Origin of the sequence: Pseudomonas piscis, from assembly GCF_009380155.1 — a bacterium.
Classification (GTDB): Bacteria; Pseudomonadota; Gammaproteobacteria; order Pseudomonadales; family Pseudomonadaceae; genus Aquipseudomonas; species Aquipseudomonas piscis.
Map to the genome: position 1 here is coordinate 1911551 of NZ_WHUV01000001.1, position 55330 is coordinate 1966880.

General features: G+C 63.6%; 55 protein-coding genes (2 of these 55 cut by a window edge). 21 read left to right on the forward strand and 34 right to left on the reverse strand.

Translation table 11 applies throughout. The features are described 5' to 3' along the window. Positions 1–687: the 3' portion of a macrolide transporter subunit MacA gene (gene macA, locus GDH07_RS09025; protein ID WP_152897168.1), read on the forward strand. It extends 465 nt beyond the left edge of the window; only the last 687 of its 1152 coding nucleotides appear in the window; its start codon lies off the left edge, out of view; its stop codon occupies positions 685–687. A 2-nt stretch (positions 688–689) separates the two neighbouring features. Next, on the forward strand, positions 690–2648 hold the full coding sequence (locus GDH07_RS09030) for a MacB family efflux pump subunit (protein WP_152897169.1): 1959 nt from the start codon (positions 690–692) through the stop codon (positions 2646–2648). 41 nt (positions 2649–2689) lie between these two features. Here GDH07_RS09030 and GDH07_RS09035 read toward each other — a convergent pair whose 3' ends face one another. Then, positions 2690–3469, reverse strand: coding sequence for a helix-turn-helix transcriptional regulator (locus GDH07_RS09035; RefSeq protein WP_152897170.1), 780 nt, complete (start codon positions 3467–3469; stop codon positions 2690–2692). A gap of 585 nt (positions 3470–4054) precedes the next feature. On the opposite strand from GDH07_RS09035, the gene flgD reads away from it, so the two are divergent. Both flgD and flgE read left to right on the forward strand, forming a co-directional pair. Beyond that, entirely contained in the window at positions 4055–4756 is a 702-nt protein-coding gene (gene flgD, locus GDH07_RS09040; protein WP_152897171.1) for a flagellar hook assembly protein FlgD, read from the forward strand. 29 nt (positions 4757–4785) lie between these two features. Continuing rightward, entirely contained in the window at positions 4786–6126 is a 1341-nt protein-coding gene (flgE, locus tag GDH07_RS09045; RefSeq protein ID WP_152897172.1) for a flagellar hook protein FlgE, read from the forward strand. Between the two features lie 165 nt (positions 6127–6291). On the opposite strand, the gene GDH07_RS09050 is transcribed toward flgE, so the two are convergent. The 6 genes from GDH07_RS09050 to GDH07_RS09075 form a co-directional block, all read right to left on the reverse strand. Beyond that, the gene (locus GDH07_RS09050) at positions 6292–6708 is read right to left on the reverse strand and encodes a VOC family protein (protein ID WP_022643564.1); all 417 of its coding nucleotides are present in this window, start codon (positions 6706–6708) and stop codon (positions 6292–6294) included. A gap of 175 nt (positions 6709–6883) precedes the next feature. Next, on the reverse strand, positions 6884–8350 hold the full coding sequence (locus GDH07_RS09055; protein ID WP_152897173.1) for a GDL motif peptide-associated radical SAM/SPASM maturase: 1467 nt from the start codon (positions 8348–8350) through the stop codon (positions 6884–6886). 135 nt (positions 8351–8485) lie between these two features. Continuing rightward, positions 8486–9106, reverse strand: coding sequence for a DUF1842 domain-containing protein (locus GDH07_RS09060; protein ID WP_152897174.1), 621 nt, complete (start codon positions 9104–9106; stop codon positions 8486–8488). A gap of 51 nt (positions 9107–9157) precedes the next feature. Further along, positions 9158–9784, reverse strand: a complete 627-nt coding sequence (locus GDH07_RS09065; RefSeq protein WP_022643567.1) for a DUF1842 domain-containing protein — start codon at positions 9782–9784, stop codon at positions 9158–9160. A 36-nt stretch (positions 9785–9820) separates the two neighbouring features. Beyond that, a complete protein-coding gene (locus GDH07_RS09070; protein ID WP_022643568.1) occupies positions 9821–10009 on the reverse strand; it encodes a DUF1843 domain-containing protein in 189 nt (62 codons plus the stop codon). 438 nt (positions 10010–10447) lie between these two features. Further along, positions 10448–11071, reverse strand: a complete 624-nt coding sequence (locus GDH07_RS09075; protein ID WP_152897175.1) for an HAD family hydrolase — start codon at positions 11069–11071, stop codon at positions 10448–10450. Between the two features lie 161 nt (positions 11072–11232). Between GDH07_RS09075 and GDH07_RS09080 the strand changes: the two genes are divergently transcribed. Both GDH07_RS09080 and GDH07_RS09085 read left to right on the forward strand, forming a co-directional pair. Then, entirely contained in the window at positions 11233–11439 is a 207-nt protein-coding gene (locus GDH07_RS09080) for a DUF6021 family protein (protein ID WP_022643570.1), read from the forward strand. A gap of 93 nt (positions 11440–11532) precedes the next feature. Next, positions 11533–11718: a hypothetical protein gene (locus GDH07_RS09085; RefSeq protein WP_022643571.1), complete on the forward strand. Its 186-nt coding sequence runs from the start codon at positions 11533–11535 to the stop codon at positions 11716–11718. A 56-nt stretch (positions 11719–11774) separates the two neighbouring features. Here the strand turns inward: GDH07_RS09085 and GDH07_RS09090 are convergent, their stop codons facing one another. Beyond that, positions 11775–12695 carry a LysR family transcriptional regulator gene (locus tag GDH07_RS09090; protein ID WP_152897176.1) on the reverse strand — a complete coding sequence of 307 codons (921 nt, stop codon included), beginning with the start codon at positions 12693–12695 and terminating at the stop codon, positions 11775–11777. Positions 12696–12862: 167 nt separating this feature from the next. Between GDH07_RS09090 and GDH07_RS09095 the strand changes: the two genes are divergently transcribed. Beyond that, complete coding sequence (locus GDH07_RS09095; RefSeq protein WP_152897177.1) at positions 12863–14068, forward strand: MFS transporter; 1206 nt, start codon at positions 12863–12865, stop codon at positions 14066–14068. A gap of 59 nt (positions 14069–14127) precedes the next feature. Here the strand turns inward: GDH07_RS09095 and GDH07_RS09100 are convergent, their stop codons facing one another. The 4 genes from GDH07_RS09100 to GDH07_RS09115 form a co-directional block, all read right to left on the reverse strand. Continuing rightward, the gene (locus tag GDH07_RS09100; protein ID WP_022643575.1) at positions 14128–14742 is read right to left on the reverse strand and encodes a hypothetical protein; all 615 of its coding nucleotides are present in this window, start codon (positions 14740–14742) and stop codon (positions 14128–14130) included. Positions 14743–14783: 41 nt separating this feature from the next. After that, positions 14784–15197, reverse strand: coding sequence for an LIC_13387 family protein (locus GDH07_RS09105; protein ID WP_343038200.1), 414 nt, complete (start codon positions 15195–15197; stop codon positions 14784–14786). A gap of 109 nt (positions 15198–15306) precedes the next feature. Further along, complete coding sequence (locus GDH07_RS09110; RefSeq protein WP_152897178.1) at positions 15307–17079, reverse strand: acyl-CoA dehydrogenase C-terminal domain-containing protein; 1773 nt, start codon at positions 17077–17079, stop codon at positions 15307–15309. Positions 17080–17191: 112 nt separating this feature from the next. Further along, positions 17192–18814, reverse strand: coding sequence for an acyl-CoA synthetase (locus tag GDH07_RS09115; protein ID WP_152897179.1), 1623 nt, complete (start codon positions 18812–18814; stop codon positions 17192–17194). A gap of 176 nt (positions 18815–18990) precedes the next feature. Here GDH07_RS09115 and GDH07_RS09120 point away from each other — a divergent pair, with 176 nt between their 5' ends. Beyond that, positions 18991–20880 (forward strand): PAS domain-containing sensor histidine kinase, encoded by a 1890-nt coding sequence (locus tag GDH07_RS09120; RefSeq protein ID WP_152897180.1) that lies wholly within the window; start codon positions 18991–18993, stop codon positions 20878–20880. Beyond that, positions 20877–21512, forward strand: coding sequence for a response regulator transcription factor (locus tag GDH07_RS09125; RefSeq protein ID WP_152897181.1), 636 nt, complete (start codon positions 20877–20879; stop codon positions 21510–21512). The genes GDH07_RS09120 and GDH07_RS09125 overlap by 4 nt, the downstream gene beginning before the upstream one ends. A 9-nt stretch (positions 21513–21521) precedes the next feature. On the opposite strand, the gene GDH07_RS09130 is transcribed toward GDH07_RS09125, so the two are convergent. Beyond that, positions 21522–22118: a TetR/AcrR family transcriptional regulator gene (locus tag GDH07_RS09130; protein ID WP_152897379.1), complete on the reverse strand. Its 597-nt coding sequence runs from the start codon at positions 22116–22118 to the stop codon at positions 21522–21524. After that, on the reverse strand, positions 22111–22962 hold the full coding sequence (locus GDH07_RS09135; protein WP_152897182.1) for a 3-hydroxybutyryl-CoA dehydrogenase: 852 nt from the start codon (positions 22960–22962) through the stop codon (positions 22111–22113). The genes GDH07_RS09130 and GDH07_RS09135 overlap by 8 nt, the downstream gene beginning before the upstream one ends. A 170-nt stretch (positions 22963–23132) precedes the next feature. Between GDH07_RS09135 and GDH07_RS09140 the strand changes: the two genes are divergently transcribed. Then, entirely contained in the window at positions 23133–24152 is a 1020-nt protein-coding gene (locus GDH07_RS09140) for an AraC family transcriptional regulator (RefSeq protein ID WP_053138470.1), read from the forward strand. A gap of 28 nt (positions 24153–24180) precedes the next feature. Here the strand turns inward: GDH07_RS09140 and GDH07_RS09145 are convergent, their stop codons facing one another. Both GDH07_RS09145 and GDH07_RS09150 read right to left on the reverse strand, forming a co-directional pair. Then, entirely contained in the window at positions 24181–24924 is a 744-nt protein-coding gene (locus GDH07_RS09145) for a TetR/AcrR family transcriptional regulator (RefSeq protein ID WP_425502101.1), read from the reverse strand. Positions 24925–25039: 115 nt separating this feature from the next. Continuing rightward, the gene (locus GDH07_RS09150) at positions 25040–26911 is read right to left on the reverse strand and encodes a sigma-54-dependent Fis family transcriptional regulator (RefSeq protein WP_152897184.1); all 1872 of its coding nucleotides are present in this window, start codon (positions 26909–26911) and stop codon (positions 25040–25042) included. 356 nt (positions 26912–27267) lie between these two features. Between GDH07_RS09150 and GDH07_RS09155 the strand changes: the two genes are divergently transcribed. From GDH07_RS09155 to GDH07_RS09180, 6 genes are all read left to right on the forward strand, one after another. After that, positions 27268–28344, forward strand: a complete 1077-nt coding sequence (locus GDH07_RS09155) for an ATP-NAD kinase family protein (RefSeq protein WP_022643585.1) — start codon at positions 27268–27270, stop codon at positions 28342–28344. Between the two features lie 2 nt (positions 28345–28346). Beyond that, entirely contained in the window at positions 28347–29324 is a 978-nt protein-coding gene (locus GDH07_RS09160) for a thiamine pyrophosphate-dependent dehydrogenase E1 component subunit alpha (protein ID WP_022643586.1), read from the forward strand. A gap of 118 nt (positions 29325–29442) precedes the next feature. Then, positions 29443–30459, forward strand: coding sequence for an alpha-ketoacid dehydrogenase subunit beta (locus GDH07_RS09165; protein ID WP_022643587.1), 1017 nt, complete (start codon positions 29443–29445; stop codon positions 30457–30459). Continuing rightward, positions 30456–31568, forward strand: a complete 1113-nt coding sequence (locus tag GDH07_RS09170; protein ID WP_152897185.1) for an acetoin dehydrogenase dihydrolipoyllysine-residue acetyltransferase subunit — start codon at positions 30456–30458, stop codon at positions 31566–31568. Before GDH07_RS09165 ends, GDH07_RS09170 begins: the two co-directional genes overlap by 4 nt. 88 nt (positions 31569–31656) lie before the next feature. Beyond that, entirely contained in the window at positions 31657–32721 is a 1065-nt protein-coding gene (locus GDH07_RS09175) for a 2,3-butanediol dehydrogenase (protein ID WP_225926582.1), read from the forward strand. Positions 32722–32872: 151 nt separating this feature from the next. Further along, positions 32873–33598 carry a hypothetical protein gene (locus GDH07_RS09180; RefSeq protein ID WP_371857934.1) on the forward strand — a complete coding sequence of 242 codons (726 nt, stop codon included), beginning with the start codon at positions 32873–32875 and terminating at the stop codon, positions 33596–33598. A 188-nt stretch (positions 33599–33786) separates the two neighbouring features. On the opposite strand, the gene GDH07_RS09185 is transcribed toward GDH07_RS09180, so the two are convergent. Both GDH07_RS09185 and GDH07_RS09190 read right to left on the reverse strand, forming a co-directional pair. Continuing rightward, a complete protein-coding gene (locus GDH07_RS09185) occupies positions 33787–34215 on the reverse strand; it encodes a type II toxin-antitoxin system HicB family antitoxin (protein ID WP_053136021.1) in 429 nt (142 codons plus the stop codon). A 202-nt stretch (positions 34216–34417) separates the two neighbouring features. Continuing rightward, on the reverse strand, positions 34418–35083 hold the full coding sequence (locus GDH07_RS09190; protein ID WP_152897186.1) for a TetR/AcrR family transcriptional regulator: 666 nt from the start codon (positions 35081–35083) through the stop codon (positions 34418–34420). A gap of 102 nt (positions 35084–35185) precedes the next feature. Here GDH07_RS09190 and GDH07_RS09195 point away from each other — a divergent pair, with 102 nt between their 5' ends. Together GDH07_RS09195 and GDH07_RS09200 are read left to right on the forward strand one after the other, a co-directional pair. After that, positions 35186–35842 carry an O-methyltransferase gene (locus GDH07_RS09195; protein WP_022643901.1) on the forward strand — a complete coding sequence of 219 codons (657 nt, stop codon included), beginning with the start codon at positions 35186–35188 and terminating at the stop codon, positions 35840–35842. Between the two features lie 187 nt (positions 35843–36029). Continuing rightward, positions 36030–36584, forward strand: a complete 555-nt coding sequence (locus GDH07_RS09200) for a hypothetical protein (protein WP_152897187.1) — start codon at positions 36030–36032, stop codon at positions 36582–36584. 602 nt (positions 36585–37186) lie between these two features. On the opposite strand, the gene GDH07_RS09205 is transcribed toward GDH07_RS09200, so the two are convergent. Genes GDH07_RS09205 through GDH07_RS09215 form a run of 3 tightly spaced genes read right to left on the reverse strand, consistent with a single transcriptional unit; the run spans position 37187 to position 38709 of the window. After that, positions 37187–37618 carry a carboxymuconolactone decarboxylase family protein gene (locus GDH07_RS09205; protein ID WP_053136012.1) on the reverse strand — a complete coding sequence of 144 codons (432 nt, stop codon included), beginning with the start codon at positions 37616–37618 and terminating at the stop codon, positions 37187–37189. Between the two features lie 27 nt (positions 37619–37645). Next, positions 37646–38266: an FMN-dependent NADH-azoreductase gene (locus GDH07_RS09210; RefSeq protein WP_152897188.1), complete on the reverse strand. Its 621-nt coding sequence runs from the start codon at positions 38264–38266 to the stop codon at positions 37646–37648. After that, positions 38263–38709, reverse strand: a complete 447-nt coding sequence (locus tag GDH07_RS09215) for a GNAT family N-acetyltransferase (RefSeq protein WP_152897189.1) — start codon at positions 38707–38709, stop codon at positions 38263–38265. The genes GDH07_RS09210 and GDH07_RS09215 overlap by 4 nt, the downstream gene beginning before the upstream one ends. Before the next feature lie 87 nt (positions 38710–38796). Between GDH07_RS09215 and pdxR the strand changes: the two genes are divergently transcribed. Continuing rightward, the gene (gene pdxR, locus GDH07_RS09220) at positions 38797–40200 is read left to right on the forward strand and encodes a MocR-like pyridoxine biosynthesis transcription factor PdxR (RefSeq protein WP_152897190.1); all 1404 of its coding nucleotides are present in this window, start codon (positions 38797–38799) and stop codon (positions 40198–40200) included. Positions 40201–40354: 154 nt separating this feature from the next. On the opposite strand, the gene GDH07_RS09225 is transcribed toward pdxR, so the two are convergent. The 9 genes from GDH07_RS09225 to GDH07_RS09265 all read right to left on the reverse strand — a co-directional run bounded on the left by GDH07_RS09225 (position 40355) and on the right by GDH07_RS09265 (position 46838). Next, positions 40355–40756: a type II toxin-antitoxin system HicB family antitoxin gene (locus GDH07_RS09225; protein ID WP_152897191.1), complete on the reverse strand. Its 402-nt coding sequence runs from the start codon at positions 40754–40756 to the stop codon at positions 40355–40357. 35 nt (positions 40757–40791) lie between these two features. Then, positions 40792–40974: a type II toxin-antitoxin system HicA family toxin gene (locus tag GDH07_RS09230; protein WP_124346520.1), complete on the reverse strand. Its 183-nt coding sequence runs from the start codon at positions 40972–40974 to the stop codon at positions 40792–40794. 381 nt (positions 40975–41355) lie between these two features. After that, entirely contained in the window at positions 41356–41616 is a 261-nt protein-coding gene (locus tag GDH07_RS09235; protein ID WP_124346521.1) for a DUF6429 family protein, read from the reverse strand. A gap of 495 nt (positions 41617–42111) precedes the next feature. Further along, positions 42112–42252, reverse strand: coding sequence for a hypothetical protein (locus tag GDH07_RS32260; RefSeq protein WP_178124017.1), 141 nt, complete (start codon positions 42250–42252; stop codon positions 42112–42114). Positions 42253–42296: 44 nt separating this feature from the next. Beyond that, positions 42297–42926: a His-Xaa-Ser repeat protein HxsA gene (gene hxsA / locus GDH07_RS09240; protein ID WP_343038201.1), complete on the reverse strand. Its 630-nt coding sequence runs from the start codon at positions 42924–42926 to the stop codon at positions 42297–42299. Further along, positions 42923–44152, reverse strand: a complete 1230-nt coding sequence (hxsC, locus tag GDH07_RS09245) for a His-Xaa-Ser system radical SAM maturase HxsC (RefSeq protein WP_152897193.1) — start codon at positions 44150–44152, stop codon at positions 42923–42925. The genes hxsA and hxsC overlap by 4 nt, the downstream gene beginning before the upstream one ends. A 5-nt stretch (positions 44153–44157) precedes the next feature. Then, positions 44158–45645 (reverse strand): His-Xaa-Ser system radical SAM maturase HxsB, encoded by a 1488-nt coding sequence (hxsB, locus tag GDH07_RS09250; protein ID WP_161759776.1) that lies wholly within the window; start codon positions 45643–45645, stop codon positions 44158–44160. Next, the gene (gene hxsD / locus GDH07_RS09255; RefSeq protein WP_246195913.1) at positions 45642–46010 is read right to left on the reverse strand and encodes a His-Xaa-Ser system protein HxsD; all 369 of its coding nucleotides are present in this window, start codon (positions 46008–46010) and stop codon (positions 45642–45644) included. Before hxsD ends, hxsB begins: the two co-directional genes overlap by 4 nt. 546 nt (positions 46011–46556) lie before the next feature. After that, positions 46557–46838, reverse strand: a complete 282-nt coding sequence (locus GDH07_RS09265; RefSeq protein ID WP_152897195.1) for a hypothetical protein — start codon at positions 46836–46838, stop codon at positions 46557–46559. A 592-nt stretch (positions 46839–47430) separates the two neighbouring features. Here GDH07_RS09265 and GDH07_RS09270 point away from each other — a divergent pair. Both GDH07_RS09270 and GDH07_RS09275 read left to right on the forward strand, forming a co-directional pair. Beyond that, positions 47431–49536 (forward strand): ATP-dependent nuclease, encoded by a 2106-nt coding sequence (locus GDH07_RS09270; protein ID WP_152897196.1) that lies wholly within the window; start codon positions 47431–47433, stop codon positions 49534–49536. A gap of 1 nt (position 49537) precedes the next feature. Continuing rightward, entirely contained in the window at positions 49538–51376 is a 1839-nt protein-coding gene (locus GDH07_RS09275) for a UvrD-helicase domain-containing protein (RefSeq protein ID WP_152897197.1), read from the forward strand. A 992-nt stretch (positions 51377–52368) separates the two neighbouring features. On the opposite strand, the gene GDH07_RS09280 is transcribed toward GDH07_RS09275, so the two are convergent. The 4 genes in view from GDH07_RS09280 to GDH07_RS09295 are tightly spaced (at most 45 nt apart) and all read right to left on the reverse strand, a layout consistent with a single transcriptional unit that may run on beyond the window. Further along, positions 52369–53169: an amino acid ABC transporter ATP-binding protein gene (locus tag GDH07_RS09280; protein ID WP_246195914.1), complete on the reverse strand. Its 801-nt coding sequence runs from the start codon at positions 53167–53169 to the stop codon at positions 52369–52371. Positions 53170–53185: 16 nt separating this feature from the next. Beyond that, positions 53186–54427, reverse strand: coding sequence for an NAD(P)/FAD-dependent oxidoreductase (locus GDH07_RS09285; protein ID WP_152897198.1), 1242 nt, complete (start codon positions 54425–54427; stop codon positions 53186–53188). A gap of 45 nt (positions 54428–54472) precedes the next feature. Further along, positions 54473–55183 carry an ABC transporter permease gene (locus tag GDH07_RS09290; protein ID WP_152897199.1) on the reverse strand — a complete coding sequence of 237 codons (711 nt, stop codon included), beginning with the start codon at positions 55181–55183 and terminating at the stop codon, positions 54473–54475. Then, positions 55180–55330, reverse strand: partial view of an ABC transporter permease gene (locus tag GDH07_RS09295; RefSeq protein ID WP_022643620.1) — the 3' end only. The gene runs 569 nt beyond the window's last position; only the last 151 of its 720 coding nucleotides appear in the window; its start codon lies beyond the right edge, outside the window — the gene reads right to left on this strand; it ends in the stop codon at positions 55180–55182. The genes GDH07_RS09290 and GDH07_RS09295 overlap by 4 nt, the downstream gene beginning before the upstream one ends.

A 55330-nucleotide genomic window follows, 5' to 3' on the forward strand; every position in this document is an offset into this window, starting at 1 on the left:
CGCGCCACCCTGATGTCCCTGGACGCGCAGATCAAGAGCGCGCAGATCCAGATCGACACGGCCAAGGTCAACCTGGCCTACACCCGCATCGTCGCGCCCATCGACGGCGACGTGGTGGGGATCGTGACCCAGGAAGGCCAGACTGTGATCGCCAACCAGCTGGCGCCGGTGCTGCTCAAACTCGCCGACCTGGACACCATGACCGTCAAGGCCCAGGTGTCCGAGGCCGACGTGATCCACATCAGCCCCGGCCAGCAGGTGTACTTCACCATCCTCGGCGAATCCGAGAAGCGCTACTACGCCAAGCTGCGGGGCACGGAACCGGCGCCGCAGAACTTTCTCGAAACCCAGCCGACCGGTACCCCCAAGCAGAACACCGCGGTGTTCTACAACGCGCTGTTCGATGTGCCCAACCCCGACCACCGCCTGCGCATCTCCATGACCGCCCAGGTGCGCATCGTCCTGGACACCGCCAAGGATGTGCTGATGGTGCCGGTGGCGGCCTTAGGCCCGCGCAATGCCGACGGCAGCTTCGCGGTCCGGGTGCTGGATGCCAAGGGCCAGGCCCAGTCGCGCAACATCAGCACCGGGATCAACAACAACGTCAAGGTGCAGGTCAAGGACGGCCTGGCCGAGGGCGACAAGGTGGTGATCGGTGATCCGTTGTCCGGCACGGCGGGGGCCTGACCATGACCCAGCCACTGTTGCAGCTCAAGGGCATCAGCCGCAGCTTCAAGGCCGGCGAGCGTGAGTTCCTGGCGCTGAAGAACATCGACCTGTGCATCGAGGCTGGGGAGATGGTGGCCATCACCGGCGCCTCGGGCTCGGGCAAGTCGACCCTGATGAACATCCTCGGTTGCCTGGACTACGCCACGGCCGGCAGCTACCAGGTCAATGGCCGGGAAACCCGCGATCTGGACGACCAGGCCCTGGCGGAACTGCGCCGCGATTATTTCGGCTTCATCTTCCAGCGCTACCACCTGCTGCCCCACCTCAACGCCATGCACAACGTCGAGATCCCGGCGATCTACGCCGGCAGTCCCCAGGCCCGGCGCCATGGCCGGGCTCGCGAGCTGCTGGCGCGCCTGGGCCTGGCCGGGCACCTGGAGCACCGGCCCAACCAGCTGTCCGGGGGCCAGCAGCAGCGGGTGAGCATCGCCCGGGCGCTGATGAACGGCGGCGAGGTGATCCTCGCCGACGAACCTACCGGGGCCCTGGACACCAGCAGCGGCAAGGAGGTGATGCGCATTCTCCAGGAGCTGCACGCCGCCGGGCACACGGTGATCATCGTCACCCACGACCCCAAGGTGGCGGCCAATGCCGAGCGCATCATCGAAGTACGCGACGGCGAGATCGTCAGCGACCGGACCAACCCAAGGCCGCCGCAGGAGCTGGAGGCGCCGCCGCAGGTGAGCGCCCGCGCGGCTGCGGGCCGGCGCCTGGTGGCCAGCCTGGGGCTGTTCAAGGAGGCCTTCGTGATGGCCTGGGTGGCGCTGGTCTCGCACCGCATGCGCACCTTGCTGACCATGCTCGGGATCATCATCGGCATCACCTCGGTGGTGTCCATCGTGGCCATCGGCGAGGGCGCCAAGCGCTACGTGCTCAAGGACATCCAGGCGATCGGCAGCAACACCATCGACATCTTTCCCGGGGCCAGCTTCGGCGACAGCCGGGCGGCGGGGATCCAGACCCTGATGCCCGCCGACGTCACCGCCCTGAACCAGCTGTACTACGTCGACAGCGCCACGCCGATGGTCGGCCGCAGCCTGCTGTTGCGCTACGGCAACATCGACCTCAATGCCACGGTCAACGGCGTCAGCCACCTGTACTTCAAGGTCCGCGACATCAAGCTGGCCGCCGGCATCGCCTTCAGCGAGAACGACGCCCGGCGCCAGGCCCAGGTGGTGGTCATCGACCACAACACCCGCAATCGCCTGTTCGGCCCGGATGTCGATCCTTTGGGGCAGGTGATCCTGGTGGGCAACCTGCCGTGCACGGTGATCGGCGTCACCGCCGAGAACAAGAACCTGTTCACCGCGGCCAACCTGCTCAACGTCTGGGTGCCCTACGAGACTGCCGCCGGGCGGGTGTTGGGCCAGCGCCACCTGGACAGCATCAGCGTGAAGATCAAGGACGGCCAGCCGAGCAAGGTGGTGGAGGAGCACGTCAAGAAGCTCATGGAGCAGCGCCACGGCACCAAGGATTTCTTCACCAACAACCTGGACAGCATCATGCAGACGGTGCAGCGCACCAGCCGCTCGCTGGCGCTGTTGCTATCGCTGATTGCGGTGATCTCCCTGCTGGTGGGCGGCATCGGGGTGATGAACATCATGCTGGTGTCGGTCACCGAGCGCACCCGCGAGATCGGCATCCGCATGGCGGTAGGGGCACGGCAGTCGGACATCCGCCAGCAATTCCTGGTGGAGGCGGTGATGGTCTGCCTGATCGGCGGCGCCATCGGCATCGCCCTGTCCTTCGCCATCGGCTACCTGTTCACCTTGTTCATCAAGGAGTGGGAGATGGTGTTCTCCATGGGCTCGATCATTACTGCGTTCGCCTGCTCGACGCTGATCGGGGTGGTCTTCGGGTTCGTCCCGGCGCGCAACGCGGCGCGCCTGGATCCGATCGAAGCCTTGGCCCGGGATTGACGCCGGGCGGCGCGGCGCCGGACACCGGCGCCGCGGTGGCTTTACTCGGCGTTGGCGGCGACCGGCGCGGCGGCTTCCTGGGGCGAGTACATCCAGCGCAGCAGCGAGTGTCGGCCGCTGATGCCCAGCTTGATCGCCGCGCGCTTGAGGTAGCTCTCGACGGTGTTGACCTTGAGCTGGCACTGCTCGGCCAGCTGTGGCGCGGTACGCCCGGCCAGCAGGCCGACGCAGACTTCCATCTCGCGGTTGGACAGGCTCAGGCCGGACTGCGCCAGGCGGTCGGCGAAACGCAGGCGCAGGGTCTCCAGGCCCTCGACGGCGGTGTTGTCCTGCTCGCCGTCCTGGCCGCGGGGCTGCAGGGCGCTGATGTGCTTTTCCACCATGGGCAGCAGCAGCGGCGAGAAGTCTTCGAGCAGCAGGCGTTCCTGGGGCGAGAAGCTGCGGGCCTGGTTGCTGCGGTACACCGAGAGCACGTACTGGTAGGCATCCTTGCGGACGGTCAGGTGCAGCTGCGCCGTGTCCTTGCCGGGACCATGGCGCCGCAGGAGGGCGGGGCCGGACTCGGCGCTCTGCTCGGGAAAGGCCGCGCGCAGCAGCGGATCGTCGTTGGCCGGCTTGTCGTGCAGGGGATGGCGGTGGTGCACGGCACTGCGCCGATGACCTTCGCTGGCCTGTTCCGGATCTGCCCGCAGCTGGGTGATATGGGTGGCGTCCACCGCCAGCTGGGTGAGGATCAGGTCGTGCAGCATGCGTGGAAAACGGCGGCTGCCGGTGCTGGCGATGACCTTGCCGATATGGGGGAACAGTGCTTGTGAGTTCATCATTTCATCCATGAATGTGAAGTGTGGAAGGGCTGCCTTATAGCAACGGGTTTGGTCGACTGCCTGTTTAACTCCTGTTTCATGCAGATCGACCAAAGGGCGCTTCGTATCCTAGTACAGGGATTCGGTGGCCGTTTGATGAAGTTGCGCAAAAGTCCGCGTCCTAGACCGCCGCGCTGCCCGCAAGGCGCCGGCTGGCGGGGGGATCGCGGCTTTTTGCCGGGGTAAAAATTTTTTCGATCGGGCCTTGCCGGCACAAGAGTTATGCCCATCTTGGCGTTCTGCCGAACCTGAACCTTGCCGGGTTTCCAGGGCGGTTCGCTCTGCCTGAAGAGTGAGGTTGTTTATTCTTATCGATGAGGTAGGAATTTTCCGATGATCGATGATTATTGGCGAAATTTCCGATATTTGGCGGCAATTTCTTGCCGCTTCCTGCAGCTTGCCGCCTGCCCGCCAGCGCCGAAGCCTTGATTTACTGCATTGGCTTGCCTGGCACACAGATTGCTGATGCCCAAGCGCTGAAACGAAAAACCAAAAGGGGCAAAAAGCCCCGAACCTCTATCAGTGCATTAGGAGGTCATTCCCATGGGTGTTAGCGATGTTCCCAGCTCTGCGGCCCTCTCGCCGAGAAAGACCAGAGACGCCCCTGAAGCAAACGCTCCCAATGGCGCGCCGGGCAGGCAATCGCTGGGCAAGGATGCGTTTCTCAAGCTGTTGGTGACCCAGCTGAACAACCAGAACCCGCTGGATCCCCAGGACAACAGTGCGTTCGTGGCCCAGTTGGCCCAGTTCTCGACCCTGGAAGGGATCACCACCCTCAACAACTCGGTGAGCGCCATCGCCGGTTCCTACAAGTCGTCCCAGACCTTGCTGGCCTCATCCTTGATAGGCCGTTCGGTCGTGGTCCAGACCGGTACCACCCTGGTCGACACCAGCAAGAGCATGACCGGCTCGGTGGCTGTTCCATCTGGTGTGAAGTCGGTCACCGTGACCATCACCGACAAGGACGGCAAGACGGTCAAGACCCTCGAGCTGGGCAACCAGAAGGCCGGCAACGCCAGCTTCGTCTGGGACGGCACCAGGGCCGATGGCACCAAGGCCCCGCCTGGCACCTACACCTTCAAGGCCAGTACCACCATCGATGGCAAGGGCACATCCCTGGTCACTTACCTGCCGGCCAGGGTCAACAGCGTCACCGTCAGCCAGACCGGTGGCGAGTTGATGTTGAACCTGGCGGGCATCAGCAACCCGATTGGCCTCTCCAAAATAAGAACCATAGGTATCTAGCGCCGGATAACGGCATAAAGGAGTGGAACATGTCTTTCAATATCGGCCTTAGCGGGCTCTTTGCCGCGAACAAGCAGTTGGACGTGACCGGGAACAACATCTCCAACGTTGCGACCAAGGGATTCAAGTTCTCCCGTGCGGAGTTCGCCGACGTGTACTCGGCCACCAAGCTGGGCAGCGGTGCCCGGGTCGTGGGCAACGGTGTACGCCTGGCCAACGTGTCCCAGCAGTTCACCAACGGCGACATCAACAACACCGGCAACGTGCTGGACGTGGGGATCCAGGGCCAGGGCTTCTTCGTGCTGAGCACCAATGGCTCCCTGACTTACACCCGTGCCGGCAACTTCAGGACCGACAAGGAGGGCTACATCACCAACAGCGACGGCACCGCCCGCTTGCAAGGTTATGGGGTGGATGCCAACGGCAAGATCATCAACGGTGTGCTGACCGACCTGCGGATCGATACTTCGAACCTGGCGCCCAAGCCCACCGATTCGATCTCCTCGACCATCAACCTGGACTCCAACGCCAAGGTCATAGATACCGCGGCCAAGTCTCCGGCTTATGTGTTCAACCCCAGTGACAACACCACCTACACCAAGCAGTTCAGCACGCCGATCTATGACACTCAGGGCAACAAGCATGTCATGGACCAGTACATGATCAAGACCGGCCCCAACACCTGGCAGACCTACACCCTGGTCAATGGGCGCAACCCGGATGGCACGGCCTTCAGCATGAACAACCAGGCCCCGATCACCATGAAGTTCGATGCTTCGGGCAAGCTGCAGTCCCTCACGCCGCCCACGCCTGCCTCCGCCAGCCAGTTCACGGTGGAGGGCAACAAGATCGTCATGGCGGCTGGCGCCTGGACTCCCGGCACCGTGACCAAGGGTGTGTTCACCCCTAACGGGGCCAAGGCCGCGCCCAAGGGCGTCAATATCGACATGACCAGAACCGGCTCGGTATCCGGTGAAACCAACCGCTCGGTCATTGCCCAGAATGGCTATTCCACCGGCCAGATCGCCAGCCTGACCATCGATGGCAACGGCGTGCTGATGGCCAGCTTCAGCAACGAGCAGACCAGGGCGATCGGCCAGATCTCCCTGGCCAGCTTTACCAACGAACAGGGCCTGCAGCCGGTAGGTGGCACCCAGTGGAGGGAAACCTTCGCCTCGGGCATTCCTGGCTACGATGCGCCGAAAACCGGCACGCTGGGCGCCGTGGTGTCGGGTGCCCTGGAGGAGTCCAACGTCAACCTGACCAACGAACTGGTGAACTTGATCAAGGCCCAGAGTAACTACCAGGCCAGCGCCAAGATCATCTCCACCCAGAACAGCATCATGCAGACCACCATGCAGATGACTTGATACTGATCCGGGTGCCGTGGCCTGCAAGGGCCCCAGCACCCGGTTCGCGGATTGGGTGCAGGGTTTCGCCCCAGGGATGGGCCACAACAGCGCGGCCCAGTTGTCCCACCCTCCTTTCAGGGCGTTGCGCGCCCCTGGTCGCCGCGCAGCCGATGGCGCTGCGGGTCAATGGCTCTTTTTTTCGCAGTTGACCATCCACGACACCCCGAACCTGTCTTCCAGCATGCCGAAACGCTCGGCCCAGAAGGTTTCCTCCAGGGGCATGCGGACGCTGCCTTGCTCGAGCAGGGCATTGAATACCCGTTCGGCTTCGGCGGCGTTGTCGATGTTCAACGCGATGGAGCAACCCCGGATGCCGGCGTAGGGCAGGTCCGGGGTGCTGTCCGAGGCCATCAGCACCTGGTCGCCGACATTGAGCCGGGTATGCATGATGAGGGCGTGGCAGTTGGCCGGCAGTTGGTCGCGGGCCGGGCTCTCGCCGAAGGTCAGCATCATTTCCAGGGTGCCGTTCAGGCACTGGGCATAGAAGGTGAAGGCGGCCCGGCAATCGCCGTTGAATACCAGGTAGGGATTGATCTTCATCGCGTACTTTCCTTGTGCGGCCAGGGCGGACCCTGGAGAAACCGACAGCCTTGGCGGCATCGGTGGATATTGCATAGCAAAGCGCCGAACGCGCCGGCGCGAGGGTTTTTTTTAGACGCTTTTCCTATGGTTCGCCCAGGGCTTATAGCCGACCGCCCGGGGGCGGCCGGCGGCGCTACAGGCGGGGCTGCTCCTGGGGCAGGCCGAGCAACTGGTGCAGGGTGTTGATCAGCGCCTGCTGGCGCAGGCGGTCTTCCTGGTGCCGAGCCTCGGCACTGGCGATATCGGCCTGGCAATGCGGGCAGGTGGTTTCATGGCCATGGATGTACTGCAGGCAGGCCCGGCACAGGGCCAGTCGCGGCGGGACACGTCCTTCCTCGGGGGACGCGTGGCCCTGGTTGACCCAGGCCAGCTTGATCACCTGGCCGCTGTCGCTGACGCTGGAGACCGTTTCGCCACTGTCGATGCGTTCGGTGATCAGGTCGAAGCGACCCACGGAGAACGAGGCCGGGCCTGCTTCCTCGAGCTTGACGATACGTTCGCGCAGGCCCTTTTTCGCCAGGTCCAGGGTCCGGTAGTGGCAGTAAGGGTTGTTGCCCGGCTTGCCCAGCAGCGAATGCGAGGTCCAGGTGCAACCACCCCGGCAGACATCGTTGTAGTAGCAGGTGCGGCAGTAGCCCCAGAGATCGTCCACCGAGCGCAGCCGGCCGAAGTGGATGCCTTCGCTGTAGTGCCAGATATCGTGCAGGTTCATGTTGCGCACGTTGCCGCCGGAGAAGCCCACGGTGGCCAGGGACGGGCAGCCCTTGACCGTGCCGTCGGCCTCCAGGGCCAGCACCGTCTGCCCGGCGGCGCAACCGCTCCAGTGCACGCGCTCGTCGCCGAAGCCGCGCCACAGGTGTTCGTATGGGCCGTAGTAGCCGATGTTGTTGCCGACGTTCATCAGCAGCCCGCGCTCGCTGCCTTCGCGGTACAGCCGCGCCAGCAGCGGCATGACGTCCAGCAACTGGTAGGGCTGCAACAGCAGCTCGGGGTGATCCACGGCGTTGCCCATGGCCACGGTCAGCTGGATCTGCCAGTGGCTGGCGCCGGCCTCGATGATCAGCTCCATCAGGGCCGGCAGGTCGGGCAGGGTAGCGGCGCCGATCTGGGTGTTGACGCTGACCTTGAGCCCGGCCTGCTTGGCCCGGTGCAGGGTGTCCAGGGCCTTGGCGAAGGAGCCGGGAACGTTGCGCACCGCATCATGCAGCGGTGCCAGCCCATCCAGGGACACGCCGACGCCATCGAGCCCGGCGTCTATCGCCGCCTGCATCTTGGCCGGGGTCAGGTTGCGTCCACCGGTCTGGATCGCCACGTACATGCCATGGTCGTGAATGGCCTGGATCAGTCGGGTCCAGTCCTTGCGCAAATAGGCTTCGCCACCGATCAGGGTGACTTCCCGGGTGCCCAGGGCGGCCAGGGCGTCGATCACTTCCAGGCACTCGCCGGTGCTCAGCTCGCCGGGGCGCCGGTGGCCGGCCCGGGAGCCGCAGTGCAGGCACTTGAGGTCACAGGCGAGGGTGATTTCCCAGACCACGTGCACAGGCACGTAGCGCTTGATATCGCTTTCGCTGAGGTAGCGGGCGGGGAGATGGTCTGACATGAAAGATCCTTGCGCACCCAGCGGTGCGCGGCACCAACCCATGGAAATAGGCGCGCCTTCCTTGAGCGACAGTGGCGCGGTCGGTTGTCCTGCGGTCCGGGGCCGGCCCTGGTGGGCCGGTCCCGGAAGCCGGGTTCAGCGTTGTTCCAGGCGGGTGATTTCCACCTGCAGCTGCTGCACGGCCTTGTTCAGCCGCTCACCGTTGGCCACCTGCTGCTCGGCCTGGGCCACCAGGGCCTTGAGCCGGGCCAGGTCGCCGCTGGCCTGGGCCTGCTGCAACGCCACGGCGTACAGCGGGTGCGGGTGCAGGTGCGCCTGCTCGGCCGCATTGCCGGCCCGGCCCTGGGGCTCGGCCTGCGCCGCCTGTTCCACCGGGGCCGGGCTGACGGCGGCGTGTTGCACCTCGTGCCAGTGGCCCTGGTAGTTGAAGCGATAGCTGGCGAAACCACTGGCCCAGTCCAGGCCGAGGAGGCCCTGCAAGTGGAAGGTTTCGGCGGTCTGGCTACCGGGGCCGCTGGGGTTGCCCGCGAGGTTGAGCACCAGGTGCCCCTCGCTGGATTGGTCGAGCTTGATCTGCGAGTAGTTGCCCCAGACGTCGGCGCTGAAGCGCACTGGCGGCGAAGTGCTCTGGGTCACCTGGGCCAGGCCGGAGACGGTTTTCTGCACGGTGTTGACCAGCAGGTCGAGGGTCAGGATCGGTGCGCCGACCACGGGGTTGGTGATGATCAGGCGGGTATGGAACAGTCCAGTTGTCATGCTGCTACTCCTTGGCGTGATGGATGCGTCGAAGTGTGCCGGGCCCGGGGCTCAGCGCCGCTCCTGCCTGGCGATCTCGGACTTGGCGGCGTCCAGCGCGGTGCGGATCAGCGGCAGCTGCTCCAGTTGCTGGGTCGCCACCCGGTGCAGGCTCTTCATCTGCGCCAGGTCGCCGCTGGCGATGGCGCCGTGGATCGGGGCCGCGTACAGCGCCGCCAGGGGTGGCAGCGGATGATGGGCATGGCCGTGGGGCTGGGGCCGGGACAGGCTGCTGGACTGGATGTTGTTCTCCAGGTAGGCCGGTGCGTTGTTCACCGTCGACCAGGTATGGCCGTTGTAGAACTGGTAGTTGGCGACGCCTTGCTTCCAGTCGTCGTCGACCACCAGTTGCAGCTTGAAGGTGATGATCGAGTTGGCGCCCGGGCCACCCTGGTTGCCGGCGACGCTGAGGAGGATCTTGGTGCCGGACGTCACGGTCAGGTAGGTGTACTGGCCCCAGTCGTCGGTCTGCAGGTCCAGCGGCGGGCTGGCCGCCTGGGTGATCGACGAGTTGCCACGCAGGCTGCGCTCGGGGGTGTAGACCAGCAGGTTGAGTTGCAGGTTCGGCGCTCCGGGTTGCGAGGTGCCGATGCGATAGCTCAGGGGAAACAGGCTTTCTTGTGCGTTGGAACCGGACATTTGCTTTGCCTCCATACAGTGACAGGGGAACAGCGGTCAGTGCCGTTCCAGGCGGGCGACTTCCTTGGCCAGTTGTTCATAGGCGGCGCGCAGTTCCGCAGGCTCGGCCTGGTTGCTGTCGCGCTTGGCCAGCAAGGCTTTCATCTGCGGCAGCTGGCCTTCGGAGATCGCCGATTGGATCGCTACTCCATAGGGGGGAATCACATGGTGCGGTGCATTGCTCATGGCGTATGCCTTCCGTGGTGATTGGGGGGAAATGCTGCGGTACTCGGCAGCTTTTGCAGTTAAGCAGCGCCGTTGGAAAAGGCCGGCTAATGGCACACTGATTTCAGGGGTTTCCGACCGGTGGATTCACGCCGGATGAGCGGCTGTTTGCGGGGGTTCGGCTGCTGATTCCAAAGGGCGATAGGGCTGATTGCCCGGGGTGATAGCGCGGCTGTCTTGCCGCCCGTGCCGAACCCCTCGCAGCCTTTGTAGCCGCTGTCGCGCCTGCGAGGCCGCGTACGGTCGCGCAGCGCCCGAGAGGCGTGCGGCGCGGTGTGTCAGGCGCAACCTTGTGTCAGGCGCAACCTGGGGCCAGCCGTTGCGGCCTGTGCCCAGCCGTGCGCGGCCTGTAGCAGCGGCTACAGGCCGCCGCTGCTGGATCGAGGGGTGGCGGGGTGGTCAGAGGCTGACGCCCAGCGCCTGCAATTGTGTGCGGGTCTGCTGCGCGTTGAGGTGGTGGATGGCATTCCAGCCCAGTGCCCGGGCCGCGACGATGTTCGGTTCGTGGTCGTCGATGAACGCCAGTTCCCCGGGGGCGATGTCCGGCAGGTGGGCGCGGATGCGTTGCACCGTGGTGTGGTAGATCGGCGGCTCGGGCTTGAGCTGCCGCTCCTGGCCGGAGACCACGATGTCACGGAAGCGCCGCAGGAAGGGGTAGTTGTCCCAGGCATGGGGGAAGGTCTCGCGGGACCAGTTGGTCAGGCCGAACAGTGGCATTCGCGCCTGGTGCAGTTCCTCCAGCAGGGCCACGCCGTCGTCCAGCTGCCCGCGCAGCATTTCCACCCAGCGCCCGTAATAGGCTTCGATCAGCGGTGCCTGTTCGGGGTGCTCGGCCACCAGGCTGCGGGTCGCTTCGGCCAGGCTGCGACCGCCGTCCTGCAGGGTGTTCCAGGCCTGGGTGCAGATGGTGTCGAGGAACCACTGGCGACGCTGGTCGTCGGGGATCAGTTGCCGGTACAGATGATGGGGACTCCAGTCGAACAGCACGCCACCGAAGTCGAAAACCACAGCACGAATCGTCATGAACATTTCCTGAAGCGGTTGAGGGCCAGGGCGTCATCCTGCGGTGCCGGGTGGTGCATTGCAATGCAACCGCGCCATTGGTCCGGTCGACGGCACCCTCGCGGCGCACGACGATCTATGTCTTTAACCGTCGTCCAGTCGCCCCGAGCAGGAGGAGCCCCATGAGCACCAAGCCACCCACCGGGCCCAGTTCGTCCGAGCACGCCAGCGGCCGCCATGAGCCGGGTTTCGACCCTGACTCGCCGGATCTCGAGGACCCCCAGGTAGATCCGGTGGGTCCGGCCAGGGCGCCGCTGGACCGACCACGCCCCGAGCACGAGCGCAAGCGCTCCCGGGCCTACGACCCCCTGGCCAACCTGAAGAAGTGAGTCGTCGCGCCGACATGTGGCAGTCGCCATAGCGTTGGGCGGGTGTAAGGTGGACCGGCCAGCCCCAGGCTTGCTGACGAGAGGGAGGTGTGTATGAGTACGCCACTGCTGAACAAGATGCAGATCAATGGCTATCAGGTACTGAGCGTCAATAACGGACCCTGGAAGGTCTGCACCCCGGGCGACCGGCTTGCCACCTTCGGCACCCGGGAAGAGGCCCTGGCCTTCGCCGCTGCCTTGCCGGTGCGCAAGGACCGGCCCAGGCCCGCCGCACGATAGCTGACTGGCAACGAGAAGCCCCGGTTCGTCCGGGGCTTTCTGATTCTGTGGCCTGCTCAGGCCTTGGGGGCGTTGGCGTAGGGTTTTCGATCCGCTGCGAATACCCGCTCGGCGAGGAAGTCGACGAGCACCCGGACCTTCGGCGAAGGGTGCTTGCTGGCGGGCCAGAGTACGTGGAACGTCCCGGTGCGCTGCACATGCTCGGCCAGCACCCGGCATAGGCGGCCGTCGGCGAGGAATTCACGCACCGAATATTCCGGCAGGAAGGCGATGCCCCGGCCTTGGCGGGCGAAGCACACCCGGGTCTCGATGTCGTTGCAGATCATCGTGGTGGGCAGCCGGGAGGCCAGAGCATCGCTGCCGCGTCCCATGGGCCAGACATCGAGCTTGCCGCTATGGGGAAAGCGAAAGTGCAGGCAGGCATGCTCCAGGAGATCGGCCGGCACCTGGGGTGTTCCCCGTTGGCGCAGGTACTCGGGGGATGCCACCAGGATCGACTGGAAGTTGCCCAGCTTGCGCGCGGACAGCCGCGAATCGCTGGGCTGGCCGGTGCGCACCACGGCGTCGAAACCTTCGGCGATGACATCCACCAGGCGGTCGGTGAAGTCCAGGTCCAGCTCGATTTGCGGGTAGGCCTGCATGAAATCCCCCAGCACCGGCAACACCAGGGAGCTGACCACCGGTAGGCTGATCCGCAAGCGCCCGCGGGGCGTGGCGGAGGTTTGCGACAGCTCCATCTCGGCCGCCTCGATCTCGGCCAGGATGCGCCGGCTGCGTTCCAGGAACAACCTGCCCTCGGCCGTCAGGGTGACGCTGCGGGTGCTGCGGTGGAACAGGCGCACACCGAGCTTTTCTTCCAGCCGGGCGATGCTCTTGCCGATGGCCGACGCCGAAGCACCGAGCAGGCGGCCGGCGGCGACGAAACTGCGGGTCTCGGCGACTTGTACGAAGACCGTGAAACCGTGAAGGCTGTCCATGAATGCTCCCTGATTGCGGAATTTTCTTTCCGCATAACGCGGAACTCTAGCCTGGTTTTTCCTGATTCCTAAGCCCTCTATGGTGCGGATGGTCAACACATCACGAAACCGGAGGCTGCCTTGCCAATCACCCATCGATCCTTTCCCCGCGACCGGAGAGCTTGCTCATGAGCGCCACCGCTGCACTTTGCCAGGAGTCCCGGACGGCCCCGGCGGATGAGCGCCTGCCGTTGCCGGCGCTCATCGCCCTGGCCCTGGCGGCCTTCATCACGATGCTCACCGAGACCCTGCCGGCCGGCCTGTTGCCACAGATCGGCGCCAGTCTCGGGGTGGCCGAAGCCCTGGCCGGCCAGCTCGTCACCTGCTACGCCATGGGCTCGCTAGTGGCCGCGATACCGCTGACGGTGGCGACCCAGGGCATGCGCCGCCGGCCGTTGCTGTTGTTGGCGCTGGCCGGTTTCGTCGTCGCCAACAGCATCACCACCTTCTCTGCCAGCTACCTGCTGACCCTGCTCGCGCGCTTCCTCGCGGGAGTGTCGGCCGGCCTGGTATGGGCACTGCTGGCTGGCTACGCCGCGCGCATGGTCAGCGACCGCCTGAAGGGGCGGGCGATCGCCGTGGTCATGACGGGCACGCCGCTGGCCCTGTCCCTGGGAGTGCCGCTGGGCACCTGGGTCGGCACCCTGGTCGGGTGGCGGCTGTGCTTCGGTGTCATGAGCCTGCTGGCGCTGCTGCTGATGGCCTGGATCCAGCTCAAGGTGCCGGACTATCCGGGACAGGCCCCGGGCCGGCGCCTGCCGGTGGTGCGGGTCTTCGTCATCCCCGGGATTCGGCCGATCCTGTTGGTGGTGCTGGCGTTCGTCCTGGCGCACAACATCCTGTACACCTACATCGCTCCGTTCCTGGCCGATGCCGGCATGGCCGAGCGCACGGACCTGGTGTTGCTGGTGTTCGGCGTCGCCTCGTTGCTGGGCATCTGGATCATCGGGGTGCTGATCGACCGGCACCTGCGGCGACTGACCCTGGCCAGTACCCTGGGATTTGCCGCCACCGCGCTGGCCTTGAGCATCGCCGGTCACGAGCCGGTGGTCATCTACCTGGCGGTCGCTACCTGGGGCTTGGCGCTGGGAGGCGCGGCGACGCTGTTCCAGACTGCGTTGTTCCAGGCGGCGGGCGAGGCTGGCGATGTCGCGCAATCCATGACCGTGACGGTCTGGAACCTGGCAATCGCCGGTGGTGGCATCGTCGGTGGAATCCTGTTGCAGCACTTCGGGCCCGAGGCCTTGGCCCCGGCCCTGCTGGTGCTGCTGGCGGTCACCTGGATCGTGATCTGGCGGGCCAGGCAGCACGGTTTTCCCCCGGCCGCGAACTGAACCGGCGCGAGCCTGGACGCTGCGCCGCACACCGGTTTCGACGGGGCCGCTGAAAGGCGTCAGTCGACGATCACCCGCTCCTCCGGACCACCGCCCAGGCATACGCTCAACTGCTCGCCCGCCTTGTTGAATGCGCAATAGGGCAGGGCCCGCTGGCGCATGGTGTTCAAGGGAGGAAGGATGAACAGCGCCGCGAGGATCAGTGCCCAGACGGTGCGCAGGAACAGCTCATCGGCGCTGGTGGCCGCAGGTCGCGGTGCCAGGCGTCGCCGGCGCAACAGTTGCACGCCGCTGTAGATGAAGGCGCAGCCAATGGCCATGGCATAGTCCAGCTCCCGGGCCATGGGGCTGAACATCAGGTTGCCGTCGGCATCGTCCGGGTAGTTGATCCGCCACCAGGCGCCCAGCAGCAAAGGCGCCACGCCGGCACCGATCCAGGCCAGGCGAGCTCCGGGCATCCGGGTCAGCAAGGCCAGGCCCAGGCCCAGGGCACACACCAGCCAGATGCTGAGGTACAGGATGAAGCCCATTGAGCCGCCGAACAGGGTGCCGCCGACATCCCGCGGGACAATCAATTGCACGTCACAAAACACCATCAGCGCCAGCGGCGCCGCGACAGCGACCCAGCACAGGGGGTGGTAGAGCCAGGACCAGAGGGTGAACAGGCGGGGCATGGGCAAACTCGATGAAGGTGAAGGGTGGTTGCGGTGCAGGTTCAGGCCAGTGCCAGTGCACTGCCGACGGCGAACAGCAGCAAGGCCAGGCTGATGCCCAGCAGCGGGATGCGAAACCAGTAGCGGATGGCCAGGACCCACAGCCCGGCGAGGAAGGCCAGGCCCAGGTACAAAAGCCCGGGGGCCTGTTGCAGCAGCTCGGGATGCAACCAGGCCAGGTAGCCATAGACCAGGCCGAAGAGCATAGCGCCCAGGCTATGGCTGGCGTTGAAGCCAATCCAGGCGCGCCACAGGCTGGTCTGGGCGCTGATCACCGGGGCGACCGCGCGCATGCGTTCGGCCAGGGCCGGGTCGCGGGGCTGGAACTTGTCGGTGGCGAAGGTGTAGATCAGGTGCAGGGTACCGAGCAGCAGCACGATGGCTGCGCCGGCGATGAGCAGGGCAGTTGCCGACACGGTTCATCCTTGGGTGGTGGGCAGGGGCGCCGAGTATGCCGGGGCGCCCGGGGTTTTGCACCTGCTTGTGCAAGGGCCGGGCAGGGCGTCGCACGCCCGGCCCGATGCTTCAGAACTGCTCGTCGGCGAGGCTGAACAGCGGCGAGCTGCCGGCACGGATGCTCTGCTCCAGGCCAAGGATGCGCGGCAGCAGGCGGCTGAAATAGAAGTCCGCGGTGCCAAGCTTGGCGCTGTAGAAGCGTTCGTCCTCGGCGCGCTTGTGCCCGGCCACCTGGGCCATGCGCGCCCACAGGTAGGCGTAGGCCACATGACCGAACAACTGCAGGTACTCGACGCAGGCGCTGCCCACGGCGTTGGGGTTCTGCACGGCCTGTTCGCACAGCCAGTCGCTGAGTTCTTCCAGGCGCTGCACGGCATCGAGCAGCTGCGCCGAATAGGCCGCGCCGGGCAGGTAGGCGTAGTCGCGGATCTCGCCGGTGAACAGGCGCAGGGCCACGCCGCCGTTGGCCACCACCTTGCGCCCCAGGAGGTCCAGGGCCTGGATGCCGTTGGTGCCTTCGTAGATCTGCGCGATGCGCACGTCGCGCACCAGCTGCTCCTGGCCCCACTCACGGATGTAGCCGTGGCCGCCGAACACCTGCTGGCCCAGCACGCAGCTGTCCAGGCCGTTGTCGGTGAAGAACGCCTTGGCCACCGGGGTCAGCAGCGCCACCAGGGCTTCGGCGTTGTGCCGCTCATGGGGCTGGTCGGCGAACTTGGCCAGGTCCAGCTGCTGGCCGACGTAGCTGGCGAAGGCCCGGCCGCCCTCGGTCATGGCCTTCATCGACAGCAGCATGCGCCGCACGTCCGGGTGATTGATGATCGGGTCGGCGACCTTGTCCTTGGCCACCGGCCCCGACGGGGCCCGGCTCTGCAGGCGTTCGCGAGCGTAGGTCCGGGCGTTCTGGTAGGAGTTCTCGGCGCAGCCGATGCCCTGGATGCCGATGGACAGGCGCTCGTAGTTCATCATGGTGAACATCGCCGCCAGGCCCTTGTTGGCCTCGCCCACCAGGTAGCCGCTGGCGCCGTCGAAGTTCAGCACGCAGGTGGCCGAGCCCTTGATCCCCATCTTGTGCTCGATGGAGCCGCAGCTCACGGCGTTGGCCTGGCCCAGGTTGCCGTTGGCGTCGACGTGGATCTTGGGCACCAGGAACAGCGAGATGCCCTTGGGCCCGGCCGGGGCATCCGGCAGCTTGGCCAATACCAGGTGGATGATGTTCTCGGTCAGGTCCTGCTCGCCGCCGGTGATGAACATCTTGCTGCCGCTGATGCGGTAGCTGCCGTCGGCCTGGGGTTCGGCGCGGGTGCGGATGATCCCCAGGTCAGTGCCGGCGTGGGCCTCGGTCAGGCACATGGAACCGGCCCAGCGGCCTTCGTACATCGCCGGCAGGTAGCGCGCCTTGAGTTCCTCGCTGGCGTGGGCGTCGATGGCCAGGCAGGCGCCGGAGCTCAGGGTCGAGTACAGGGCGAAGCTGGAGTTGGCGCCGTAGAGCATCTCCTCGAACTGCACCGCGAGCATCTTCGGCATGCCCATGCCGCCATAGGCCGGGTTGCCGCCCAGGCCGACCCAGCCGCCCTGGATATAGGTCGCGTAGGCCTCCTTGAAGCCTGCGGGGGTGCGCACCTGGCCGGCGTCCCAGGTGGCGCCTTCTTCATCGCCGCTGCGGTTGAGCGGGGCCACCAGGGTGGCGGTGACCTTGGCGGCTTCCTCGAGGATCGCATCGGCGGTGTCGCCGTCCACGATGTCCGCCAGGGCCGGCAGCCGGGCCCAGAGCTTGGGGGCGTTGAACACTTCATGCAGGACGAAGCGCATGTCGCGCAGGGGAGCGTTGAATTCGGGCATTGCAGGAAACCTCGTGCAAGGGTGGAGGTTGCACGGCCGTGGCCGCGTGATTCAAAGGGGGCAGGCCCCGCGAACATGCCGGGGCAGCATGCGCGGGGATCTTGGGTTCAGGCTAGAGGTTTTTCGCCATGTCGCGCAGGACGAACTTCTGGATCTTGCCGGTGGAGGTCTTGGGCAACTGGCTGAAGACCACGGTGCGCGGCACCTTGAACCCCGCCAGGTGCTCGCGGCAGAAGGCGATGATCTGGGCTTCGCGCACGTCCTGGTGGTCGGCCTTGAGGGTGATGAAGGCGCAGGGTGTCTCGCCCCATTTTTCGTCGGGCCGGGCCACCACCGCCGCTTCCAGTACCGCCGGATGGCGATAGAGCACGCCTTCGAGCTCGATGGTCGAGATGTTCTCGCCTCCGGAAATGATGATGTCCTTGAGCCGGTCGCGAATCTCCACGTAGCCGTCCGGGTGGGTCACGCCCAGGTCGCCGGTGTGGAACCAGCCGCCTTCGAAGGCTTCGGCGGTGGCGGTGGGGTTCTTCAGGTAGCCCTTCATCACCGTGTTGCCGCGCATGAAGATCTCGCCGATGGTCTGGCCGTCCCGGGGCGTGGGTTCCAGGGTCTTCGGGTCGGCCACCATCACCCCTTCCAGGGTCGGGTAGCGCACGCCCTGGCGCGCCTTGATCTGCGCCCGCTCTTCCAGGGGCAACGGGTCCCAGGCGGCGTGCCAGGCACACAGGGTCACCGGGCCGTAGACCTCGGTCAGGCCGTAGACGTGGGTGACCTGGATGCCCATCTCTTCCACGGCGCCGATCACCTTGGCCGGTGGCGCGGCCCCGGCCACCATGGCCTTGACCGGGTGGTCGATGGCCGCCTTGGCCGATTCCGGCATGTTCACCAGGGCATTGAGCACGATGGGCGCGCCGCACAGGTGGCTGACCTGGTGTTCGCGGATCAGGTTGAGGATCTTCTGCGGGTCGACCCGGCGCAGGAATACGTGGACCCCGGCCAGGGCGGTGACGGTCCAGGGGTAGCACCAGCCGTTGCAGTGGAACATCGGCAGGGTCCACAGGTACACCGGGTGGTTGCCCATGGCCCAGGTCATCTGGTTGCCAAGGGCGTTGAGGTAGGCGCCGCGGTGGTGATAGACCACGCCCTTGGGATTGCCGGTGGTGCCGGAGGTGTAGTTCAGGGCGATGGCCTGCCACTCGTCATCCGGCCACCGCCAGGCGAACTCCGGATCGCCCTCGGCGAGGAACGCCTCGTAGTCCAGGTCGCTGACCGGCTGGCCCTCGCCGTACTCCGGGTCGTCGAGGTCGATCACCAGCGGCGGGTGGTCGAGCATGGCCACGGCGGTCTGGATCACTGCATGGAACTCGCGGTCGGCGATCAGCACCTTGGCCTCGCCGTGGGCCAGCATGAAGGCGATGGCCTCGGCGTCCAGGCGCACGTTGAGGGCGTTGAGCACGGCGCCGATCATCGGCACGCCGAAATGCGCCTCGAGCATCGCCGGGATGTTGGGCAGCATCACCGCCACCGTGTCGTTCTTGCCGATCCCGCGGCCGGCCAGGGCCGAGGCCAGGCGCCGGCAGCGGCTGTAGGTCTGGGCCCAGGTGCGACGGATCGAACCATGGACCACCGCCGGGTAGTCCGGATAGACCGCGGCGGTACGCTCGATGAAGCTCAGGGGCGAAAGGGCGATGTGGTTGACGGCAGACGGCGCAAGGCCTTGCTCGTAGATGGACATGGTTCGGGCACCCGGTGGCTGATTGTTAGCTCTATTGACCGAGGCGCTCGTTGGCGCCTCGGTGACTTATCCGGAGGCTTTTATATACTGTTTGCGGATTGATATGGAAGTAATACCTGAGTTGTATAGTATTAATACTATATTGATCGCCGATGATCCCTAAAGGTCCAACGATGATGCAAAGCTCCCCTCACTTGAGCCATTGGCTGCGCCAGCAGCGCGAAGGCCACCTGCCGGATTCGCCCTGGCTGGGCCATGACCCGCAGCCCAGTGCGCTGCTGGATGCCGAGGCCCGGCCGCTGGACCTGAACCCGGCGTTGCGCCAGTGGCTGGAGGGCGCGACAGGGGATGGGTTGGCGGCCTGGCTGCCGGTCAACCACCCGGCCCTGGTGCGGGCCTGCCTCGACCAGCAACGGCCGATCGAGGACGTCGAGGCCCAGTGCGGCGAGCGGATCCTGCTCTGGACCTTCATCCCCGACCCGTATCGCCAGCGGGTCCTGGCCCGTTGCCGCGAGGCCACCACCCAGGTGCAGGCCGAGCGCGAGTCGGCCAGGGCCCGGCGGCTGTATCGGCTGATCACCGAGAACACCACCGACCTGATTTCCCGGCACGCCCCCGACGGCTGCTTCCTCGACGCCTCGCCTGCGTCCTGGACCCTGCTCGGCTACTGGCCCGAGGAGCTGCGCGGCATGCCCGCCCGCAGCCTGTTGCACAGCCGCGGGCTGGCCGGGCTGATGCAGCGCACCGGGGATGCCCTGGAGCAGGACGGCTACCACACCATGACCTATCGCATCCGCCATCGCGACGGCCACTACCTGTGGTTCGAGACCGCCTGCCGGGCGATCCGCGAGACCTACACCGGGGCGGTGGTGGAGGTGGTGGCGGTATCCCGGGACATCACCGCCCGGGTCCAGGCCGAGGAGAACAAGCGGCGCCTGGCCGAGGTGGTGGAGGCCAACCCCGATCCGGTGCTGTTCGTCCAGCCGGGCGGCAGCGTCACCTACCTCAACCCGGCCGCCCGGCGCGCCCTGGGCCTGGAGCCCGGGCAGGCGATGCCCGAGCTGGCGGCGATCCTCAGTCCGGCGGTGCTGCAAAGCCTGCAGCGAGAGGGCTGGGAATGCGCCGAGCGCACCGGGCGCTGGAGCATCGAGACTCGCTTGCAGCCGCCCTCGGGCGGTGACTCGGTAGCGGTGTCGCTGATGCTCCTGGCGCACCGGGCGGCCAGCGGCGAGCGCTTCTATTCCCTGGTGGCCCATGACCAGAGCGAGCGCGAATTGCGCGAGGCCCAGCAGCGTCATCACCAGGACGAGCTGGCCCATACCGCGCGTTTGGTGACCCTGGGCGAGCTGGCCTCGGGCATCGCCCACGAGATCAACCAGCCGCTGGCGGCGGTGGTCAACTATGCCAATGCCAGCCAGCGCTATCTGCAGGCACTGGACACTCAGCCCCAGGCCGCGCGGAAGGTGGCCCAGGGCCTGGAGCGCATCGCCGAGCAGGCGACCCACGCCGCCGAGGTGATCAAGCGCCTGCGGGCGTTCCTGCGCAAGGGCGGGCGGCGGCTCCAGGCCCTGGACAGCGCCGAGGTGGCCCGGGAAACCGTGCGCCTGTGCGCCTGGGAAGCCCAGGCGTGCCAGGTGGTGATCGAGCTGCGCCTGGCGGATAATCTGCCGCCGGTCTACGCCGACCGGGTGCTGCTGGAGCAGGTGCTGCTCAACCTCTTGCGCAACGCCATCGAGGCCAATCGCGAGGTCCATGCGCAACAGGCCTCGCAGATCGTGCTCCAGGCCGTGGCCGGCGCCGAGGGTGGGGTCTGCATCAGTGTCAGCGACCAGGGCCCCGGGGTTTCTACCCAGCAGCTGGCGCAGTTGTTCACCCCGTTCTACACCAGCAAGGCCAATGGCCTGGGCCTGGGGCTGTCCATGAGCCGCAGCATCGTCGAGGGTTTCGGTGGCGACTTGCAGGCCCGGCCCCAGGCCCGGGGCCTGCGCATGGACTGCCATCTGCCGGCCACGGCCCCGCTTGAGACCGACCCATCCATTTCCCCGAATACAGGAGCAAGGCCATGACGAGTGCGACGCAGCAGTTGGTGTACGTGGTCGACGATGACCCGGCCATGCTCGACTCCACGGTCTGGCTGCTGGAGTCGGTGGGCCTGGCGGCCGTGCCCTTCACCAGTGGCCGCGAGTTCCTCGAGCATTGCGACCCGAGCCGCAACGCCTGTGTGCTGCTGGATGTGCGCATGCCCGGCATGGGCGGGTTGAATGTCCAGGAAGAGCTGCGCCAGCGGGAAATCGACCTGCCGCTGATCTTCGTCAGTGGCCATGCCGACGTGCCCATCGTGGTCCGCGCGTTCAAGGCCGGGGCGGCGGACTTCATCGAGAAACCCTACAACGAGCAACTGCTGCTCGATAGCGTGCAGCAGGCGCTGAACCGCGCCGGCAGCCGCCAGCGCCAGGGCGCCGGGCAGGCCCGGGTGCTGGAGCGCCTGGAGAGCCTGACGCCACGGGAAAAGGATGTGCTGCTGCCGCTGGTGCGGGGCTACACCAATCGCGAGATCGCCGAACAGCTGGGGGTCAGCATCAAGACCATCGACCTGTACCGCTCGCGGGTGATGAAGCGCATGCAGGCCGAGCATCTGCCGGAGCTGGTGGGCATGGCCATCGCCGCCGGCCTGGTGGATCCGTTGCAATTGCGCTGAGGCCTGGCCTCAGGCCACGGCGCTGTGGCTCGGGCCTGTGCCCAGCAGGCGTTCGATGGCACCGCTGAGCAGGTTCTCCAGCAAGGCTTCGCGCTCGCGCTCGCCCAGGGACTGTTCCTGGAACCAGCTGGGGGCGGTATTGAGCAGGTTGGCCACCGCATGGGCGGTGGCCCGGCGCGCGGCTTCCCCTTGCCCGACCGGCGTGCCCAGCAGTTGCAGCAACTGCTGTTCGTAGCCTGCGCGCAATTGTTCGACGCGCAACTGCTGGTCGGGGTTCAGGCAGCCGCTGTCGCGCTCCACCAGGCGAAAGTGCCGGGGCAGTTCCCGGTGCAGTTTCAGGTGGGCGCGGATCAGCGCCACCAGGCAGCCGTCCTGGAGCTTGCGCCGCTGCAGGCGCTTGAGGGTGCCGTGCAGCTCATCGAAGAACTCCTCGATCAGGTCCAGCAACAGGTGCTGCTTGCTCGGGTAGTGGTGATACAGCGAACCCGGCGTCAGCCCCAGGTGGCTGGCCAGCTCGCGCATGCCGACCTGGCCGAAGCCCTTGCTGGCGAACAGCTCCAGGGCCTTGTCGCGGCTTTGCGCGAAGCGCGAGCAGCGTTCAGCCATAGGCATGGAAGCCACGTCCGGTCTTGCGGCCCAGGTAGCCGGCGGCAACCATTTCCTTGAGCAACGGGGCGGGGCGGTACTTGCTGTCGTTGAAGCCGTCGTAGAAGGCTTCGAGGATCGCCAGCAGGGTGTCCAGGCCGATCAGGTCGGCCAGGGCCAACGGGCCGATCGGCTGGTTGCAGCCCAGGCGCATGCCGGCGTCGATGTCCTCGGCGCTGGCCAGGCCTTCCTGGAACACCAGGATCGCCTCGTTGATCATCGGCACCAGGATGCGGTTGACCACGAAGCCCGGGCGGTTGCCGGCGGTGATCGCGGTCTTGCCCAGGCGCTGGGCCATGTCCATGGCCAGGGCATGGGTCGCATCGCTGGTCTGCAGGCCACGGATCACTTCGATCAGGCCCATGACCGGCACCGGGTTGAAGAAGTGCAGGCCGATGAAGCGCTCCGGGGCGCTGACGCTGGCCGCCAGCTGGGTGATGGACAGCGACGAGGTGTTGGAGGCGATCACGCACTCGGGGCCGACCTGGGCGGCGATCTGCTGCAGCACCTTGAGCTTGAGCTCGAGGTTCTCGGTGGCAGCCTCGATCACCAGCTGGACATCCTTGAGCGTGGCGTAGTCGGTACTGATGCGGATGCGCTCCAGGGTCGCGAGCTTCTGCTCCTCGCTCAGGCCGCCCTTGGCCACTTGCCGGTCGAGGTTCTTGCCGATGGTGGCCAGGGCCTTTTCCAGGGCGGGCTGGGCGATGTCCAGCAGGGCCACGGCAAAGCCCGCCTGGGCGCAGACCTGGGCGATACCGTTACCCATGGTGCCGGCGCCGATCACACCGATGTTCGCAAGATTCATCTTCAGCTCTTCCTTTGTTCGTTGCCTTCGCGGAGCATGGCGGCCATGCCTTGCACGGCCCATTGTCGAGCGCGAGTCTAGGGCCCCGCACAGGGGCCGGACTATGCCGAAAGCGGTCAACCGTGCTGGCGTTTTTTGCCACAGCGGCCATGCCGGAGGACAGCTGCCAGATGCGCGAAACCGATTCGGTCGCCGCTTATTACCTGCGGGTCATGACCCACGCCCTGCAATCGCGGCCGGCGCGCCTGGCAGCGCTGCTGGCCGAGGTCGGCATCGACCCTGCGCTCCTCGAGCAGCCCCGGGCGCGGGTGCCTGGCAGCGCGTTCGCGGCCCTGTGGCTGATGCAGATCCGTGAATTGCACGACGAGTTCTTCCAGCTCGATTCCCACGGCTTGCCGCCCGGGGCCTTCGCCCTGATCTGTCGTGGACTGATCCAGGAGCCGAACCTGGAGAAGGCCCTGCGCCAGTGCCTGAACAATTTCGGCCTGTTCCTGCGTGACCTGCGTGCCAGCCTCAGCGTGCGCGGCAAGCGTGCGGTGATCAGCCTCCAGAGCCAGGGCGCCGAGCCGCTGCGCGCGCACTACGCCGAGGAAACCCTGCTGGTGCTGGTCATCAGCCTGCTGTGCTGGTTGGGTGGACGGCGGATTCCCATCGATCGCGCGGAGTTTCGCCATGCTCGCCTCAGCCTCGACGACGACGCGCTGCTGTGGGGCAGCAACCTGACCTGGAACGCCGGGCGCACCGAAATCGAGTTCGCCAGCCGCCTGCTGCGCCTGCCGGTGGTCCAGGACCTGGCTTCGCTCAAGGTATTCCTGCGCAGCGCCCCGCAGTGGCTGGTGATCCGGTTTCGCAACCAGCATGGCCTCACCACCCAGGTGCACCAGCGCCTGCGGGGCAGCCACTACAGCCAGTGGCCGACCCTGGAAGCCTTCGCCAGTGAACTGCAGATGAGCCCCAGCACCCTGCGCCGGCGCCTGGAGCGCGAAGGTGGCTCCTACCAGGAGATCAAGGACGAGGTCCGGCGCAACGTCGCCGTGGACCTGCTGCGCCGCTCGGCGGCCAGCATCGGCGAGATCGCCGAATTGACCGGATTCCAGGAGCCCAGCGCTTTCCACCGGGCCTTCAAGAAATGGATCGGCGAGAGCCCCGGCCGCTATCGCGCGCGTTTCCAGCCCGCAGGGCCGGGCTAGCCAGCGGCGCCGGGGCCTGGCGCGGGCTTTACTGGGGACGGGGCCTATAGGGCGCCATCAGCACCACCACGGCGTCGAGCAGCGCTTCCTGGCGCTCCGGGGCAAAGCGTTCCGGTTCCACCGGCTGGACCATCTTCCAGCCATCGCCCATGGCGCAGATCTGGTCGGCCAGCAGCTCGGCATCGATATCGTCGCGGATATCGCCCTGGGCCTGGCCCTTGGTCAACATCGCGGCGAAGGACTGGCGGAAGCGGCAATAGCGTTGCTGGAAGATATCGGCCAGGGCCTGTTCGTGGCGGGCGTGGGTCAGCAGGTGGAAGAGGGCGGCGAGCAGGGCGTTGGTGTCGCCGCCCTTGCCCCAGCTCAGCCAGCTGGAAATGATCGTCTTGATGTCCACCCGGGGCTTGGCGGCCTCGCGCTCGAGCACGGCGTCGAACTGGTCGAACAGGTCCTGCGCGGCGGCGGCGAGCATCTCTTCCTTGTTGGCGAAGTAGTAGGTCACCGCGCCAGTGGTGCAGTTGGCATATTGGGCGACGCGGCGCATGGAGGTGCCGATGTAGCCCTCTTGCGCCACCACGGCGACCACCGCTTTCAGCAGCTCTGCGCGCTTCTCCTCGTGGTTGCCGAGCGGGCGCCCCCGTCGCGCGGGACTGCCGGATTTGCCGCTTGCTGTCGTGGGGGATGGGGAGAGTCGAGAATCATGCATAGGAATCAGTGGGGTCTTTGGCTTGCCTGTCGGGGGGAAGTGGACTTCCTTGTGAGCCGTCAGCATAGGTAATTTCCGGGGCAAAAGCATCCGCGACCAATGGACGAAACTACCCGTTTTCAGGGTGAAAGCGCCGTGCTAGAGCGCTTGCCGTCATGTGCCCAATACTCCGGGCCGATACTCAGGGGCAGCTGCGTCCCGGCATCTGGATGCCATGCTGGCGGACCCGGCGGTACAAGGTCGCCCGGGAGATGCCCAGGGCCTTGGCGGCGGCCACGGGTTTCCAGCGATGGCGCACCAGGGCATCCAGCAGCGCCTGGCGTTCCGGGCTGCTCGCCGGGTCCGGGGCCTGGGTAGCGATTGCCTGGGTACTGGCCCGGTGCAACTGCTCCGGCAGGTCCTGCAGTTGGATCACCGGCCCTTCGCACACCGCGCAGGCATAGCGCAGCACGTGGCGCAGCTGGCGCACGTTGCCCGGCCAGCGATAGCCCAGCAGGCACTCCAGGGCCGCGTCGCCCAGTTGCAGGGGCGTGCCGCAACGCTGGGACTCTTGCTCGACGATCTTGGTGATCAACGCCAGGCGGTCGCTGCGCTCGCGCAAGGGCGGTAGCTGGAAGCGCGCGCCGCCCAGGCGGAAATACAGGTCTTCGCGAAAGCTGCCATCGGCCACCAGCGCTTCCAGGTCGCGGTGGGTGGCGCAGATCACCTGGATATCCACCGCCTGGCGCCGCGCGGCGCCCAGCGGCGCCACTTCGCCCTCGGCCAGCACCCGCAGCAGGCGGGTCTGCAAGGCCAGGGGCATGTCGCCGATCTCGTCCAGGAACAGGGTGCCGCCGTCGGCCTGTTGCAGCAGGCCCTGCATGCCTTTGCTGGAGGCTCCGGTGAAGGCCCCGGCGACATAACCGAACAGTTCGCTCTCGATCAGGTTTTCCGGAATCGCCGCGCAGTTCAGCGCCACGAACGGCCGCTCGCGCCGCTGGCTGGCCTGGTGCAACTGGCGGGCGAAGACTTCCTTGCCGCTGCCGGTCTCGCCCTGGACCAGCACCGGCAGGTGGCGATCCTTGACCCGTACCGCCAGGCGCAGGCTCTGCTCCACCCTGGGGTCCAGCGCCTGCCCGGCCAGTTGCAGCCGTGGCCGGCTGGCCGGCCTGCGCGGCGCTTGCAGGCGACCGTGCAGCTCGCCATCCAGGGGCCATAGTGCCTGGTCCCTGGCGCGCTGCAGCAACTGGGTGTCGAACACCTGGGCGATGTGCCGGGGCAACTGGCCGTGGCGGCGCAGCAGGTAGGCCCGGGCGGCGGGGTTCAGCGCTTGCAGGCAACCGTCGTCGTCCCAGGCCAGCAGGAAGTCCGGCTGGCTGTCGACATAACCCGGGCTGGCGTGGGCCCGCAGGACCCAGTAGCCCTGGGCGCTGCTCATGAAGAACGCCTGCTCGATCGCCCGCGCGCTCTGTACCACCAACTGGCGGATCAGGTGCTGGGAACGGCGATCGTCCGGCGAGCGCACCGCCGAGACGTCCAGCACCCCCAGCAGCCCCCCCTGGGGGTCGAATACCGGGGCCGCGGAGCAGGTCAGGCCGATGAAGGCAGCGCGAAAGTGATCGCGCTTGTGCACCGTCACCGCGGCGCCGCTGGTGAGCACCGCGGCCACGCCGCAGGTGCCTTCCTCGCCCTCCGACCAGCAGGTGCCCAGGTACAGGCCGGCCTTGCGGCAATCGTTGCGGATGGCGGACTCGACCCGGTAGTCGATGGTGCGGCCCTGGGCGTCGGTGAGCAGCACGCAGTAGTCGGCATCGCGCACCTGGCCATGCAGGCGCGCCACTTCTTCGCTGGCGATGCGCAGGAACAGCTCCGAGCGCTCGCGGCACTGTTTGAGCAGGTCTTCGGAGAGGATGCGTGGCCCCTGCAGCGAGGCCGGGTCCAGGTGGTGCTGCTCCATGGAGCGGCGCCAGGAGTCGAGGATCAGGTTCGGCACGGGCGCCTGGGGCAGGTGCGCGGCGTTCTTCAAGACCCGGCTGACGCAGTCGACATGGGCGCGGGAATGGGCGGAAAGCATGACAGGCCTCCGGTTGCAGCTTCTTATCGTTGTGGGCGCATTAAGCGCCGATCCGCGCCTGCGGACAAGCACCGGCTGGCCCGGCGGCGAGGTTGAGACGCAACGTCTCAAGGTCTCGCCTCTGCCCCGTGCAACCTGACATGCAACGTCTCACCGGCACCACCGGGCAAGGCGCCGAGGCCTGCGTGCCAGGCGCTCTGCGGCGGGCTTTTGCGCAAGGTTTTCGACAACTGGCACCGGCCTTGCTCTGGCTCTTGGCAACCCGCCGCAGGTTTCCCGCGGCGGCGGGCCCATCCAAGAACAAGAACGAGGTATGCCATGCACTGTCCTGGCCGTGAACTGCCTGTGGTGACCTTATGAGCCGCCGCCCGTTGAGTGTCGGCATCATCGCCAACCCGGCCTCGGGCCGCGATGTGCGCCGCCTGACCGCCAATGCCGGGCTGTTTTCCAGTACCGACAAGGTCTGGGTGATCCAGCGCCTGCTGGCGGCCTTCGGCGCCACGGGTATCGAGCGGGTGCTGATGCCCACCGACATGACCGGCATGGCCGCCGCGGTGCAGAAGAACAGCCGCAGCCGCCAGGCCCGCGAGCAGCACTGGCCGGAGCTGGAGTTCCTCGACCTGACCCTGCGCCAGAGCGTCGAGGACACCCGCCAGGCTGCACGGTGGATGGCCGAGCGCGAGGTGGCGCTGATCGCCGTGCTCGGTGGCGACGGCACCCACAAGGCGGTGGCGGCTGAGGTCGGCGATATCCCGCTGCTGACCCTGTCCACCGGCACCAACAACGCCTTTCCGGAACTGCGCGAAGCCACCAGCGCCGGCCTGGCCGGCGGGCTCTACGCCAGTGGCCGGGTGAGTGGCGAGATCGCCCTGCGACGCAACAAGCGGCTGCTGGTGCGCGAGCCGGCCCGCGGCCTGTGCGAAGTGGCCCTGGTGGACGTGGCGGTGTCGCCCCTGGCCTTCATCGGGGCCCGGGCCATCAGCCGCGCCAGCGACCTGGCCGAGGTTTTCGTGACCTTCGCCGAGCCGCAGTCCATCGGCATTTCCGCGCTCTGCGGGTTGTGGCTGCCGGTGACCCGGCAACAGCCCCACGGCGCCTGGATGCGCCTGGCACCAGGTTCGCCCGAGGCGCTGCTGGTGCCCCTGGCCCCAGGGCTGTTGCAAGGCTGCGGGGTACTGGAGGCCGGCTACCTGCAACCCGGCCAGCCCCAGCCCCTGTGCCTGGGCGCCGGCACCCTGGCCCTGGATGGCGAGCGCGAGATCGAGTTCAACCCCGGTGACCGGCCCACGGTCACCCTGGATGCCGGCGGCCCGCTGAGCATCGACGTCAACGCGGTCCTGGAACACGCAGCGCGCCAGCGCCTGCTGGCCATCGACCGCAGTCACCGGCAACACCCCATGAACCTTCAGCCTGAAGACACCCCTGGAGAATAAAAATGTCGACACCCCTGAACGCTGACCAGCTGCTGCACGCCTACCGGGTGATGCGCACCATCCGCGCTTTCGAAGAGCGCCTGCATGTGGAGTTCGCCACGGGCGAGATCCCCGGTTTCGTCCACCTCTACGCCGGCGAGGAAGCCTCGGCCGCCGGGGTCATGGCCCACCTGCGCGATGACGATTGCATCGCCTCCAACCACCGCGGCCACGGTCATTGCATCGCCAAGGGCGTGGACGTCTACGGGATGATGGCCGAGATCTACGGCAAGAAGACCGGGGTCTGCCAGGGCAAGGGCGGCTCCATGCACATCGCCGATTTCGAGAAGGGCATGCTCGGTGCCAACGGCATCGTCGGTGCCGGGGCGCCGCTGGTGGTGGGCGCGGCCCTGGCGGCCCGGCTGCAAGGCAGCGACGGCGTGTCGGTGGTGTTCTTCGGCGACGGCGGCTCCAACGAGGGCGCGGTGTTCGAGGCCATGAACATGGCCTCGGTATGGAACCTGCCGTGCCTGTTCATCGCCGAGAACAACGGCTATGCCGAGGCCACGGCTTCGAACTGGTCGGTGGCTTGCGACCATATCGCCGACCGCGCCGCAGGTTTCGGCATGCCCGGGGTGACGGTGGACGGCTTCGACTTCTTCGCCGTGCATGAAGCCGCCGGCGCCGCCGTGGAACGGGCCCGGGCCGGGGAGGGACCGTCGCTGATCGAGGTCAAGCTGACCCGCTACTACGGCCACTTCGAGGGCGATGCCCAGACCTACCGCGCCCCGGACGAGGTCAAGCATTACCGCGAGCACAACGACTGCCTGATGCAGTTTCGCCAGCGCACCACTCGCTCGGGCCTGGTACAGGCCAGCCAGCTGGACGGCATCGATGCCCAGGTGCAAGCGCTGATCGAAGACGCGGTGCGCAAGGCCAAGAGCGATCCCAAGCCGAGCCCGGCCGATCTGCTCAGCGACGTGTACGTCGCCTATCCCTAAGAACCTGCTCACGATCTGCTGCGCTTAGCTCATGCGGCGTTAAAAATGGCTGAGCGTCGCTCGCTAGATCGTGAACAGGTTCTAAAGCCATCTCCAAGAACAACAAGAGACCATCATCATGGCGAGAAAAATCAGTTACCAGCAGGCCATCAACGAAGCCCTGGCCCAGGAAATGCGCCGCGACCCCAGCGTGTTCATCATGGGCGAAGACGTGGCCGGCGGCGCCGGCGCCCCCGGCGACAACGATGCCTGGGGCGGCGTGCTGGGCGTCACCAAGGGCCTCTACCACCAGTTCCCCGGGCGGGTGCTGGATACCCCGTTGTCGGAAATCGGTTACGTCGGCGCCGCCGTGGGCGCGGCCACCCGGGGCGTGCGCCCGGTGTGCGAGTTGATGTTCGTCGACTTCGCCGGCTGCTGCCTGGACCAGATCCTCAACCAGGCGGCCAAGTTTCGCTACATGTTCGGCGGCAAGGCCCAGACCCCGCTGGTGATCCGTACCATGGTCGGCGCCGGCCTGCGCGCCGCGGCCCAGCATTCGCAGATGCTCACCTCGCTATGGACCCATATCCCCGGGTTGAAGGTGGTCTGCCCCTCGTCGCCCTACGACGCCAAGGGCTTGCTGATCCAGGCCATCCGCGACAACGACCCGGTGATCTTCTGCGAGCACAAGCTGCTCTACAGCCTGCAAGGCGAGGTGCCGGAGGAGTCCTATGCGATTCCCTTCGGCGAGGCCAACTTCCTGCGCGACGGCAAGGACGTGACCCTGGTGTCCTACGGGCGCACGGTGAACACCGCGCTGGACGCGGCCCGCAACCTGGCCGGGCGTGGCATCGATTGCGAGGTCATCGACCTGCGCACCACCAGCCCGCTGGACGAGGACAGCATCCTGGAAAGCGTGGAGAAGACCGGGCGCCTGGTGGTGATCGACGAAGCCAACCCGCGTTGCTCCATGGCCACCGACATCTCCGCCCTGGTGGCGCAAAAAGCCTTCGCCGCCCTCAAGGCGCCGATCGAGATGGTCACCGCGCCCCACACCCCGGTGCCGTTCTCCGACGCCCTGGAAGACCTGTACATCCCCGACGCGGCGAAGATCGAGCAGGCCGTGCTGAACCTGATCGAGTGGAGCCGCCGATGAGCCAGATCCATACCCTGACCATGCCCAAGTGGGGCCTGTCGATGACCGAGGGCCGGGTCGATGCCTGGCTCAAGGAGGAAGGCCAGAGCATCAGCAAGGGCGATGAAGTGCTGGACGTGGAGACCGACAAGATCTCCAGCAGTGTCGAGGCGCCGTTCTCCGGCATCCTGCGTCGCCAGGTGGCGCGCCAGGACCAGACCCTGGCGGTGGGCGCGCTGCTGGGCATCGTGGTGGAGGGCGAGGCCAGCGCCGCCGAGATCGACGCGGTGATCGAGCGTTTCCAGGCCAGCTTCGTGCCGGGTGACAGCGCCGCCGAAGACAGCGGCCCGGCGCCGCAGAAGATCGAGCTCGATGGCCGCCTGCTGCGCTATTTCGAGCGCGGGGAAGGCGGCACGCCGCTGGTGCTGGTGCACGGTTTCGGCGGCGACCTCAACAACTGGCTGTTCAACCATGAAGCCCTGGCCGCCGGGCGCCGGGTGATCGCCCTGGACCTGCCGGGCCACGGTGAGTCGGCCAAGGCCTTGCAGCGGGGTGACCTGGGCGAGCTGAGCGAAGTGTTGCTGGCGCTGCTGGATCACCTGGACATCGCCCAGGCGCACCTGGTGGGGCATTCCATGGGCGGAGCGGTGTGCCTCGACACCGCACGCCTGGCGCCGCACCGAGTGCGCTCCCTGACGTTGATCGGCAGTGCCGGCCTGGGCCATGAGATCAATGGCGATTACCTGCAAGGCTTCGTCGAGGCGGGCAATCGCAATGCGCTCAAACCGCAGTTGGTGCAGCTGTTCTCCAACCCCGAGCTGGTGAACCGGCAGATGCTCGACGACATGCTCAAGTACAAGCGCCTGGAAGGGGTGCAGCAGGCCCTCGGGCAGCTGGCCGGCACGCTGTTTACCGACGGTCGCCAGCAGGCCGACCTGCGTTCGGTGGTGCAGGGCGGCGAGCAGCCGGTGCTGGTGATCTGGGGCAGCGACGACCGGATCATCCCGGTGAGCCACAGCGCCGATCTCAAGGCGCAGGTCGAGGTGCTGCCGGGGCAGGGGCACATGGTGCAGATGGAAAGCGCGGAACAGGTCAACCGCCTGATCCTCGACTTCATCCAGCAGCACTGAGGTTCGCTGCGCCGGCCAGGGGGCCGTCGCAGCTCTACGACAATCAGGAGAAGCCACGATGAGCGTTTCCCTCAAGCCTGTTGCCAGCATGCGCGCCGCGGTCTGGCACGGCCGCCACGATATCCGTGTCGAAGACGTGCCCCTGCCCGAGGCGCCGCCTGCCGGCTGGGTGCAGATCCGCGTCGACTGGTGCGGCATTTGCGGTTCCGACCTGCATGAATATGTGGCAGGTCCGGTTTTCATTCCGGTGCAGGCACCGCACCCGCTGACCGGGATCAAGGGCCAGTGCATCCTCGGCCACGAGTTCTGTGGCGAGATCGTCGCCCTCGGCGCCGGGGTCCAGGGCTTCAGTGTTGGCCAGCCCGTGGCGGCGGACGCCTGCCAGCACTGCGGTACCTGTTATTACTGCACCCACGGGCTGTACAACATCTGCGAGAACCTGGCCTTCACCGGGCTGATGAACAACGGCGCCTTCGCCGAACTGGTGAACGTGCCGGCCAACCTGTTGTACGCCTTGCCGGCCAACTTTCCCGCCGAGGCCGGGGCGTTGATCGAGCCGCTGGCGGTGGGTATGCACGCGGTGAAGAAGGCCGGCAGCCTGCTGGGGCAGAACGTGGTGGTGGTCGGCGCCGGCACCATCGGCCTGTGCACCATCATGTGCGCCAAGGCCGCCGGCGCGGCCCAGGTGATTGCCCTGGAAATGTCCGGGGCGCGCAAGGCCAAGGCCCTGGAGGTGGGCGCCAGCCTGGTGCTCGATCCCAAGGAGTGCGATGCCCTGGCCGAGGTCAAGCGCCTGACCGGTGGCCTGGGGGCCGATGTCAGCTTCGAGTGCATCGGCAACAAGCACACCGCCAAGCTGGCCATCGACCTGGTGCGCAAGGCCGGCAAGTGCGTGCTGGTGGGCATTTTCGAGGAGCCCAGCGAGTTCAACTTCTTCGAACTGGTGGCCACCGAGAAGCAGGTGCTGGGAGCCCTGGCCTACAACGGTGAGTTCGCCGATGTGATCGCCTTCATCGCCGACGGCCGCCTGGATATCACGCCGCTGGTGACCGGGCGCATCCAGCTGGAGGACATCGTCGGCCAGGGCTTCGAGGAGCTGGTCAACAACAAGGAGCACAACGTCAAGATCATCGTTTCACCCAGTCGGCTCTAGCGCCCGACAGCGGGCGATTTGGCGATGGCCGGCCACGGCCATCGCACTTTTTTACAGTTTTGCGTTCTATGAGCAGGCCTGGCTGCGCCGATCCCCGCTGCAGCCCGTGAATTTTGACCCGGTGCCGATGGCCTACGCTCCCTCTTCTTGCATGATGCAAACCCCGTTTCCCACCTTGCTATTGGCAGGCCTGCTGATGTTGGGCGCCACTGGCTGCACCCAGCAGCAAGGGCGTGATATCGCCAACCAGTTTCGCAATGGCAAGGCCGACGAGTTCTTCCAGACCAGCGTCGATCGCATGGCCACCATCGGCATGCGCGACAACCTGCAGAGCCTGTACCTGCTGATGGGCAAGCTCTACCTGCGCAACCCCAGCCAGTGGCGCAAGTCCGGGTACCCCGATGGCACCACGGCGCAGCGGGAAATTCGCAATGCCATCGAACAGCGCCAGCCGCTGCCGGCCCTGGGCGATCGCCGGGACCTGGCAGCCTTGAGCTACTCCCTGAGCCCGGAGTTCCAGGGCGACCGGGTCGGCGCCTTCATCTACGCCATCGGCAGCATGCTGGTGACCGCCCATGGCGGGCGCACCGAGTTCTACATGACCGACACCCTGGACCCGCAATTCATCAGCAATGCCGCGCGCAATATCGAAAAAGCCACCTGGATGCTGGGCCAGCGCCAGGATGCCAGCGGGGTATTGCTGCTGTTCTCCAATGAGATCTCGGAGGAGGGCAGCAACCTGAGTTTCGCCGTGGAGTTCGGCAAGATCGTCGCGCGCCTGGACCTGCTGACGCAGATCCTCGACGAGCGCTATCGGCGGGTGGGGCTCAACTATGCGCAGAGCCTGTTGCTGATGAACTTCCTGCCGGTGCAGTAGCGCCGTGGATATCGCCCCGGCGGCCCATGCGGGCTGATTGGCGGTGGTAGCCGCTGTCAAGCGCAGCGCGGCTGCGTACGGGCGCGTAGCGGCCGCAAAATCGGCTGGCGCGGTATGTCAGTTATTGCACGCAGGCAGGCCTGGCGGCCCGTGCCGGGCCGTGCGCAGCCTCGCATGTTCGACAGTGGCTACACCGCAGGCCGCACTACCGTGACCTCGATCCGCCATCCCAACACCCTTAGTGCCTGTTCCACCTTCTCGATCTTCGAGCGGTGCAGCAGGTTCACCAGCCGGTCCACCTGGGGTCGGTTCACCCCCAGGCGCCTGGCCAGTTCCGCCTTGCTCACCCGCTGCCTGAGCATGGCATTCCATAGCGCCACCTTGGCCACGCTCAGCGCCGGCAAGCGCACCAGCTGTTGCCCCGCAGGGCAGGGCGAGGGCAGCGGAATCGCCATCCGCTGCATGACATACAACGACAGCGCCATCTCCAGGGCGATCACCGCATCGGCCATGGCTTGCTCCGGCGTATCGCCGACGCAGGCCATGCCGGGTACGTCGACACAGCTGATCCGTGGGTGGCCGTTTTCCAGGTTCATGATCACAGGGTATGCGTACATGGCTGCTCATCCTTCTGTAGGGCCGTACTTCATTCCTTAAAGAAGCAATTGCAAGGGCAGGCTGACCCCGCCAGATCGCACTATAAAAATGATGCCGAGGCCGGCACAACGAACCCTGTCGGGGCAATGTTTGAACGATTGTGTCCAGGGCTCTAGGTCAAGGCTTCAGCGGCAGTGGCAGGTAAGCAGCAGCCCGAAAACCTCAGCTGTCCAGGAGATTGCGCGCGGTCGCCGGCCCGGGTTGGGCGAGCGCCACGACGTAGGCGCTGAACATGTCCGCCAGGCCGTCGGCGCGCTCGGTCATGGCGTTCTTCGTGTGGGACTTGCTGGAGAAATCCTTGCCCACCGAGCTGAGCGTGGAAAGGATCAGCTCGCAGGCCGCGGCGCGGGTCGCTTCGCTGGCATCGGGCAGCAGCTGGTGCATGAAACCGGTGAAGATCTGTCGTCCCGCCGCACGGGCTGCGCCAGCCTCGGGGGCATCGCGATACAGCGGCGCGGCCTCGTTCAAGGCACTGCGCAGCGGCGCCTCCTCGCACTCCGAGCGGATGAAGGCATGCACCAGGCTGCGCAGGCGCGCCAGGGGTGCTTGTGCCTGGTCGTCGAGGATCCGGCTCAACATCTGCCGGGTTTGCAGCCACTCATCGCTTTGCAGGCGGAACAGGATCGCCGCCTTGTTGGGAAAGTACTGGTACAGCGAACCGATGCTCACCCCGGCCTTTTCCGCGACCCGCGCGGTGGTGAAGCGCTTGGCGCCCTGTTGGGTCAAAACCTGAATGGCGGCCTGCAGAATCGCTGCTACCAGCTCGGTGGAGCGCGACTGCTGTGGCTGTTTGCGTGAGGAAATACGAGGGCTCTGGCGCTTGCTCATGGACAGCTCGGATGTGCCTGGGAATGCGAATAGCGGATGGGCCGAATCGCTCCCATCATGGTCGTGACCCAACATCTTAGACCCATCCGATGGAAGACCAGCATGACGACCCTCACCTGCGAGCCCCTGGCGGGCTTGATCGAACGCCTCTACACCCTGGCCGATGCCGCCACCAGCCCGGCCCTCGACAACCTGCCCCGGGAAGAACGCGAACGGCTGATGCACAGCAAGACCGACTACCTCGAGTTCTACGGATTGCTCAAGGACCTGTGGCTGCCGGTCTCGCGGGATACCGGCAAGCTCTTGTACCTGCTGGCACGCAATGCCAAGGCCAGGAGCATCGTCGAATTCGGCACCTCGTTCGGCCTGTCCACCCTGCACCTGGCGGCCGCCCTGCGCGACAACGGCGGCGGCGTGCTGATCGGCAGCGAGTTCGAAGCCTCGAAGGTCGCCATGGCCCGCGAGCACATGCTCGAGGCTGGCGTCGGCGACCTGGTGCAGATTCGTCAGGGCGACGCGCTGGTGACCTTGGCCGGCGACCTTCCGGAGAGCATCGACCTGCTCCTGCTCGATGGCGCCAAGGCGTTGTATGGCGAGGTCCTGGGGCTGGTGGAACCGCACCTGAAACCTGGCGCGCTGGTGGTGGCGGACAACACCGACTACTGCCCCGAGTACCTGGCGCACGTCCGGGCGCCGCAAAACGGCTACCTGTCGGTGCCGTTCGCCGATGATATCGAGCTGAGCATGCGCCTGGGTTGATGCACCGCGTTCCAGGGGCCACCGGTGGGCGGTGGCCCCTGCCAGGTATGCGGCCAGCGCCAACAATCATCGGTCTTCATGGACGCCAGGCGCTCGCCCACTGCACAATTGCGCCGCTTTTTGCATCATCCATCATCCTCTCGTCGCAGGTTGCCCAGCGACGAGTCCGCCAGGGAAGCCCCGATTCATGACCGTCTCCGAACTGCTTGTCGCCATTCGCAAGCCCTATGTTGAAACGCTGGCCCGCCAGATTGCACAAGGGGCCGCCTACGTCGAGCCCGCCTACCGCAACAGCGACGGCTCACTGGCCACCGAAGGGGTCATGGCCATGCCGTGCCGGGTCGACATGATCGCGCAGGAGGGCGCTGCGGCCGGGGAGCCTGTCCAGGTCGATGCCGAGTCCGGATTGGCCTTCGAGCCCGTGGGTTTTGCGATCGAGCAGATGGCGGTGCGCATCTCGCCCTTTGGTTGGGACTGGCTGGCGCTGGAGGTCCGTGGCCTGGGCCAGGAGGCGCTTGTGCAGGTCATGGGCCCCTGGTTTCTCGAATGGTTCGATGTGGAAGATGAAAACCCGCCGACCGAAGACGCGCTGCAAGGGGTGGTGCATTTTATCTCCGATCCTGAGCCGACGGCCGAAGGCTTCCGGTTGAAGATCGACCTGGGGTCTGCTCCGGCGCCGGCAGTGGAGGATCTTCTTTTTGCATTGGCCGATGGTGGGGCTAGTGGGGTTGTTCTGGGCTAGTGACGGGAGGGCTGTGCCTGGTCGTTGAGCTGGCGGCGGTTGCGGCTACTCGGGGGGCCGTTCTTATGCGGGACACGCCGATAACCTGTAGCCGCTGTTGAGCGTAGCGAGGCTGCGCACGGGGGCGTAGTCCTCGCTAAACCTGGCGACGCTTTTTGCCTGACTCCACGCGGTTCGGTGTACATATCTATTGCTGCGGTCACGGCCGCCTAGGGTTCCGCTCTTACAGCGGGTCACTTTGGAAAGCCCGGAATGCCGGCCAACCCAAAGTAACCAAAGGCTCTCTGCCCCCCCACTCGGTGCCTCGCCCAGGCTCGGCATGCCCTTACTCCGGCATTGATCCGTGGGCCGCCGCCACCGGCCATCCATGGCCGGGGGCGGCTAACCCGGCGTCCTGCCGGGTTACCCACGGCTCAATACCTGCGTTCGGCCATCGTGTCTAAAGGGGCGGGTGGATCAAGATCAAAAGCCAAAGCCAGGTGAAGCTGTTGTCGTCACGGCCGAAGGTTGTGCATGGCTCGGCTGGAGTCCCTAGGGCGACAAGATGTCTGTCGTGTTGTTCAGCCCAACCCTCGTGATCTGGCCCACGGGCGACCTCGCCCTTAGAGCTTCATGCCCACCGCCAGCCGGTTGAAGGCATTCATCAGAGACACGGCCAGCGTCAGGTCGGAAATCTCGACGTTGCTCAGGTGTGCTTTCAGTGGTTCGTACAGTTCGTCCGGCGCGCCTTTGTCGTGGACGTAGGTGAGGGTTTCGGCCCAGGCCAGGGCGGCGCGTTCGCGGTCGTTGAACAGTTCGCTGACGCGCCAGCCGGCGAGGCAGTCCAATTTGTCTTGTGTCACTCCACTCTCGCGCAGGGTCTGCGAATGCTTGCCCAGGCAGAACGAGCAGCCGTTGATCTGCGATACGCGCAAGTACACCAGTTCCAGCAAGGGCAAGCCGAGCGGGCTGGCGGCGAGCGCGGTGTTGGTGGCGAGCAGGCCTTGATAGGCGGCAGGCGACAGGGTGGCAAAGGGCAGTCTGAGTTGGCTCATGCTGAAACTCCGGTAGGGAAAAAGTGATCAAGCACCCACAAGGGGGGTGAACAGGGGGTTGGAGAACAGTGCAGTGCGGGCTTCTTCGATGGTCTGTCGCACGGCGGCGTCCCCGAACACCAAGCCCTGGAGGTAGGTGAACTGCAGGTCGAACAGGCCGAGGGTGTTGAGTACGTGGCGCAGGTAAGGCGTCAGGAAGTCCGGTTGGCGTGCCCGTTCGCCCTGGTGAACGCCGCCGGAGCTCACCAGCACATGCACTGGGCGGTCCTTGAGCAGGCCGACCTTGCCCTCCGGGAGGGCGCTGAAGGTACGGTGAATGCGCAGAACATAATCGACCCAGAGCTTGAGCGCGGCCGGCAGGGTGAAGTTGTGCATCGGAGTGGCAATGACCAGGGCATCGCTGCGCTCCAACTCACGAATCAACCGTTCGGACACCTCGAACAGCGGCGCGTCGAAGGGCGTGGCGGTGGTCAGGGCGTGGGCGTAGTCCAGGCCCAGCGGTGGCAGCGGTTGCGCCGCCAGGTCGCGTTCGAGCAGTTCGAGGTACGGATAGCGTTGGCGCAGGGCGCTCGCCAGTTCCAGGGCCAGCTGGTGCCCGTGGGAACCCTGGCCGTGGGGGCTGGCGTTGATCAACAGCAGGTTGTTCATGCCGGCTCCTCACCGCGCAGGCGCTGGGTGAAGTGCATGCCACGGGCCAGCAACCCCTGGCGAAAATAGAAGCGCTGGGCCAGGGGCATGTGCAGGCCGGTATCCAGCACAAAGTGCTCGCATTGACGTTGCACGGCTTCATCCCGCACGGCGCTCAACAGCCGGGCGCCCACGCCGCTGCGCTGAAGCTGTGGGCACACCACCAGGTCATCGACGTAGATGAAGTGCCCGTAGAGCAGGTTTTCCATTTCGCGGTAACCCGCCAGGCCGACGATGCGCTCAGCGTCCCACGCGGCGAGCAAGCGGTAGCCCTGCGCGGCCTGCCGAGCCAGTTGCGCGGTATAGGCCGCGGGGGTGGTGAGGTGTGGGCGCAGGACGCGCATCAAGTCGAAACTGGCGGCAAAGGCTTCTTCGCTGTCGAGGTGTTGAAGGGTGTAGGGCATGTTCGTCATCCACTGAAAAGAGATGACCCACCTTAGAAGGACGATGGCTTAAGCTGTAGAGCCAAAAAGTGCATAAATGACTAGGCCATGATGCTTGCATTCGAACTGGATCGCAGCCAGACGGCGCCGATCTATCGTCAGCTTTATCAACGGTTTCGCGAGTCCATCGCCGATGGCCGCCTGCGTCCGGGAGACCGCGTGCCAGCGGTGCGCGCCCTGGCGGCGGAACTGAACCTGGCGCGTGGCACCGTGGAGGCGGCCTACCAACTGCTGATGGGCGAGGGCTACCTGACGGCGCGCGGGGCCGCCGGGACCATTGTCACGCCGCAGCTGGCGCCGGTTGCCGCGCCCATGCCGCATGCCCCGGTGGCTGCCACGGCCTACCAGGCCACCCACGCCGGCACGCCGCCGCTGGCGCTGCAAATGGGCCTGCCGGCGCTGGATGCCTTTCCGCGCAAGCTCTGGACCCGCCTCGCGGGCCGGCAACTGCGCCAGGCGGGCACCGAAGGCTTCATCTATCCGGACTCGCGAGGCTATGCGCCGTTGCGGGCGGCCATTGCGTCCTACCTGGGGATTTCCCGGGGCATCAGCTGCCAGCCGGAGCAGATTTTCGTCTGCGCCGGCTACCGCGCCTGCCTCGACCTGATCAGCCACACGCTGATGCGCAAAGGAGCCACCTGCTGGCTGGAAGAGCCCGGTTACTTCATGGCCCGGAGCGCACTGCTGGCGGCCGGCGCCCAGCTGGTGCCGGTGCCCGTGGACGATCAGGGCCTGGACGTCGCCCAAGGCATCGCCCGCGCGCCAGAGGCCGATTTTGCCGTGGTCACCCCGACCCACCAGAGCCCGCTGGGGGTCTCGCTGTCTCTGCCGCGGCGCCTGGCCCTGCTGGACTGGGCCAACCGCCAGGGCAGCTGGATCATCGAGGACGACTACGACAGCGAATACCGCTACCAGGGCAAGCCCTTGCCGGCCCTCAAGAGCCTCGACCAGCAGGGCCGCGTGCTCTACACCGGCACCTTCAGCAAAGTGTTGTTTCCAGGGTTGCGCCTGGCCTACCTGGTGGTGCCCGCCGAACAGGCCCAGGCGTTCGCCCGGCAGGCGGATCGCTTGCACAATCACTGCCCGCAGTTGCTGCAGGCGACGGTGGCGGCCTTTCTCAACGAGGGGCACTTTGCCCGGCACCTGAAGAAGATGCGTGGCCTGTATGCGCGTCGGCGGCAATGGCTGGTTGAGGCGTTGCGCCAGCAGTTGGCGGGGCGGTTGCAGATAGACCCGCAGGCGGGGGGCATGCATGTGGTGGCCGGCTTGGCGGAGGGGGACGATGTGCAGATTGCCCAGCGGGCCTGGACGCAGGGCATCGCTGTGGAGCCGCTGTCGCAGTGGTACCTGGGGGAGGGGGTTAGGCAGGGGTTGGTGATGGGGTTTACCAATGTGGGCAGTGCGGAGCAGGCGGTGGGCGTGGCGAGGCGGTTGGCTCAGGTCATCAGGTGAGAAGGGGTATGGCCGCTGAGGCTGGCGTCTCTGCTATGGCAGCCCCAGCCATCTGGCAGGCCACCACCCCTGTGGCGAGGGAGCTTGCTCCCGCTGGGTTGCGCAGCAAACACAACCGTCCTCACACCGCTTGGCCTATCCCCTGTAGCTGCTCTCAGCGCCCGAGCTTTTCCAGCGCGGCATCGGCCAGGAAGGACGACCGGCTCTTGATGTTGTGCTCGCGGACAAAGCGGTCGATCTGCTGAATCACATAACCGGGCAGGGTGACGTTGACCTTCTCGGTCTTGCCCAGGTACGGCGTGATGTCGATGTCCAGCATGCCCCAGCCCATGCCCGCGAAATCGGGGTTGGTGCGGTGCTTGTGGGTGGGCGAGGGCAGGGGAATGGCTTGCCCGGCGCGGGCCAGTTCTTCGAGCATGACGTGGACAATCTCGATGGCGGCGCTGTAGGCGCTCTCGAAGGTGTCGCCGGCGGTGACTGCGCCGGGGATGTCGGGAATCTGGATGCCGGTGGCGGTGTGTTCGTCGCCCCATTCGATGCAGATGGGATATTGCATGGGGATCTCCTCAATAGGTGTGAAGGGGGCAGGCGCTAAATCAGTCCGGCCAGTTTTCGGATGGCCCTGACCGTTCCCCGTGGCAGGTCCTTCTTCGGGTGAGGCACCGGAACGGTGTTGGGTCTGTAAGGATGCTTGAACAGATGGTGGCTTCCGGTTATCCGGTCCAGTATCCATCCTGCGGCTTCAAGCTCCTTGATTAGCTGTCTGCTTTGCACCTCCATCTCCTTGTCGGGGTGAGAGGTGCTTTATAACTCCAGGCGCATAGTAACGCAGGTTGAATTGTGTGTCTGGAGTTATGTATCGGGGCGTGTCGTTCGGGGGTGGTTTTTGGCCTTGGACGGTGGGGCAGGCCGTTCAGGGAGGCTTGGGTGTCGAGGTAGAAAATGGCGCCGTCATCGCATCCTGTCGCGGGCACCGGATCGGCGGCTGCGAAGGTGTTGTGGACGCTGATGCGAACGGCCAAGGTTCTCGCGGATGTTGCTGCGAAGGGGAATTACCGGGGCGGGGAGTGGGAACGGCCACGGTGGATTGGAGGGGATGTTTGAGGGGGGCGTCAGCGATCCACAAACTCAGCTGTTTTATGAAGTGCGAAGACGTCAGGTATTCGAGTCGGGCACCTGCTCCGCATGTGCCCTTGACCCGAACAACCGGTCGGCTAGCTGTCGACCTCGCTCCAGTCCTTGCGCCGTCAACCAGATGGATTTGTTTCTGTTGACTGGATCACTGATGAAACCCTGCTCATGCAGTCGATTCATGATCTGGAAGTCGAACCCTTTCCACGTATTACCTTGGTCGCGGCTGTAGGCTGCCAACAGGGCAAGCACTGCGTCTTCGATCAGCCTCTCGTCGTATTCCATGGTCGTTACTCCGCTTTTGTTCTTCAAACGCTCGGAAAATCTCCGCCATTCTTAAGATAGCTGACCGTCGAAACCTGTAGCCGCTGTCGAGCGCAGCGAGGCTGCGTACGAGGACGCAGTCCTCGCCAAACCTCACCTGGCCCATACGGTTCTGCGTGCATATCCGTTGCTGCGGTCACGGCCTCTATCGGTTCCGCTCTTACAGCGGGTCACTTTGGAAAAGCCCCAAAGTAACCAAAGGGCTTCTGCCCCCGCATCCGGCGCCTCGCTAGTGCTCGGCGTTCCCTCACTCCGGCATTGCTCCGGGGGCCCGCCGCCACAGGCCATCCATGGCCTGACGGCGGCTAGCTCGGCATCCATGCCGAGCTGCCCCCTACGCAACGCCTGCGTTCGGCCTCCTGAAGGGGCAGGTGGATCAAGATCAAAAGCCAAAGCCAGATCAAAGGCCGAATCAAAGCCAAGCGCGTTTTACGCGCTTGTTGAATGGGGTGGCGCTCAGCTCTCCAGCGCCGTGCGCCACTGAATCACCTCCAGCACCGCGCAACCCTCCCGGGTGAGCAGATGCACCCCTCGGGTGACCCGCGTCAGGTCGCAGTCGGCAATGTCTTTCAGGTTAAGCGTGGACAGCGTGTCCATCAGATCCCGCACCACGGTGAAACGATGGGCCGCACTGTTGGTACCTAAGGAATACGAATGCCCAATGCGTTTAATGTTGGTGTGTCCATCTGCCCGTTCACGGTCAGGCCGTTGTCTGTTTGAAAAGACATCAGCGCTCCTCGAGTCCCTTTGCCCATCACTCCATCGATTGCTCCTTGGTAGTACCTGCGCACCATTAAGGCCGTTTGCACTCGTATGACCAGGTTGCTTTTCTGTACTTCGCTAGGTCGTGTTCGAGTAGTCGTTGAGGTCGTGCCTGTCGATGTACCTGATGATTGGTAAAAAGAGTTGCTGGTTGATGAGCCGGAAGAGCTGCTTGAGCCGTAATTCGAGCTGCTTGGTGTGTTGTAGCTGCGAGTGCTCGTGGCAGGAGGGTTGTAGTAGCGAGGCGCGCTATAGCCACTTGATCCACTGTAATGAGAGCTATGGGAGCTGTGCGAGCGGTGTGAACTATGCGAGCGGTGAGCTGCGTACATATTGGTCGCATCAGGGGCATTGAGCGTGTCGGCAAAGACTGGTGGCTGACTCTTCTCCCGTGGCTCCCAATTTGCATCGGCAAGTGGCATTGGGTTGGCCTGGGCAAGGTTGATACTTGCGACCGGCAACAGGGTCATGCCCCCAATCAGGATTTTCCAGCGATCAAGCAGTTTCACTGTGCGCTCCTTGCGTAGGCATTGAATGCCTCAGTTGATAGTTTTTTTATCCCACGGCTTTGCCAGCGCGCGGTATGAGATTTGAAAAAGCCCGAGCATTGATGAGCTGCGGCGCATTGTTGGCAGGTGTCGATGAACAGATTCTTCCAGTCTGAGATGCTCTGGCGTGCAAAGCGTGAGAGATGCGCAGGCACCAGGCACAGAGGGAGGTTATAGATTGAGACCGGCAATCCTCGGTTGTGCAGAAAGTAGATGGCCTGACTTAGCGACTCTTGGTAATCCAGAGGATCAATCCACAGCTCCTCATAATGCTTTCGTGCTAAGCCAGTACTCTCTATACCCATCAGTGCAATATGTCGTACGAAGGGCAAATTACGGAAAATGTAGTGAGCGAGCTCTGGAAGTCGTGGTGTGGTCAGTCGGTTGAGGACGACGCGAATCTCGATGATCTGGTTGGCTCGAGCGAGGTTGTACAGCCCTTGGAGTGTTTCGCTGAAGGCCCCTGGCGCCTGCACTACGTGGTCATGATCTCTTGCGTTGTCGGCATACAGCGGGATGCCCCAACTTAGTTGCGGATGCTGGATATGAGCAAGTGACTCGGTCCAACTCGGATCCTTGAACAGCCGGCCATTGCTCAATACATGAATAGACTTTTGACGAAGCACAGTTTTGCACTTGGCTAAGATTTCCAACAAACCATCGCGGTAGAGTGTGGGCTCCCCGCCGCTGATGCCTAGGTTCTCTTCACCAGGATCCATTAGATCGATCAGACGAAGGTTCTCCTCAATGTGCCAACGATCATCAATATCCTTAGGTGGTTGGGAACACATCAAGCAGAGGCTGTTGCAACGATCAGTCATGAACAGCAGGTTACTGTCGGAGCCGCGTCGATAGAGAACTCGGACGATCGGGCTTCCAGGTGTTATGGCAATTACGTCACCAGGGCGAACGACATCTGGATCTTTTGGGGAGTGAAGTTGCAGCTTGCCTACCTCTGCATTCCCGCTAAGTTGTTCCGGAGTAAGGAAGCCTCCAACGGGTAGTGATAGTAAGCGCGGGTTACGTTGAAGCTCGGCATCTGGCAGCCACAGTATTAGGTCGTCAAAGCTCACGTCCCCAGCGCAGATGGATATGCCTTGTTCAATGAGTTCGTCCACGGTGACGACCTTCAACAGCTTAGGTTCAATTAGATGCTGGATCTCGAAATGGGTATCTTTTCTTAGCATCGTTCCTACCCTCGATACCCAGGGAAGAGGACTTCGGAGTAGGCGCGACGATTTAGCCAGGAAAGCAAGACGCGTTGGATATCATCGTCGCCATCTCTCAATAGTTCGAATAGATGTTGAAGTAGTCCTAGATTTTTCTTACAGAAGCTACTGAAGGCACGGTGACCAATCGGATCGCCTTGGCGTGCGAAGTGTTCCACAGGGTCGGCGCCGCAATAGGGGACGAGTGCGCAATCCACGCAGCCCGGTAGTGTTTCGGCAACACCACTTGTTAGTAATGCCTCCATGACTGGTGAGCGTAGTAGCTCGGCTAACGGCTGATGCACGCTGCCCAAACGCAAACCATCCTCACCCATTTCCAGCAACATTCTTGCTTCGTCAGATGGGTACACGTAGCCATCGTAGTTATAAACCAAGGCTGCGGTGCCGGCACCGGCAGGTGAGCGCAGATCGACATAGCCAGATGAGAAAGGCGTGAGGATGTTCTTTAGTAGTAGACTTGCGTAGCTCTCTGATAAGTACACACCTTGTTGATTGATCTCCAGCAGGTAAGCCAGCGCTTCCTTGTAGAACGCCAAATAACGTTCCATCGAGTAATCCAGCCGTTGTGCACCCTTCGAGGCGAAACCGTAGGGACTTAAGGGGCGAAGGGAGATACTGGAAAACCCCTGGGCTACATACTCGTCGATGATCGCTCTTGGTTGCTCAAGGCTCTTGGCCGTTAACGTCGTTAGAGCCGAGACAGCTTCATGGCCTAGGTGTTCGCGGACGCGACGAATGCCGTCGAGGGTTCGTTCATAAGAGTCTCGGGAGGGAGTGGGGCGGTTAGCGTTGTGTAATGACGCTGGCCCATCGAGCGAAGTAGAAAACTGGATGTGATGCTTCTTGGCGAAGACGATAACTTCTTCGGTCAAGTGATGGAGTGTGGTTGTGATGACGAATTGGATATCGCGCTGTTCCACGACGTTCCGTTCCACTATCCATTCGATGATCTGGCGGACGCGTTCAAAGGCCAATAGAGGTTCGCCACCTTGGAACTCTACCGTGAGGGCTCGAGCGTTCGACTCGAACATGCGGTCTACGGCAGCACGTGCATCTGCTTCGGAAAGGTCATGTCCAGAGCCACCTAAAGGTGCACGTGATACTTGGCAATACTGACATGTATGGTTGCAACGCAGAGTCACCACAAACAGGTGTAATGCAGGACCTTGTAGGAGGAAGTCTTTCCGACTGCGGTACTGCGCCGCCATCTCCGGAATTGGATCGTGTTGATCTGGCTCGTAAATAAAATGACGAGCGAGTAGATCCTTGTATAGAGAGGTTCCTGGCTGTACGCGCTTAAAACTTAGATCTCGAAGTTGTGGATCGGTGACATGGAGGTACTCGCCTGTTTCGGAAGTAAGCAGAATGTCCCGTTCATTTCCCGAGTTCATACGCATGAAGCGAAATGGCAGGAGGCGATAACCTTGGGTTTCGGTGGCTATCAAGGTCACTGAGGCAACCCACATCCAGTGAGTGCGGCACGTGCCAATACTTCTCGCAATCCAGCCGTTTCACTATGGATGTGGTCACGTAAAGCAAAGTCATTCAGATGCTGGAGAACTAGCGCTCGTGCCTGATCAATAGAGAGGGCTGTTTGGGCGCTGGAAGGGTAGATCGTGAGGTTGATAAAGCCAGGCTCAGGAGTGATCTGAATAGACAATTCAGCGGCCAAGCTATAGGCGGTTCTTTGCGCTGCGCTGAGAGGGTATGCGGTGTTGCTGAGGTGCAGAGTGACTGGCCATGTCATCAATATCAATCCTTGAAAGCCCTGAAGAGTGTACGGATTTTGCCGAGCTCCTGGGCGATTGGCCATCATTCGTCGCAGCTTTCTTTAAAATATTTCTGCGCTCGCGTTCTTGACTGTAATCGATTGGATTTAATGAAGTCCCAGCCAGGTGGTCTTGCGAACGGCAGATGTAAATCAGCGATTTCCCTGTGGGTGTCGGCTGCCAGCAAAACTCGTCAACGATGACGCGGAGTTACCTTCTTACCGCGTGCACTTGGGGGCGCTTGGCGTACATATCCGTTGCTGCGGTCACGGCCACTGGCGGTTCCGCTCTTACAGCGGGTCACTTTGGAAAAGCCCCAAAGTAACCAAAGGGCTCCTGCCCCCGCATCCGGCGCCTCGCTAAGGCTCGGCGTTCCCTTGCTCCGGCATTGCTCCGGGGGCACGCCGCCACAGGCCATCCATGGCCTGATGGCGGCTAGCTCGGCATCCATGCCGAGCTGCCCCCTACGCAACGCCTGCGTTCGGCCTCCTGAAGGGGCAGGAAGATCAAGGGCAAGATCAAAAGCCAAAACCAAAGCAAGATCAAAGGCCGAAGCAAAGCCAAGCGCGTTTTACGCGCTTGTTGAGTGGCGCTCAGCTCTCCAGAGCCGTGCGCCACTGAATCACCTCCAGCACCGCACAACCCTCCCGGGTGAGCAGATGCACCCCTCGGGTGACCCGCGCCAGATCGCAGTCGGCAATGTCTTTCAGGTTAAGCGTGGACAGCGTGTCCATCAGATCCCGCACCACGGTGAAACGATGGGCCGCACTGCTGGCCAGATCGCTCAGAGAGGCTTGGGTGTCGAGGTAGAAAACGGCTTGGTTGGCGTCGTGGGTATCGACGGGGGAGAAACGGGAAATCGATTGATCGTCCATGGTCGTTACTCGTTGTAGAGCTTCCACCATCTGCGGCCAAGCAAATTGAGGGTGGCAGCTGTGTGAGGGTTGGCCGACCGGTAACAACGACACCGGCACACCCGAAGGTGTCCCGCACACAGCCGCCATAACACAGAATCGCAGGCACAAAAAAAGCGTCTGCAATGGTGTTTTGGACGCTGATGCGTCGTTGTAATTCGACCGGCCAAGGTCGTTCGCGGATTTTGCCGCGAAGGGCGAACTATAAGGGGAGAGTTTGTGCAGTACAACCATGTGTCGATGAGGATGTTTGAGGCGGTGTGTCATAACGACGTCAATGGTCACGGCAGGTATGTGACGAGGTATAAACACCCTCATGCTTTAAACCGCTACATGCTAGGGGTCAGTAGCCACCGACGGAAATCGGCCAGAAGCAGCAGTTCCAAAGTAACCACGTACGCACCATTGCTGCTCCTCGTAGAGCTCAGCAAATTGCTGACCCAACATAAAGGTAAAAAGGGTCCAAGCCTTCAATAGATAGACTAGGATTTCAAACGGAGCGAGGAGTACCAGTTTCTGATTGCTCTCTTTATGTGTCAGGGAGGAGGATTTTATGAGAGTAAGCGGTGTTGCAATTCGAAATTTCCGTCGACTGGAAAATGTTCAGATCGACATCGAAGACAGGGAATCCATTTTTGTTGGTCCCAACAACAGCGGCAAAACCTCTGCCACCGCAATTTTTCGCTGCTTTCTTGGCGGACGCGATTTCAAAATCCACGACTTCTCGGTCGCCCGAATGGTCGATTTCGACGCATTTTCCACGAGTGGAGATGTCGCGCAGCTTCCCAAGATTAGTCTTGACCTGTGGTTCACCATCGACCCCGAAAGCATCGCATTCGGTAGAGTGTTCACACTGCTGCCGAAACTTTCGGATTTTACGCGCGTAGGAATTCGGCTGTCGTATGAGGTCTCTGAAGCAAAGAAACTACTCGAGCATTACGACGCCGCCTATCCATTAGAGGAAGATGGAACGCGCTCCAAGGCGCTGTCGCAATATCTGGCGCTCGACGGAAATCTTGGCCGACACTTTGCAGTTTGCTATTCGTCACTCGACGAGAAATTTCAGGACGGAATGTCGCCTGAAATCTTGACGAGTCACCTTGATCCCGACGAAGGCAGGCGTCTTCTGAAACATCTCATACGGGTAGAGTTTGTAGACGCACAGCGCAACATTAACGATGACGACAGTAGCCGCAGTAACCGGCTCTCATCGGCCTTCGCCGCCTTCTACCGAAAGAATCTTGAGCAGGTCGGCCATGCAGCCGATGCTCACAGCGTGATCGATGAGAACAACAGACAACTGACCGATCACTATGCAAAGCAGTTTGCCCCGCTAATCAACCTCATCAAGCACCTTGGCGTACCATCGATTAATGATCGGGAATTACAGATTATCTCCTCGCTTAGCCCTGAAACTGCCCTGCGCGGGAACACCGAGTTGCTTTACATCGACCCCAGCCGTAAGCATGAACTGCCTGAGCTCTATAACGGACTTGGCTTCAAAAACCTAATTTATATGGCTATCCAGGCTCAGCATTTTCATTCTCAATGGGTGATGACCGCCGAGAACAGGCCTTTATGCCTGATGATCTTTATTGAGGAACCTGAGGTTCATCTTCACGCACAGGTGCAACAGACTTTCATCTCCAATATCTGGCAGGTAATCAACCAATCCGCTGAGGCAGCTGGCGAACCTAATCTAGTGCCGCAACTTGTTGTAACCACGCACTCCTCCCATATCATGGAAGCCGTGGATTTCGAGAAAGTTCGCTATTTTCAGCGTTGCCATACCGAGGGTGAGACGGTCGCGACGGGGATTCGCAATGCGTCAATGGTTCGAAGCCTTCGATCCTTTCTGCCGGAGGTGGAGACGATTGATAGCAAACTGGTTTCACCGTCAGAATCACTTGCCTTTCTCAAGCGCTATCTACGCTTAACACACTGCGACCTATTCTTCGCTGATGCTGCCATCCTTGTTGAAGGTGCTGTTGAGAAGCTGCTAATGCCGTCCATGATCGAGCGCACCGCTGAGCGATTGCGGACTGTATATCTAACAATTTTGGAGGTGGGAGGGGCCTATGCCCATCGCTTCGAGGGTCTACTCAGCTTCCTTCATATCCCCTACCTTGTTATCACTGACCTCGACTCCGTGGAGCCCACCGGCTACCCCAGCGCATGTCGTGCGGATGTTGTCGGTGCAAGAACCTCCAACGCTTCTCTAAAAAAACTTTGCGGACAGACTACAGTCGCCGATCTGATCGCACTGACCTCCGCTGAGAAACAGCATGTTGACAAAGATCGTTGCATTGCCTTTCAGACGGATATTTTGGTCACGGATGGCGCTGCCAACGAAACATTGCGCCCACGAACTTTGGAGGAGGCAATTGTCTATGAGAATTTCAGACTGCTTCGGTCCGGCGCTTTATCTATCGGTATCCCCGTCCGCGCGCTTCTCAACGACGCTTACCAGGATGTCTACGAACGAGTTCGGTCGGAGAATTTCAAAAAGACCGACTTTGCCATGGACATTCTGGCTTGCTCCGAGGAGTGGACTGTCCCTGGATACATTGCCGAGGGATTAAGTTGGCTTGAGTCGCGTCTATCGCCCCCGCTAGCAGCGGTGACGGAGACAGAAGTCGCTGTCGCGGTGGAGGTATAACATGGGGGCATGGGTAGAAAGCGAAGCGGATGCTCTAGTCCGTAAATGCATAGATGGTCGTCGCAGCTTCGCGATGATAGCAGGCGCGGGGGCGGGTAAGACTAGTTCGTTGGGTGATGCTCTTAATCGGGTTCGGGATAATGAAGGAAGTGCCCTTAGGAAAAATGGTCAACGCATTGCCTGTATTACCTTTACCAAGCGTGCGGTTGAGGTAATTAAGACAAGGTTAGGGTTCGACGAGTTGTACCTGGTTTCAACTCTTCATGGATTTCTGTGGAGCCAGATTAGCCGCTTCCACGAAGATATTCGCCAAGCGCTGTGTGAAAGTCGGATTCCAAATCTTATAGAAAAGGCCAAGGGAGATGATAATGGAGGTAACAGCAAAAAGGCACTAAAAGCCCGTGCAAAAATAGAGCGACTGACAGAACAGCGTGCCCTTCTCGAATCAGTCAAACGTTTCGACTATGCCGACACGAGCTTCAGTGATTACGGAAAAGGACAGATCGGTCACGACGACGTCATAGAGATTGCAACCTACTTGCTTGCAAATAATGAAACACTCAGGCGAATCATCGGTCTACGCTTCCCTTATATCTTCGTCGATGAAGCGCAAGACACCTTTGAAGGCATTGTCTCAGGACTCAATCTCGTGTGCGCGGGCGCTGAACTTCCTGTGGTCGGTTATTTCGGTGACCCCTGGCAGCAGATTTATGACCGAAGTGCCGGCAATTTTGCGCCACCTGACAACGGTGAGGTCATCAAGAAAGCTGAGAATTTCCGCAGTTCAAAGAGTGTCATTCGGCTTCTAAATGCCTATCGTGGGGATGTTGAGCAGTATGCCGCTGGCGAAAATGCGACATGTGAAGGTAGCGTCGAATTCCTACTGATAAAAGCAGAAGATCCAACGGAACCGCGCAGACGCTATTCAGAGGATCAGATTGAGAGGGCGCTGGCACGTATGGATGCTGCAGTCGAAGACTGGGGCTGGACAGGGCGCAACGATGTAATGAAACTCTTCCTCGCACGTCAAATGATCGCGCGGCGGCTTGGCTTCGCTGACCTCAACCGTCTCTTCACAGGCGACTATGCGTCGTCTCGTGCCCAAGATGCCTTTGAGGAAGGTGCGCATTTCCTTCTCAAACCATTTCTTTCGACGATTTGCCCTCTTATTAATGCTAAAAACCAAGGTGACGAACGAAGAATTATCAATTTGCTTCGTCGCGATAGCCCGGCTTTCGCGATCGATGGGTTAAACGCGGAAAAATCACTGAAGTTGATGATTGAAACTTCGAAGGCTTTGGTTGGCCAATTGCAGACTTTGTGGAATACCGAGACGATCGGAGCGATCCTTCGTTTTTGTATCGAGAAGCAGATCATCCAGTCTTCTGAAAGGTTGAGCGAGCATCTTGATCGCGCTCCTCGGGCTGAGCCGTTCGATGAGGATCTTCACAGCATCGACAAAGGAGACTGGCTCGCAGACTCTCTGTTCAAAATGCCCTCTGATATGGTCTCCTGTTACGCCGATTATCTTAACAACAATACCGCCTATAGTACCCAGCATGGCGTAAAGGGCGAGGAGTATCCAAAAGTGTTGGTCGTCTATGACGATGTTGAGGCCGCATGGAACCAATACAGCTTTAGTAAGACCCTAACGCCGCTTACTGCCGGTGAGCCCTCTGACCGGCAACGCTCCTTAACTCAGAAGCTCGCGTATGTCTCGTTCTCCCGTGCGAAGGAGGATCTACGTGTCGTGCTGTTCACCGCTGACCCGGAGGGAGCACGGGCAGAACTCATAGGAAGCAAGCTATTAGTGCCTGATCAAATCCGAATAGTGAACTGAATGTTGTTCCTGCCTTCTGACTTCAGGAAATGGTGATTTAAGCCTAGGCGAGGGAAGGGGTACTCCTCTGCGTATGTAGGGAAAGGAGTCGGCACGAAGTCCACTACGGGAATCAATAAGCGGTTTGCTGTCGATATTGGCTCTTCGAGTTTCGCTCATGAAGCGGTTGCTGCCGATCGACGCTGATATTTATTGAGTCTAAAGGGATGAGTTTGGACGTCCGCTCTTGGCCGATAGCTGACTGTCACTAACGGTAATTCATGGTCGTTTACTGTCGGTCGTGATCATTACAGTACGCAATTTTTCGGTTGGTCGATTTACCCCTTTTGCTCAATTCTTTGTGAAGGGACTTGGAGATTGCCTAAGATGTTGCGGTGGAGCACTTTCTTCTTGTGTTGATAGATGTCGTAGCTGAGAGAGGCGGATAGATATTAACGCTTTAGATCGCTGCGCCCGCTTCGCAGTCGTTCGCAGCCTTTGGCAGCGGCTACATGTAACGCGAACGGAACTAAAACAGGCCGGCCGATAGGCCGCCGTCTGCTTTTGCTCTTGCTTTGGCTTTTGATCTGCCTGCCCCTTTAAACACGATGGCCGAACGTAGGTATTGAGCCGTGGGTAAACCGGCAAGGATGCCGGGTTAGCCGCCCTCCGGCCATGGATGGCCGGTGGCGGCGGCCCACGGATCAATGCCGGAGTGAGGGCATGCCGAGCCTAGGCGAGGCACCGAGTGAGGGGGCAGAGAGCCTTTGGTTACTTTGGGCTCCATCCAAAGTGACCCGCTGTAAGAGCGGAACCATAAGTCGCCGTTACCGAAGCAATGGATATGTACACTAAAAAGACCGCAACCTCAGGTTTTACGACCGCTGCGTGACCGAGCGTGAGCAAGCTCCCTCGCCACAGTAACTTCGCGGAGCCCTTGGCTCACTCTGGAACTCCAACCTCACTCGTTGCAGGACGCCGCCACACCCGCGGCAACGAACCTACCCCCAACCTCAATGCACAATCTGCGCAAGAAACGCCTTCGCCCGCTCACTCTTGGGCGCCGCAAAAAACGCCTCCGGCGGCGCATCCTCCACAATCCGCCCCCCATCCAGAAACAACACCCGCTCCGCCACCTGCCGGGCAAATCCCATCTCATGGGTCACGCACAGCATGGTCATGCCGCTGTCGGCCAGTGTCACCATCACATCCAACACTTCACTCACCATCTCCGGGTCCAGCGCCGAGGTGGGTTCGTCGAACAGCATGATCTTCGGTTCCATGCACAGCGCCCGGGCGATGGCCACGCGTTGTTGCTGCCCCCCGGACAATTGGCTGGGGTATTTGCCGGCCTGGCTTTCGATGCCGACCTTGGCCAGGAAGCCGCGGGCCAGTTCTTCGGCCTTTTTGCGCGATAGGCCGCGCACGGTGGTGGGAGCCAGGGTGCAGTTGTCCAGCACGCTCATGTGCGGGAACAGGTTGAAGTGCTGGAACACCATGCCCACCTGGCTGCGCACCTGGGCCGCTTCGCGGGTGTTTTGTGCAAGGTCGGTGCGGTCCACCAGGATCTGGCCCTTCTCGGCGATTTCCAGGCGGTTGATGCAGCGGATCAAGGTCGATTTGCCGGAGCCGGAAGGCCCGCAGAGGACGATGCGTTCGCCCTGGCGGACCTTGAGGTCGATGTCGTGCAGCACGTGGAAGGCGCCGTAGAACTTGTTCAGCCCGGCGATATCGATCACCACGTCGCGGCGGTCGATGGTGGCGCGGGCGGCGGGTTCGGGCACGGCGGACAGCGGGGCGGTCTGGGTCAGCATGGCAGGTCTCCGACGGTCAGTTGAAGCGCTCGGCGCGATAGGGGGCAGGGTCGGTGAAGGGTGTCTGGCCGGTCATCAGTTGCGCCAGCAGGCGACCGCTGACCGGGCCCAGGGTCAGGCCGTGGTGGGCGTGGCCGAAGTTGAACCACAGCCCCGGGTGGCGCGGCGCCGGGCCGATCACCGGGCACATGTCCGGCAGGCAGGGGCGGCGGCCCAGCCAGGGTTCGGCATCGACGCGCTCGCCCAGGGGGTAGAACTGCCGGGTCAGGGTTTCGCAGCGGCGTAGTTGGATTTCGTTGATCGGCGCGTCCGGGTCGGCGAACTCGATGCCGGTGGTCAGGCGGATGCCACCCACCATCGGCGCCAGCACGTAGCCACCCACCGGGTCGAGGATCGGGTGGCGCAGTTCGCTGCCGGGCAGGGCGGCGTAGTGCATGTGGTAGCCACGCTTGATCGCCAGCGGGATGCGGTAGCCCAGGGGTTCGAAGAGGCCTGCGGCTTGCGGGCCGAGGGCGACCACCACTTCCTGGGCGCTGATCGGGCCGTGTTCGCCCTGGACCTGCCAGCCGCCTTCGACCTGGGTCAGGCTCAGGGCATCGCCGATGACGAACTGGCCGCCGCGCTGCTTGAACAGTTCGGCGTAGCCACGGGTCAGGCCGCCGGGGTCGCTGACGGTCTTGGGATCGAGCCAGTGCAGGCCGCCCACCACGTCGCCGTGCAGGCCGGGTTCCAGGGCGTGGATCTGCTCGCGGTCCAGCACCCGGTAGTTGAGCTGGTACTGGGCCAGGTCCGCGGCGGCGGCCTGGGCGCTGTCGAAGGCTTGCTGGTCGTTGAAGGCTTCGAGCCAGCCGCCGTCGTGGATCAGCCCGAGCATGCCCGCCGGCTCCGCCAGGGCCAGGTGGTCGCTGACGCATTGTTCGATCAGCGGCAACATGGCGCGGGTGGCGGCGGCCAGGCCCTGGGGCGAGGAGTGACGCCAGTATTGCAGCAGCCAGGGGCCGGCCTTGGGCAGGTGGCGCAGGCTGTAGCGCACGTCCGATTGCTGGTTGAGGCCGTAGCGCAAAAGCTTGGTCACTTCCCGGGGGAAGGCGTAGGGGATCACGCTGGCGCGTTCGATCAGCCCGGCGTTGCCGTGGCTGGTGCCGTTGCCCGGCGGCTGGCGGTCCAGCAGCACGACTTCGCGGCCACGGGCCTGCAAGTGCAGGGCGGTGCTGACGCCGACGATCCCGGCGCCCAAGACGATGGTCTGGCAATGCATGGTTCTATCCTTACTGCGGGGGGCCGTGCGCCGGCTCCCAAGGGTTCAGTTCAAGTGCCGGCCGAGACGGCCTTCCAGGTATTTCAGGCTGCGCCGCACCACCTCGACGATTACCAGGTACAGCACCGCGGCCCACAGGTAGATCTGGAAGTCGAAGCTGCGGGAGAAGGCCAGCTTGGTCACGCCCATCAGGTCGTAGAGGGTCACCAGGGAGGCGATGGCGCTGGCCTTGATCATCAGGATCAGCTCGTTGCCCAAAGGCCCGATGGCCACCAGCAGCGACTGCGGCAAAATCACCTTGCGAAACGCCGTCCAGCGCGACAGGCCCAGGGCCTGGCAGGCTTCACGCTGCCCCTGGGCCACCGCCAGCAGGCTGCCGCGAAAGATCTCCGCCTGGTAGGCGGCGGTGTTCAGGGTGAAGGCCAGCAGGGTGCACAGCCACGCTTCGCGAAAGAACCACCACAGCCCCACGTCCTGCCAGAAGCCTTTGAACGAGCCCAGGCCGTAATACAGCATGAACAGCTGGGCCAGCAGCGGCGAGCCGCGGAAGAAGTACACATAGGCCCCGGTAAAGCGCCGCAACAGAGGGTTGCCGGACAGCCGCCCAAGGGCGATCAGCAGGCCCAGCAGGGCGCCGAGGCTGAAGGAGATCGCCACCAGCTTGGCGGTCACCAGCAGGCCGTCGATAAAGCGCGGGCCGTAGCGCTCCAGCAGTTCCTGGTTGAGCACCAGGTTCAGCCATTGATCCAGGTTCATGGTTGCAGGCTCCGTTGATGGCGGCTGAAGCGCCGCTCGAGAAAGCCGAACAACTGCCCGGACAACGCCGAGAACAACAGGTAGCCCAGGCAGGCCACGGTGTAGAACAGCATCGGTTCCTTGGTCACGCTGACTGCCAGGTTGGTC

Excerpts from the sequence above, each read along its gene's own strand:
- GDH07_RS09030 (WP_152897169.1), top strand. The coding sequence starts at position 690 with ATGACCCAGCCACTGTTGCAGCTCAAGGGCATCAGCCGCAGCTTCAAG.
- GDH07_RS09035 (WP_152897170.1), bottom strand. The coding sequence starts at position 3,469 with ATGAACTCACAAGCACTGTTCCCCCATATCGGCAAGGTCATCGCCAGC.
- flgD (WP_152897171.1), top strand. The coding sequence starts at position 4,055 with ATGGGTGTTAGCGATGTTCCCAGCTCTGCGGCCCTCTCGCCGAGAAAG.
- flgE (WP_152897172.1), top strand. The coding sequence starts at position 4,786 with ATGTCTTTCAATATCGGCCTTAGCGGGCTCTTTGCCGCGAACAAGCAG.
- GDH07_RS09050 (WP_022643564.1), bottom strand. The coding sequence starts at position 6,708 with ATGAAGATCAATCCCTACCTGGTATTCAACGGCGATTGCCGGGCCGCC.
- GDH07_RS09055 (WP_152897173.1), bottom strand. The coding sequence starts at position 8,350 with ATGTCAGACCATCTCCCCGCCCGCTACCTCAGCGAAAGCGATATCAAG.
- GDH07_RS09060 (WP_152897174.1), bottom strand. The coding sequence starts at position 9,106 with ATGACAACTGGACTGTTCCATACCCGCCTGATCATCACCAACCCCGTG.
- GDH07_RS09065 (WP_022643567.1), bottom strand. The coding sequence starts at position 9,784 with ATGTCCGGTTCCAACGCACAAGAAAGCCTGTTTCCCCTGAGCTATCGC.
- GDH07_RS09070 (WP_022643568.1), bottom strand. The coding sequence starts at position 10,009 with ATGAGCAATGCACCGCACCATGTGATTCCCCCCTATGGAGTAGCGATC.
- GDH07_RS09075 (WP_152897175.1), bottom strand. The coding sequence starts at position 11,071 with ATGACGATTCGTGCTGTGGTTTTCGACTTCGGTGGCGTGCTGTTCGAC.
- GDH07_RS09080 (WP_022643570.1), top strand. The coding sequence starts at position 11,233 with ATGAGCACCAAGCCACCCACCGGGCCCAGTTCGTCCGAGCACGCCAGC.
- GDH07_RS09085 (WP_022643571.1), top strand. The coding sequence starts at position 11,533 with ATGAGTACGCCACTGCTGAACAAGATGCAGATCAATGGCTATCAGGTA.
- GDH07_RS09090 (WP_152897176.1), bottom strand. The coding sequence starts at position 12,695 with ATGGACAGCCTTCACGGTTTCACGGTCTTCGTACAAGTCGCCGAGACC.
- GDH07_RS09095 (WP_152897177.1), top strand. The coding sequence starts at position 12,863 with ATGAGCGCCACCGCTGCACTTTGCCAGGAGTCCCGGACGGCCCCGGCG.
- GDH07_RS09100 (WP_022643575.1), bottom strand. The coding sequence starts at position 14,742 with ATGCCCCGCCTGTTCACCCTCTGGTCCTGGCTCTACCACCCCCTGTGC.
- GDH07_RS09110 (WP_152897178.1), bottom strand. The coding sequence starts at position 17,079 with ATGCCCGAATTCAACGCTCCCCTGCGCGACATGCGCTTCGTCCTGCAT.
- GDH07_RS09115 (WP_152897179.1), bottom strand. The coding sequence starts at position 18,814 with ATGTCCATCTACGAGCAAGGCCTTGCGCCGTCTGCCGTCAACCACATC.
- GDH07_RS09120 (WP_152897180.1), top strand. The coding sequence starts at position 18,991 with ATGCAAAGCTCCCCTCACTTGAGCCATTGGCTGCGCCAGCAGCGCGAA.
- GDH07_RS09125 (WP_152897181.1), top strand. The coding sequence starts at position 20,877 with ATGACGAGTGCGACGCAGCAGTTGGTGTACGTGGTCGACGATGACCCG.
- GDH07_RS09130 (WP_152897379.1), bottom strand. The coding sequence starts at position 22,118 with ATGGCTGAACGCTGCTCGCGCTTCGCGCAAAGCCGCGACAAGGCCCTG.
- GDH07_RS09135 (WP_152897182.1), bottom strand. The coding sequence starts at position 22,962 with ATGAATCTTGCGAACATCGGTGTGATCGGCGCCGGCACCATGGGTAAC.
- GDH07_RS09140 (WP_053138470.1), top strand. The coding sequence starts at position 23,133 with ATGCGCGAAACCGATTCGGTCGCCGCTTATTACCTGCGGGTCATGACC.
- GDH07_RS09145 (WP_425502101.1), bottom strand. The coding sequence starts at position 24,924 with ATGCTGACGGCTCACAAGGAAGTCCACTTCCCCCCGACAGGCAAGCCA.
- GDH07_RS09150 (WP_152897184.1), bottom strand. The coding sequence starts at position 26,911 with ATGCTTTCCGCCCATTCCCGCGCCCATGTCGACTGCGTCAGCCGGGTC.
- GDH07_RS09155 (WP_022643585.1), top strand. The coding sequence starts at position 27,268 with ATGAGCCGCCGCCCGTTGAGTGTCGGCATCATCGCCAACCCGGCCTCG.
- GDH07_RS09160 (WP_022643586.1), top strand. The coding sequence starts at position 28,347 with ATGTCGACACCCCTGAACGCTGACCAGCTGCTGCACGCCTACCGGGTG.
- GDH07_RS09165 (WP_022643587.1), top strand. The coding sequence starts at position 29,443 with ATGGCGAGAAAAATCAGTTACCAGCAGGCCATCAACGAAGCCCTGGCC.
- GDH07_RS09170 (WP_152897185.1), top strand. The coding sequence starts at position 30,456 with ATGAGCCAGATCCATACCCTGACCATGCCCAAGTGGGGCCTGTCGATG.
- GDH07_RS09175 (WP_225926582.1), top strand. The coding sequence starts at position 31,657 with ATGCGCGCCGCGGTCTGGCACGGCCGCCACGATATCCGTGTCGAAGAC.
- GDH07_RS09180 (WP_371857934.1), top strand. The coding sequence starts at position 32,873 with ATGATGCAAACCCCGTTTCCCACCTTGCTATTGGCAGGCCTGCTGATG.
- GDH07_RS09185 (WP_053136021.1), bottom strand. The coding sequence starts at position 34,215 with ATGTACGCATACCCTGTGATCATGAACCTGGAAAACGGCCACCCACGG.
- GDH07_RS09190 (WP_152897186.1), bottom strand. The coding sequence starts at position 35,083 with ATGAGCAAGCGCCAGAGCCCTCGTATTTCCTCACGCAAACAGCCACAG.
- GDH07_RS09195 (WP_022643901.1), top strand. The coding sequence starts at position 35,186 with ATGACGACCCTCACCTGCGAGCCCCTGGCGGGCTTGATCGAACGCCTC.
- GDH07_RS09200 (WP_152897187.1), top strand. The coding sequence starts at position 36,030 with ATGACCGTCTCCGAACTGCTTGTCGCCATTCGCAAGCCCTATGTTGAA.
- GDH07_RS09205 (WP_053136012.1), bottom strand. The coding sequence starts at position 37,618 with ATGAGCCAACTCAGACTGCCCTTTGCCACCCTGTCGCCTGCCGCCTAT.
- GDH07_RS09210 (WP_152897188.1), bottom strand. The coding sequence starts at position 38,266 with ATGAACAACCTGCTGTTGATCAACGCCAGCCCCCACGGCCAGGGTTCC.
- GDH07_RS09215 (WP_152897189.1), bottom strand. The coding sequence starts at position 38,709 with ATGCCCTACACCCTTCAACACCTCGACAGCGAAGAAGCCTTTGCCGCC.
- pdxR (WP_152897190.1), top strand. The coding sequence starts at position 38,797 with ATGATGCTTGCATTCGAACTGGATCGCAGCCAGACGGCGCCGATCTAT.
- GDH07_RS09225 (WP_152897191.1), bottom strand. The coding sequence starts at position 40,756 with ATGCAATATCCCATCTGCATCGAATGGGGCGACGAACACACCGCCACC.
- GDH07_RS09235 (WP_124346521.1), bottom strand. The coding sequence starts at position 41,616 with ATGGAATACGACGAGAGGCTGATCGAAGACGCAGTGCTTGCCCTGTTG.
- GDH07_RS32260 (WP_178124017.1), bottom strand. The coding sequence starts at position 42,252 with ATGGACACGCTGTCCACGCTTAACCTGAAAGACATTGCCGACTGCGAC.
- hxsC (WP_152897193.1), bottom strand. The coding sequence starts at position 44,152 with ATGCTAAGAAAAGATACCCATTTCGAGATCCAGCATCTAATTGAACCT.
- hxsD (WP_246195913.1), bottom strand. The coding sequence starts at position 46,010 with ATGATGGCCAATCGCCCAGGAGCTCGGCAAAATCCGTACACTCTTCAG.
- GDH07_RS09265 (WP_152897195.1), bottom strand. The coding sequence starts at position 46,838 with ATGGACGATCAATCGATTTCCCGTTTCTCCCCCGTCGATACCCACGAC.
- GDH07_RS09270 (WP_152897196.1), top strand. The coding sequence starts at position 47,431 with ATGAGAGTAAGCGGTGTTGCAATTCGAAATTTCCGTCGACTGGAAAAT.
- GDH07_RS09275 (WP_152897197.1), top strand. The coding sequence starts at position 49,538 with ATGGGGGCATGGGTAGAAAGCGAAGCGGATGCTCTAGTCCGTAAATGC.
- GDH07_RS09280 (WP_246195914.1), bottom strand. The coding sequence starts at position 53,169 with ATGCTGACCCAGACCGCCCCGCTGTCCGCCGTGCCCGAACCCGCCGCC.
- GDH07_RS09285 (WP_152897198.1), bottom strand. The coding sequence starts at position 54,427 with ATGCATTGCCAGACCATCGTCTTGGGCGCCGGGATCGTCGGCGTCAGC.
- GDH07_RS09290 (WP_152897199.1), bottom strand. The coding sequence starts at position 55,183 with ATGAACCTGGATCAATGGCTGAACCTGGTGCTCAACCAGGAACTGCTG.